A 57413-nucleotide genomic window follows, 5' to 3' on the forward strand; every position below is an offset into this window, starting at 1 on the left:
GTCGCAGGCGACCCCGAGCGCGAGCAGTAGACGAGGTCGTGGCGGTGTGAGCGGCCCGTGGCCGCCTTCACCCGGTCGGCCACCTCGTCGACGACGCTGCGGTGCTGCTTGACGTAGGCGCCGCGCGGCTGGGCGTGGGCCTCCGGCGGGGCTCCGCTCGTCTCGGCCATCTCCGTGGGGATGGAGTGGGTGACGAAGACCAGGTGTGCCGCCTCGCCGTTGGTGGGCAGGTCGCCCAGGGCCGCCAGGCACGCGTCGACGACCGGCTCCACGAAGCCGGGGTGGTTGTAGTACTGCCGCAGCTTGTCGAGCCGGGGCGCGCCCTCGGTCTGCTCGACCGCGTCCCACAGGTTCTCGCGGTACTGCCGGCACGACGACCACGACGAGTACGCCGAGGTGGCGAAGACCGCGGCGCGCTGCACGCCGTCGGCGGCCATCCGGGCGAGGGTGTCGGCCAGGTAGGGCTCCCAGTTGCGGTTGCCGAAGTAGACCGGCAGGTCGATCCCCTGGTCGGCGAAGTCCTTCTCCAGCGCCGCGATGAGCGCGCGGTTCTGGTCGTTGATGGGGCTCTTGCCGCCGAACAGGAAGTAGTGCTCCCCCACCTGCTCGAGACGCTCGCGGGGGATGCCCCGGCCACGGGTGACGTTCTCCAGGAACGGCACCACGTCCTCCGGCCTCTCCGGGCCCCCGAAGGAGAGGACCAGCAGGGCGTCGTACGGCTTCACGTCGGGGCGACCCGCAGGATTCATGGTGCCAGCGTAGAGCGGCCTACCATGCGCGTGATGCTCGACTCCTACGGCCGGGTGCTGGCGCGCCCGGGTGCGCTGGCGTTCAGCAGCGCCGCCCTCGTCGCCCGGCTGCCGATCGCCATGGTCGGACTGGGCATCGTGCTCCTCGTCGAGCAGCGCACCGGCTCCTACGGCCTGGCCGGCACGGTGTCGGCCGTGTTCGTGCTCGCCGAGGCGGCGTTCGCGGTGCTGCACGGCCGGTGGGTCGACCACTACGGCCAGTCCCGCGTGCTGCCGCTGGCCATCTCGGTGTTCGCCGCCGGACTCGCCCTGATGATGCTCGCGGTCGAGCAGGACTGGCCCCGGATCTGGACCTACGTCTTCGCCGCAGTCGCCGGGGCCGCGCTCCCCCAGGTCGGCGCGAGCGTGCGCACGCGCTGGTCGCACCTGCTCGACGACCCCCGCGAGAAGCAGACCGCCTTCGCCCTCGAGGCGGTGCTCGACGAGGTGGTCTTCGTCGTGGGCCCCGTGCTGGTCACCCTGCTCGCCACGAGCTGGCACCCGGTCGCCGGACTCACGGCGGCGATCGTCAGCGGGCTCGTCGGCACGTACGCCTTCGCGGCCCAGCGACGCACCGAGCCGCCCCCCGGCCGCACGACGCCGACAGAGGTCCGGGCGCCGATGCCGTGGCGCCTGGTGCTGCCGCTCGCGCTCGTCTGCCTGACGCTCGGCGCGCTGTTCGGGGCCGCCGAGGTCACCACCGTCGCCTTCGCCGAGGAGCACGGCAAGCGCTGGGTGGCCGGCTGGCTCCTGGCGGTGTGGTCCCTCGGCAGCCTGGTCGCCGGGCTGGTGACCGGCGCGGTCGCCTGGCGCAGCGGTCCCGAGGTGCGGTTGCGCTGGGGCTCGGCCGCCATGGCCCTGGCGATGGCACCGCTGATGTTCGTCGACTCGATCCCGCTCATGGCGGTCGTGCTGCTTGTCGGGGGGCTGGCGATCGCCCCGACCATGATCAGCGCGATGACGATGGTCGAGCAGGGCGTCCCGTCCGGACGTCTCACCGAGGGGATGGCGATCCTGCACACCGGGATCGTCGCGGGGGTGGCCCCGGGCGCGAGCATCGCCGGGTTCGTCGTGGACCACAGCGGCGCCTCGGCGGCGTACGCCGTCGCCCTGGCCGGCGGCCTGCTGGGGGCGCTCGCGGCGCAGACCGCACGTGGCGGACGCCAGGCGGACCGGGCCCCTAGTCTGCGGGCATGAGCCCCGCCCTGCACGGCCACCTCTGGCGCAACTGGTCCGGTCTCGAGGAGGCGGTCCCCCGCCACGTCGAGACGCCGCGCTCGGTCGACGACGTGGTCGACGTCGTGTGCCGTGCCCGCGAGGCCGGGACGACGGTCAAGATGACCGGCACCGGGCACAGCTTCACCGCGATCGCCGCCCCGGAGCACAACCTGCTGCGACCGGACGGGCTCCGTGGGATCGTCGCGGTCGACCGCCAGGCGATGACGGTCACCGCCCTGGCGGGCACGCCGCTGAAGGACCTCAACCTCGCACTCGAGCGCCTCGGGCTGTCCCTGCACAACATGGGGGACATCGCCGAGCAGACGCTCGCCGGCGCCACCTCGACCGGCACGCACGGCACGGGCGGCACCGCTGCCGGGCTGGCTGCCCAGGTCGCCGGCCTCGAGCTCGTCACCGGCACCGGCGAGGTGGTCCGCGCCACCGCCACCGAGAACGCCGACGTGCTCGACCTGGCCCGGGTCGGCCTCGGCGCGCTCGGCATCCTCACCACCCTGACCTTCCACGTCGAGCCGCTCTTCGTCGTGGAGGCCCACGAGCAGCCGATGGACTGGGACGGGGCGCTGTCGTCGTACGACGAGATGGTGGCCGCCGCGCACCACGTCGACATGTACTGGTTCCCCCACACCGACCGGATGCTGGTCAAGCAGAACGTGCGCACCGACCTCGACCCCGGCGAGCAGCAGCCGCCGTCCGCGCTCGCCGCGTGGTGGGAGGACGAGCTCGTCTCCAACACGGCGTTCGGCGCGCTGTGCCGGGTGGGCTCGCGGGCCCCGGCCGTGGTCCCCCGGATCAACCGCTTCGCCGGCCGCGCCCTGTCCGAGCGCCGCTACACCGACGTCGCCCACCGCGTCTTCGTGAGCCCGCGACGGGTGCGCTTCCGGGAGATGGAGTACGCCGTGCCGCGCGAGGTCGGGCTCGACGTGCTGCGCGAGTGCCGGCGGATCGTCGAGGCGAGCGACTGGCGGATCGCCTTCCCCGTCGAGGTCCGGACGGCGCCCGCCGACGACGTCGCGCTGTCGACCGCGCACGGTCGCGACACCCTCTACCTCGCCTTCCACGTGCCGGCCGACACCGACCACACGGCCTACTTCGGCGGGCTCGAGCCGGTGCTGCGCGAGGCCGGCGGGCGGCCGCACTGGGGCAAGGTGCACACCCGCACCGACGCCGACCTGGCGCCGGCCTACGACCGGTTCGACGACTTCCTGGCGCTGCGCGACCGGCTCGACCCCGACCGGGTCTTCGCCAACGCCCACCTGCGCCGGGTGCTCGGCGACTGACCCGGCGACTGACCCGCGGGACGGGTCACACGCTGGCGGGTCCCTTCGGCAGCGGCGCCTGCCAGCCCCGCACGAGGGCGAGCAGCCGCCAGACCAGGCACGTGGCGAACCCCGCGGCCGCCACCACCAGCAGGGGCAGGTCGGTGCGGTCGAGCAGGACCGCCACGACCGCCCCGGCGAGGGCCGGGGTGGCGTAGAGGACGCCCTCGAAGATGACCGGGACGGTGCCCGCGAGGACGTCGCGGATCATCCCGCCGCCGATGCCGGTCACCATGCCCATCAGCGCGGCGGCGACCGGGTCGAGCCCGTAGTCGACCGCCTTGAGCGCGCCGGTGACGCAGAACATCGACAGGCCGACGGCGTCGAAGACCGTGACCACCCGCTCGAGCCGCCCCACCGTGGGGTGGAACGTGAAGGTGAGGAACCCCGCGACGACCGGGACGACCAGGTAGCGCCAGTCGGCCAGCGCTGCCGGCGGGGTGTCCCCGATCATCACGTCGCGGATGATGCCCCCGCCCAGCCCGGTGACCCCGCCCAGGACGAGCGCCGCGAACAGGTCGAGGTTGCGGCGCACGGCGACCAGCGCACCCGCGACGGCGAAGAAGAAGATCCCGATGAGGTCGAGCGCGACGATCGTCGTCGCGAAGTCCGTAACGGGCACCACTCCAGCCTAGGGCGCGCCGCGGAGGTGCCCGCTCCGGCGCGCTGCGCTGGCGTAGGCTCGAGCGCACGGATGCCACCCGCACCCGCGACCATCCCCCGACCACCAGCCAGGCAGGAGCCCGCCGTCGATGGCCAAGCTGACGTTCACCGGACGCAGCAGGGACGGCAAGCGCCTGCTGCTGGTGGACGAGTCGGGCCAGGAGCACACCCTGGCGATCGACGCCCGGCTCCGCCGCGCGCTCGCCGGCGCCCACGACAGCAACGGCCAGTTGGAGATCCCGATGGAATCAAGCCTCCGTCCACGCGACATCCAGACGCGCATCCGAGCCGGTGAGTCACCGGAGGCGGTCGCCCACGCGGCGGGCACCTCGGTGGAGAAGATCATGCCGTTCGCCGCGCCGGTGATGGCCGAGCGCGCCCACGTCGCCGAGCGCGCCCAGCTCGCGTCCGTACGCCGCCGCGCCAGCGAGTCGGGTGCCCGGACGCTGGGCGAGGCGGTGAGCGCGCACCTGCGCTCGCACAACGTCGACCCGGCCACCATCGAGTGGGACGCCTGGCGCCGCGAGGACGGCCGGTGGACCCTCACGGCCCTCTACGAGGTGGCCGGCCGCGTCGGCACCGCCACCTTCTCCCACGACCCGCGCGGCAGCTTCGTCACCATCGACGACGACGACGCCCGCTGGCTCGTCGGCGACGCCGCCCCCGCCGCCACCAGCTCGCCGGCCGCCGACGACCTCACCGCCGCGCGCCAGCGTCGCCTCAGCGCGGTGGACGGCGACGTGCCCCTGGGCGACGACGCGATCGAGATGGTCACCGGCGAGGAGGCCTCCCCCGAGGAGACCACCATGGAGCTCGCCGACCCCGGCCTGGGCGCCGACCGGCCCGTCACGGCCCACCGCGACGAGCACGAGACCCCGAGCGGTGGCGCCGCTCGCACGCCGGACGCGACCGAGCAGCAGTCCGACCGGCAGGACCCGCAGTCCGACCCGCAGTCGGACGTGGCCACGGGCGAGCCCCGGTCCAAGCCGACCCGCAAGCGCGGTCGGGCGTCGGTGCCGAGCTGGGACGAGATCATGTTCGGCGGCGGCAAGGGCGACTGAGGGTCGCGCCCGGTCCACGCGCCGGTCAGCGACCGTCAGCCGGTCGCGACGGGCCGGTCGGAGTCGGTGATCCAGCCGCTCCAGCTCCCCGGGTAGAGCGCCGCGCGGATGCCCACCAGTTCCATCGCGAGCAGGTCGTGCGCCGCGGTGACGCCGGAGCCGCAGTAGGCCGCGACGGACGCGGCCGTGTCGGCGCCGACACGGGCGTACGCCTCGCGCAGCAGCGGCGGTGGCAGGAACCGGCCGCGGTCGTCGAGGTTGGCGGTGGTCGGCACGTTGACGGCGCCGGGGATGTGACCGGCGACGGGGTCGACGGGCTCGGTGTCGCCGCGGAAGCGCTCCGGCGCCCGCGCGTCGACGAGCACCTCGACGTCGAGCACCTGATCGGGCCCCACGACGGGCGTCTGTGGCACCGCCGCGACCGTGAAGTCGCCCGGCGCGACGTCCACCGGCCCCGTCTCGGCGGGATGGCCGTCCTCGAGCCAGGCGGTCCACCCGCCGTCGAGCACCCGCACGTCGCGGTGCCCGTGGTGGCGCAGCAGCCACCACGCCCGCGCGGCCGCCCGCCCCTGCCAGTCGTCGTACACGACGACCGGGCGGTCCCCGCGCACGCCCGCGCGCCGCATGGCCGCCTCGAACCGTGCCGGGTCGGGCAGCGGGTGGCGGCCCCCGGCGCCCGGCGGATCGGCGAGGTCGACGTCGAGGTCGACGTAGACCGCTCCCGGGACGTGCCCGGCCTCGTGCAGCCCGCGTCCCGGTGGCCCGCCCTGGAGGTAGCGCACGTCGAGGACGGTGACCTGCTCGGGGTCGGAGGCGCGCTCGGCGGCGAGCTCGTCGGGGCTGACCAGCGGCCCGCGGGAGAAGTCGTCCATGCGCGGCACGGTAGCCGCCCTTCCGGGTCGGCACTGTGACAGGATTCCCCGGACATGGCTGAACTGCACTTCTTCACGGGCACGATGGACTCCGGCAAGTCGACGCTGGCGCTCCAGACCAACCACAACCACGCCGCCCGCGGACGCGTCGGCCGGATCTTCACGACCCACGACCGGTCCGGGCAGGCGGTGGTCTCCAGCCGGCTCGGGCTCACCCACGACGCGCTCGAGGTCGACGCCGGCTTCGACTTCTGGGCCTACGTCGTCGACACCCTGACCCGCGGGGGCCGCATCGACTACCTCGTGTGCGACGAGGCGCAGTTCTACTCCGCCGCGCAGATCGACCAGCTCGCGAAGGTCGTCGACGAGCTGCAGATCGACGTGTTCGCCTTCGGGATCCTCACCGACTTCCGCTCCCAGCTCTTCCCGGGCAGCGCGCGCCTGGTCGAGCTCGCCGACCGGATGAACGTCCTCCAGGTCGAGGCGCTGTGCTGGTGCGGCAAGCGCGCCACCCACAACGCCCGCACCGAGAACGGCGCGATGGTCGTCGAGGGCGACGTCGTCGTCGTCGGCGACGTGGACAGCGTCGACGAGCCGCCCGCCGACGTGGCCTACGAGGTGCTGTGCCGCCAGCACCACCGCCGACGGCTCACGGCGGCGCGCGCCAAGGCGGTCTCGCTGGCGCCGGAGCCGCTGCCGTTCGGCTGACCCGCGCCGCGGACCGGTCCTACCGGCGTCAGTCGACGAGGATCGGGATCAGCATCTCGGCCGAGGTGAGCGACCCGTGCAACCCGACCAGGGTGTCCTCGTAGGCGAAGTCGCGCGACGACATCACCGCGGTGTCGCCGTGGCAGGCGACCATCACGTCGCCCAGCCGTGGCAGCACGCCCGGGACGACCGGGCCGAACCACCCCAGTCCGACGGCCTCGTCGCGGGTCACGACGCTCGCCCGCTCCCCCAGCACCTCGCGCCAGGTCGCGACCACGTCGGGGACGGCGCCGGCCGCGCAGTAGAGGTGGCGGAACCTGGCCTCGCCGCCGAGCAGCGCCACCCCGTCGCGCATGCCGGCGACCTCGTCGACGTCGACCCGCGCGTCGCGCGGGCTGTCGACCATGCCGTGGTCGGCGACCACCACGAGCCGGGTCGCGGGCGGCAGCGCCTCGCGCAGCTGCTCGGCCTCGGCGTCGACCATCGCGAGCTGCTGCAGCCACTGGGTCGAGGCGACGCCGAACTTGTGGCCCGTCCAGTCGAGGTCGGAGTCGTAGACGTAGGTCAGCGACGGCTGGTCGGCGGAGGCGGCCACGGCCGCGGCGATCCGCTCGCCGACGCGGTCTGCCCCGACGTACGCCGTCCCTCGCTGCGAGGCCACGGTGAGGCCGGAGCCCTCGAAGTCGCGCTTGTTGACCGAGGTGACGCTCACCCCGGCGTGCGCGAGGCGGCCGAGCGCGGTGGGGTGCGGCTGCCACTCGACCGGGTCGACGCCCTTGTCCCACCACAGGTGGTTGAGCAGCCGGTCGGTGCCCGGGATGCGCGCGGTGAACCCGACCAGCCCGTGCGCGCCCGGCACCAGCCCGGTGCCCAGCGAGGTGAGGGACGTCGCGGTGGTCGAGGGCACGCCGGCCGTGCCGGTGGCCGCACCGTCGAGGAGCGACGACAGGTAGGGGGCTGAGTGGGCGTAGCGGGCGAGCAGCTCGGCGCCCATCCCGTCGACGAGGAAGACGACGTAGGACGGTGCCAGCGGGAGCTCGAACCCGACGGGGTGACCGTCGAGCTCGACCCCGAGGGCGCGGGCCACCGAGGGCACCACGTCGGCGAGCGAGCGGTCACCGTAGGCCGGCGCGGTGAATCCGGCCGGCGCCTGGTCGGCCGTCACCGGAGGGTGCTCATCCGCGGGTGCGGGACGACAGCGCCTCGGCGAACGCCAGCAGGCCGGCCACGGCGTCGGCGCCCTCGGCGGCCGCCGACACCCGCAGGGTGTAGTCGTCGCCGGCGAGCGTGCCGGTGTAGCCGTGGTCGGCGTCGCAGCTCGGGTCGGAGCAGGCGGCCGGCTCGAGGTCGAGGCGACCCACGCCGCCCCAGCCGATGGTCAGCACGGCCTCGGCGGGCGGTGCGACGCCCTTGGTCGGGTTGGCCACCATCCGCGTCACGACGACGGTGCGGATCGAGGTGAGGGTGACCGCCTCGGTGGTCGTCGACGTGTAGGGCTCGGGCAGCAGGTCGTCGCCCGGGTGCTCGTCGGTGTGCGCGATCACCAGGCGGGTGGGCGTGAGCAGGAGCGCCGTCAGGTGGCGACGCACCTCCTCGTGGTCGAACGTCGTCTCGTGGTGGACGAAGTAGGAAAGGACCTCCTCGCCGCCGGCCGCGGAGAAGACGCCGTCGGCGACGACCTCGGGGTAGTAGCCGGTGCGGTGGATCGCCTTGCGGAGGTCGTGGGAGACGTCCGCGTCACGGGTCGAGCGGGGCATGGTGGCAGTCTGTCACGCCTGGCTCAGTCGGTCAGGGTGTCCCCAGCCATCGTGCTCAGCCGTCGGACGAACCAGTCGGAGCGCGGGTCCTTGACCGGCTCGACCCGGACCGTGGCGCCGAGCACGGTCGCGCCCTTGGCGCCTGCCAGCACGAGGGGCAGCTGCAGCGCCCGGACCTGCGGCAGGTCGTGCTGGAGCTGGGCCACCTGCCGCACCAGGCGCTCGATCTCGGCCACGTCGACGCTCTCGCCGCCGCGGTAGCCGAAGAGGAGCGGGGAGGCCTTGATGTCGCGCACCATGTCCTGGGCGTCGTGGTCGGCGAGCGGCGGGATCCGGTAGGCCCGGTCCCCCAGCAGCTCCGTGAGCGCGCCGCCGATGCCGAAGGACAGCACCGGGCCGAAGAGCGGGTCCTCCATCGTCGCGATGGTGACCGGCACCCCGGGCGGGGCGTTGCGCTGCACCACGAAGCCGGCCCGGTCGGGGTCGGTGATGACGTGGCTCAGCGAGCGCCACGCCTGCGCCATCTCCGCGGGCGTGTCGATGTTGCGCCACACGTGTGCCAGGTCGGGCCGGTCGCGCAGGTGGTCGGCGGTCGCCTTCAGCACCACGTCCCACCCCAGCGCCTCCCCCGCCGTGGTCGCCTCGTCGAGCGACGCGACGGCATAGGTGTCCCAGAGGTCGATGCCGTAGGCGGCCAGGAGCCGCTTCTGCTCCTGGTAGTCGAGGTCGCGGCCCTCGGGGTGGCGCATCAGGACCTCGTTGACGAGGTGGCGGGCGGCGTCCGCGTCGTGGGCGACCGGCTCGAGGGCCGGCGCCTGCGGCACCCGCAGCCACACGGCGTACTCGACGACGTGCGCGAGCGCGCGCACGGCGGCCTCGACCGCGGGGTACGACGGCACCGACCCGCGACCCGCGCTGGAGCCGGCCACGTCGGGCACCCGCAGCAGCTCCGGGACGCCCTCGGTGCCGAGGAAGGTCGACACGATCGGCTTGTCGGACTGCTCGCCGACGGCGGCGAGCACGTTGGCGACGTCCTCGCGGGCGCCCGCGACGTTGAGCGGCGGGATGAAGATCGCGACGACGGCGTCGACGTCGGGGTCGTCGATGGCGGCGTCGAGGGCGTCCTCGAAGTCCTCGGCGGTCGCGTCGGCACCGAGCGCCTCCTGGCGGTTGACGACCAGCCCGACGGAGTTGGCGGCGTCGGCGGCGAGCAGGCCGAGCGCGTCGGAGTTGCCCACGACGGCGACCCGGCGACCGCGCGGCAGGGGCTGGTGGGCGAGCAGCTGGGCGACGTCGAACATCTCCTCGAGCGACTCGACCTGGATGATCCCGGCCTGGCGGAACATCGCGTCGACCGCCTGGCCCGGGGCGCCGATCCGGCGCACGGCGTGGCCCATGGGCACGCCCTGGGAGCTGCGCCCCGAGCGGACCGCGACGATCGGCTTGCGGCGACTCACCCGCCGGGCGATGCGGGAGAACTTGCGCGGGTTGCCGATCGACTCGAGGTAGAGCAGCACCACCTCGGTGGCGTCGTCCTCCTCCCAGTACTGCAGGAGGTCGTTGCCCGACACGTCGGCGCGGTTGCCGGCGCTGACGAAGGTGGTGAGTCCCAGACCACGGTTCTGCACCTTCTCCAGGATCGCGGTGCCGAGCGCGCCCGACTGGCAGAAGAACCCGGCACGGCCGCGGGGCGGCATCACCGACGACAGCGAGGCGTTGAGCTGGACGTCGGGGTGGGTGTTGATGATGCCGAGGGCGTTGGGCCCGATCAGGCGCAGGCCGTAGGAGCGGGACAGCCCGACCAGGCGGCGCTGCCGCATGCGGCCCTCCTCGCCGGTCTCGGCGAAGCCCGAGGAGATGACCACCAGCCCGTGAACGCCCTTGGCGGCGCAGTCGAGCACGACGTCCTGGACCGCCTCGGCGGGCACCGCGACGATCGCCACGTCGACGTCGCCGGGGATGTCGCCCACCGACTTCCACGCCGGCATCCCCGACACCGAGTCGGCGCTGGGGTTGACCACGTGGATCCGGCCGGTGAAGTTGCCGAGCACGAGGTGGCGCACCAGGGCCCGGCCGATGGTGTCCTGGCGTCGGCTGGCGCCGATGATGGCGACCGACCGCGGCGAGAAGAAGCGCTCGATCGAGGCGTACTCGGCCCGGTGCTCGCGCTGCTCCATCACGCCGAGCGCGGTGTCGGTCGGGTCGATCCGGAACACCATCTCCATCACGCCCTCCTCGAAGGCGCTCTTCACCTGGTAGCCGGCGTCGCGGAACGTGTGGATCATCGCCTGGTTGTCGGGCAGGACCTCGGCGACGAACTCCTCGACGCCGCGCTCGCGGCCGGCCTGGGCGAGGTGCTCGAGGAGGAGCTGGCCGATGCCGCGACCCTGGTGGGCGTCCTCGACGAGGAAGGCCACCTCGGCGTAGCCGGGGCGGATCGTGTCGTAGCGGCCGACCGCGATCATCTGGCCGGCCACGAGCAGGATCAGCGCGACCCGGTCGCGGTGGTCGACGCGGGTGAACCGGTCGAGGTCGCGCTCGGACAGCTCGGGCATCGGCGAGAAGAAGCGGTAGTACTTCGACTGGTCCGAGACCCGGCTGTAGAACTCGACGAGCAGCTCGCGGTCCTCGGGCTGGATCGGCCGGATGTGGGCCGTGCGCCCGTCGCGGAGCAGGACGTCGGCCTCCCAGTGCCGGGGCGCGGGCGTCGTACGCGGCTCGGGTGCTGCGGCGTCCGTGTCGGTCACGGTGGCAATCTATCGGGACTCCGCCCCCGCCCCACGGCGAGTGGGCGCGTCCTGGCCGCAATTTCCCGTCGAGGCGGCGCATCCTGACCGCAAAGCACCGCCGAGTCGGCGCATCCTGACCCCAAACCACCGCCGAGTCGGCGCATCCTGACCGGCGGTCGGCGAGGACGCGCCGACTCGACCCCGTATGCGCGCGAGGACACGCCGACTCGACCCCGTATGCGCGCGAGGACACGCCGACTCGACCCCGTATGCGCGCCAGGACGCGCCGACTCGACCCCGTGCGTGAACCGGCGCGCCGCCGTCGGCGTGCCCCCGGTCGTCGGCGGCAGGGCAGCGGGGACAATGACCGCCATGGCACGACGCACGAAGCAGCAGCCCCTGCCGGACGACTTCGAGGAGCACATCCTCGACACCGACATCCGCGACGAGATGCAGACGTCGTTCCTGGAGTACGCCTACTCGGTCATCTACTCCCGGGCGCTGCCCGACGCGCGCGACGGCCTCAAGCCGGTGCAGCGGCGCATCCTCTACACGATGGACGAGATGTCGTTGCGCCCCGACCGCGGGCACGTCAAGAGCGCCCGCGTCGTCGGCGAGGTCATGGGCCGTCTCCACCCCCACGGCGACGGGGCGATCTACGACGCGCTGGTGCGGATGGCGCAGCCCTGGTCGATGCGCCTGCGCACCGTCGACGGCCACGGCAACTTCGGCTCCCCCGACGACTCCCCCGCCGCGATGCGCTACACCGAGTGCCGGATGGCGCCGGCCGCGGTGGCGATGACGGCCTCGATCGACGAGGACACGGTCGACTTCAAGCCCAACTACGACTCACGCGAGATGGAGCCGGTCGTGCTGCCGGCGGCCATCCCCCACCTGCTGGTCAACGGCTCGGCCGGCATCGCGGTCGGCATGGCCACCAACATCGCCCCGCACAACCTGATCGAGGTGGTGCAGGCGCTCAAGCACCTCGTCACCCACCCGAAGGCCCCCCTCGACGACCTCATGCGGTTCATCCCCGGTCCCGACCTGCCGACCGGCGGCAAGATCGTCGGCCTCGACGGCATCCGCGACGCGTACGAGTCGGGCCGCGGCACCTTCAAGATGCGGGCCACCGCGCGCATCGAGTCGGTGACGCCGCGTCGCAAGGGCATCGTCGTCACCGAGCTCCCCTACGGCGTGGGCACCGAGCGCGTGATGGAGCAGATCAAGAAGCTCGTGATGGCCAAGAAGCTGCAGGGCATCGCCGACATCAAGGACCTCAGCGACCGCGAGCACGGCCTGCGGCTGGTGATCGAGATCAAGAACGGCTTCGTGCCCGAGGCGATCCTCGAGCAGCTCTACCGACAGACCGCGCTGGAGGACTCCTTCGGCATCAACGCCGTGGCGCTCGTCGACGGCCAGCCCCGCACCCTCGGGCTCAAGGAGATGCTCGACGTCTTCCTCGGCCACCGCTTCGACGTCGTCCGCCGCCGCTCGACCTTCCGCCGCGCCAAGGCCGCCGACCGGCTCCACCTCGTCGACGGCCTCCTCATCGCGATCCTCGACATCGACGAGGTCATCCAGGTGATCCGCGGCTCCGACAACGCGGCCGCCGCCAAGGAGCGGCTCATCGAGATCTTCGAGCTCTCCGAGGTCCAGGCCGACTACATCCTCGACATGCCGCTGCGCCGCCTGACCAGGTTCAGCAGGCTGGAGCTGGAGAAGGAGAAGAGCGAGCTCGAGCGCACGATCGAGTACCTCGACGCGATCCTGGCCGACGAGAAGCTGCTGCGGAAGGTGGTCTCCGACGAGCTCACCGAGGTGGCCAAGGAGCACGGCACCCCCCGGCGTACGGTGCTGCTCGGCGCGGCCCCCGCCGTCACGGCGGCCACCGACGTCGAGGTCAGCGACGACCCGTGCTTCGTGCTGCTCTCCTCCACCGGCCTGCTGGCGCGCACCAAGGACGCCGCCCTGCCGGGGCGCGGCGGTGGCCGCACCAACCACGACGTCACCGTCTCGGCGGTGCGCACCACCAAGCGCGGCGAGGTGGGGGTGCTCACCAACAAGGGCCGCCTGGTCCGGCTCTCGGTGCTCGACCTGGGCAACGCCGAGCTCCCGTCGACCGCCAACGACCCCAACCTCCAGGGCACCCTGTCGCTGAGCGAGCTCGTGGCCCTCGAGCCCGGCGAGCGGCCGCTGGCCCTCACCTCGCTCGCCACCGACGGCCCGGGCCTGGCGCTCGGCACCCGCGACGGCGTGGTCAAGCGGGTCAACCCCGAGGTCCTCAACCGCGACGAGTGGGAGGTCATCGGGCTCAAGGACAGCGACGAGGTGGTCGGCGCGGTCGAGCTCACCACCGGCGAGGAGGAGCTCTGCTTCATCTCCACCGACGCCCAGCTGCTCCACTTCCCGGCGTCCGTGGTCAGGCCCCAGGGCCGGTCCGGCGGCGGCATGGCCGGCATCAAGCTGGGCGCCGGCCAGCACGTCGCGTTCTTCGGCGCCTTCGACCCCGCCGACGCGGTCGTCGTGACCGCGTCCGGGTCGTCCACGGCCCTGCCCGGCACCGAGGCGGGCTCGGTGAAGGTCACGCCGTTCACCGAGTATCCCGGCAAGGGGCGCGCCACCGGCGGCGTGCGCAGCCACCGCTTCCTCAAGGGCGAGGACACGCTGGTCACGGCGTGGGCCGGCCCCGGCCCGGCCCGTGCGGCGGCGTCGAGCGGCGCGCCGGTCGAGCTGCCCGACGCCGACGGCCGGCGCGACGGCTCGGGCGTTCCCGCGTCCCAGCCGATCGCCGCGGTGGCCTCCCCCGTGGCCGCCCAGGTGGCGTCTCGCGCCTCGGCGCACCCAGCGGCAGACGCGGACGCCGGTGACGCGCCCGCCCCTGTGGAAGGCTGAGCCGCATGTCCGCCCGTGCCCGCACCTCAGGACGACTCGTCACGACGGTCGCCGCCCTCGTCCTCGCCCTCCCCGCCCTGGCCGCCTGCTCCGGCGACGACGGAGGCGGCGGCGGTGCCGACGACGGTCCCACCCCCGAGGAGGCCCTCGCCGTGGCCGCGACCACCCTCGCCGAGACCAGCGGTGTCGACCTGACCCTGTCGACGCCGACCCTGCCCGACGGCGTCTCGGGCATCACCCGCGCGGTCGGCACCATCACCGACGCGCCCGCCTTCGACGGCTCGATCACCGTCGTGTTCGCCGGCCAGACCGTCGACGTTCCGGTCATCGCGGTCGGCAAGACCGTCCACGCCCAGCTGCCGTTCACCCCGGGCTGGAACGTGGTCAACCCCAAGGAGTACGGCGCGCCCAACCCGGCCAACCTGATCGGCGAGAAGGGCTTCGCCGGGCTGCTCGGGCTCACCGAGTCGCTCGAGGCCGGAGACAGCGTGCGCGGCGGCGCCGACAACTCCGAGATCCTCACCACCTACACCGGCACCGTGCCCGGCACGGCGATGAAGGCGATCATCCCGTCCTCCTCCGGCGACACCTTCGACGTCGAGTGGCAGGTCACCGACGAGGGCGAGCTGCGCAAGGCCACCCTCACCGGTGTCTTCTACCCGCGCGCCGAGCCGATGACCTACACCGTCGACTTCGCCGACTACGGGATCGACAAGGACATCACCGCCCCGTGAGCCGGACCGCGGGCGCGGCCGGACGGCAGCCCGGCGACGGGGCCCCGCGCGGCTCCCGGCTGCTGCTCGCCCTGGCGGCCGTCGCCGTGGCGTTCGCCGCCGCCGACACCTACGTCGTCGTCCTCGCGCTGCCCGACATGATGACCGGCGTCGGCGTGCCGATCGACCAGCTCCAGCGCGCCGCACCGATCGTCAGCGGGTTCCTCCTGGGCTACGTCGCGATGCTCCCGCTGATCGGCCGCATCGCCGACCTGCGCGGACGCGTACCTGTGCTGGTGATGGCCCTCGTGCTCTTCGCGCTCGGGTCGCTCATCACCACGGCCGCCTACGACATGCCCAGCATCGTGGCCGGCCGGTTCCTGCAGGGCGTCGGCGGCGGCGGGCTCGTGCCGGCGACGCTTGCCCTGGTCGCCGACCTCTACCCCGTCGAGCGCCGCGGCGTCCCCCTCGGCGTGGTCTCGGCCGTGCAGGAGGTCGGCTCGGTCCTCGGCCCGCTCTTCGGCGCCGCGGTGCTCGCGTTCGCCGACTGGCGCGCGATCTTCGCGATCAACCTCGCCGTCGGCCTGGTGCTCGCCGTCGCGATCCGCTCGCTGGCGCCGCGTGCGACCACCACTGGCGGCACCGGCGACACGGACGGCATGGCCGGTACGACCGGTACGACCGGTACGCCCGGCCGGCGCCGGCTGCCGGACCTCGTCGGTCTGCTGCTCGTGGCGGCCGCCCTCGCCGGCGCCGCCGTGGTGTTCGTGCGGCCCGCGTCGTTGATGCGCGACCTCACCTGGGGCCGGCTCTTCGTGCCGTTCGCCGGTGACGGCCGGTGGCTCACCCCGATCGGCGCCGTCACCGTCGTCGCGCTCGTGCTGCTGGTGGCGTGGTGCTGGCTCGCGCGCCGACCGCTGCTCGACCTGCGCGGCTGGGTCCGGGTGCTGGTGGACGCCGACCTCGTCGGCGCCCTGCTGCTCGCGGGGGCGCTGGGCGGCGTCATCCTCGCCTTCGCCACCGCCGACCCCAAGGTCGAGGTGTTCTCGCCGCAGGGGCGCTGGTACCTCCTCGGCGCCGCCCTGGCCGCCGTCGCCCTCGCGTGGCACCTGCGCCGCGCCGCGCAGCCGCTCGTGCCCCGCGGCGCGCTGCGGCGTACGCCGGCGTGGGGGGCGCTGCTGGTCAGCTTCTTCGTCGGCGCCGCGCTGATCGCCGCCCTCATCGACATCCCGCTCTTCGCGCGCACCACCGTCTACCCCGACGACCAGCTGCCGGCCGCGCTGGTGCTGGTGCGCTTCCTGCTGGCGCTCCCCGTCGGGGCGGTCGTCGGCGGCTACCTGATCCGCGTCGTCTCCCCCGGCCCGGTCACCGCGGCCGGGATGGTGCTCGCCGCGACGGGCTTCGTGCTGATGACCCGGTGGGGACTCACCACGATCGAGGAGCCGATCGCCAACCTGGCCCTGGTGACGGGCGGGCTCGGCTTCGGCCTGGCCCTCGCCCCGATCAACGCCGCGCTGCTCGCGTCGACCGACGACGACGCCCACGGCGTCGCCAGCGCCTTCGTGGTGGTCGCCCGGATGGTGGGGATGCTCGTGGGCATCTCCGCGCTGACCACCATCGGACTGCGCCGCTACTACTCCGAGCAGCTCGCCGTGCCCCCGGTGCAGGAGGTCTGCGACGGCAAGAGCCGGTGCCCCGAGTTCTCCGACCTGCTCCGCGTGGCCGGCATCGCCCAGGAGCACGCGGTCTTCTGGGGAGCGGCCGGCTGCGCGGTCGTCGCCGCGGTGCTCGCGCTGGTGGTGTTCCGCGACGTGCGCCCCGGCCGGCTCGCGACGCGGGACGTGCTCCCGACCGGCGGCTGAGGCGCGCTAACCTGCCGGGCGTGAGCGACTTCGACGACCTCCTGCAGGCCAACCGTGCCTTTGCGGACACCTTCGACCTCGGCGGCTTCGACGGCAAGGCCCATGCCGGCATCGCGCTGGTGACGTGCATGGACTCGCGCATCGACCCGCTGGGCATGCTCGGGCTGCGGCACGGCGACGCCAAGATCTTCCGCAACCCGGGCGCCCGGGTGACCCCCCAGGCCCTCGAGGCGCTCGTCCTCGGCGTGCACCTGCTCAACGTGCAGCGGATCCTCGTCGTCCCGCACACCCGCTGCGCCATGGCGTCGGCCACCGAGCAGGAGCTGCGCGCCACGATCGGCGAGTCCGCCGGCGTCGACGCCAGCTGGGCGTCGTTCGACGTCGTCACCGACCAGCTCGACCAGCTGCGCCAGGACGTCGCCAAGGTGCGTACGCACCCGCTGATCGGCGAGCGCGCCAAGGTCGGCGGCTTCCTCTACGACGTCGACACCGGCCTGCTGGACGAGCAGGTCTGAGCGCCCGGCCCTCCGGGACGCCGGTTCGTACGCGGTCCGCTCAGTCTCCCGCGGACGACGGCCGGCCCGGCCGGAGGTCGGCCTGCATCGCCGCGATGCGCTGGTCCGTGCGGTCGATGCGGTAGGCGTCGAGTGTGCCGTGCCGCACCCCGAGCCGGATGATCCAGTAGAGCACCGCGGCCGGGAACGTCCACAGGATCACCAGGACGATCACTTCGGAGATGCTCGCGTCAGGCACGCGCGCAGCCTAGTCCCATCCGGCGTGCTGCGTGTCGGACAGGACAAACCCGCGCCCCGGTGGTCGGGCCAGCCGCGCACGCGGCCGCCCGGCCGCACGTCGTCCTGTCCGACACGCCGGGGTACGCCCCGGGGGCCGGCAGGGCGTGGGCGGGCGCGGGGCGGGCCGTCAGGCGTCCAGGGACTCCATGTCGACCTCGTAGGCGCCCTGCACGATGAACTCCTTGCGCGGGGCGACGTCGGAGCCCATGAGCAGGTCGAAGACCTTGCTGGCCTCGTCGACGTCGTCGATGGTCAGCTTGCGCAGCGTGCGGTGGCGGGGGTCCATGGTGGTCTCGGCCAGCTGGTCGGCGTCCATCTCGCCGAGGCCCTTGTAGCGCTGGATGGGGTCCTTCCAGCGCACGTTCTTCTTCTTCAGCTCCGCGAGCCTGCGCTGGAGCTCGTCGTCGGAGTAGGTGTAGATGTACTTCTCCATCCCCTTCTTGGGGTTGGACAGCTCGATGCGGTGCAGCGGTGGCACGGCCGAGAACAGCCGCCCGTCGCGCACCAGGTCGGGCATGTACTTGAAGAACAGCGTCGCGAGCAGGCAGCGGATGTGGGCGCCGTCGGAGTCGGCGTCGGCCATCAGGATGATCCGGCCGTAGCGCGCCGCCTCGAGGTCGAACGTACGGCCCGAGCCGGCGCCGACGACCTGGATGATCGAGGCGCACTCGGCGTTCTTGAGCATGTCGCCGACGCTGGCCTTCTGCACGTTGAGGATCTTGCCGCGGATCGGCAGCAGCGCCTGGAACTCGCTGCTCCGCGCGGCCTTGGCCGTGCCCATCGCCGAGTCGCCCTCGACGATGAAGAGCTCGGTGCGCTCGGTGTCGGAGCTGCGGCAGTCGAAGAGCTTGGCAGGGAGCGCCGAGGACTCCAGGGCGTTCTTGCGGCGCTGGTTCTCCTTGTGCTGCCGCGCGGCCAGGCGGGTCTTCGAGGCGCCGGCGACCTTCTCCATCAGGAGCTTGGCCTGGGCCCTCTCGGCCCGCTTGGTGGAGGTCAGGAACGCCTTGAGCTCGCCGGCCACCACCTTGCGGACGACGCCGCGAGCCGCCGGGGTGCCGAGGATCTCCTTGGTCTGGCCCTCGAACTGCGGCTCGGCGAGGCGCACGGTGACGACGGCCGTCAGCCCCTCGAGGACGTCGTCCTTGATCACGTCCGCGTCCGCGGCCTTGAGGACCTTCGCGGCGCGCATCGAGTCGTTGAACGTCTTGGTCAGCGCCGACTCGAAGCCGCTGACGTGGGTGCCGCCCTTGGGCGTGGCGATGACATTGACGAAGGAGCGGACCTCGGTGTCGTAGGCGGTGTCCCAGCGCACCGCGACGTCGACGAACAGCTCGCGCTCGATCTCCTGGGGCGTCATGTGCCCCTTGTCGTCGAGCAGCGGCACCGTCTCGGTGAAGGTGTCGGTGCCCTGCAGGCGCAGGATGTCGGTGACCGGCTCGCCGTGGGAGAGGAAGTCCACGAACTCGGCGATGCCGCCGTCGTGGCGGAACTTCTCCTCGACCATCTCCGAGGAGCGCTGGTCGCGGATGACGAGCTCGAGGCCCGGCACGATGTACGACGTCTGGCGCGCGCGGCCGACCAGGCCCTCCATCTCGAAGCGGGCGTCCTTGGTGAAGATCTGCCGGTCGGGCCAGAAGCGGATGCGGGTGCCGGTGCGGCCCTTGGCGACCCGCTTGCCCTTGCGGGTCAGCCCGGACTGCGGGGTGAACGGCGCGTCGGGGCCCTCGCCGTCGAAGACGCCCGGCACACCGCGCTGGAACGACAGTCCCTGCTGGGAGGGCGAGCGGTCGACGTCGATGTCCATCCGCGAGGACAGCGCGTTGACCACCGACAGCCCGACGCCGTGCAGGCCGCCGGTCGCGACGTAGGACCCGCCGCCGAACTTGCCGCCCGCGTGCAGCTTGGTCGCCACGACCTCGACGCCCGACAGGCCCGTCTTGGGCTCCTTGTCGGTCGGGATGCCGCGCCCGTCGTCGTAGACCTCGACCGACCCGTCGTCGTGCAGGGTCACCTCGACGTGGTGGGCGACGCCGGCCAGCGCCTCGTCCACGCCGTTGTCGATGATCTCCCAGAGGCAGTGCATCAGCCCGCGCGTGTCGGTCGAGCCGATGTACATGCCCGGTCGCTTGCGGACCGCGTCGAGTCCCTCGAGGACGAGGAGGTGCGCGGCGTTGTAGGTGTTGTCTGCCGGTGCTGCCACAAGGGAAGAACCTACCCGCGACACGCCGGACGCCGACGGAGGCACGCCTGCCCCGCCACGCGCATGCTCGGGTCTAGCGTGGGGCACCTCACAGGTGTCGCCTCGGCGACGAACGGTCCACTGTCGGGGACATCACCACCGGGAAGGGGCACGGCGTGGTTGACTTGAAGCGTCCAGGGCCCGGGGGGCCGGCGGGGAATCTTTGCCCCACTGGTTACGTTGGGCCTGACACCGATGAACAGAAACGAGGCTGACGTGACCACTGCCACCGCACCCACCCAAGCCGTCCTCACGGCCGGTGACCGCTGCGACCGCTGCGGTGCCCAGGCCTACCTCCGTGTGGAGCTCCAGACCGGCGGCGAGCTGCTCTTCTGCGCCCACCACGCCCGCGAGCACGGCGAGAAGCTCCGCGAGATCGCGGCCAACGTGCACGACGAGACGCACAGGCTCGACTCCCCCGCCGCGGGCAGCGAGGCCTGAGCTCGACCCACCCCCGACCACCGACTCCCAGCACGGCCCCGGACACGCTCTCCGGGGCCGTTCTGCGTGTCGGGACGGTTCCGCCCACCAGGGCGGGCGGGTATCTGGGAGTCTGTGCCGCGTGAGCTCCACCGAGATCCTCGTCGCCATCGTGATCGCCGTCGGCATCGCCGGCATCATCGTGCCCGTCCTGCCCGGGTCGATCCTCGTGCTGGGCGCCGTCCTCGTCTGGACGCTCGACATCGGTACGACGACGGCGTGGGCCGTCTTCGCCGTGTGCGCGGTGGTCCTGGCCGTCGGGGCGGTGGTGAAGTACCTCGTGCCGGGTCGCAGCCTCAAGGCCTCGGGTGTGCCCAACCGCACGCTCCTGGTCGGCGCCCTGCTCGCCTTCATCGGGTTCTTCGTCGTCCCCGTGGTCGGCGTCTTCCTCGGCTTCGTCCTGGGCATCTACGTCGCCGAGCGCGCCCGCGTCGGGGCCGCCGCGGCCGGACCGTCGACCCGGTCGGCGCTCCGCGCCGTCGGCGTCTCGATCCTCATCGAGCTCGCGGCGGCAGCCGTCGCGGCGCTCGCATGGGTCGTCGGCGTCGCGGTCACCTGAGCGGCGGGGACCGGCCTCAGGCCGCCAGGCCCGGCGCGAGCGGCAGGCTCCAGCGACGCTGCCTGGGCGCCCAGTCGCGCACGGGGCGCGCCCCGGCCTGGTCGATCATCTTGACCGAGACCCGCACCGACGGCGACCGGTCGAGGCAGTCGCGGCTCACGACCGCGCGGAACACGTCCTGGCCCCACTTGGGACGCGCTCGGTAGTCGCACCGGACCTGGCCGTCGCTGCCTCGCCAGCCCTCGGCCGCGGTGAGGATGTAGTCGGTGCCGTCGCCCAGTCCGCTGCTGAGGACGTACTCGGGCCCCTTGCGGTCCCGGTCGGTGTCGAAGTAGACCGAGACCCCGGCCATGCTCGAGCGCATCAGCTCGGCGAACCGCACCTTGACGACCACGGCCTTGTCCCCGTGGCGGGCCTCGAGCCCGTAGATGTCGGTGAGTGAGCCCTTGGCGTCCGCAGGGTCGTCGACGGCGTAGAACTCCGCGTGCGCGGGCGCGGCGACGAGGACGGTCAGCGCCAGGACGTGGACGGCCAGGAGAGCGATCCGAGTTCTCATGCGTCGAGTGTGACACCGCGCACCCGTGCCGCGTCGACCGACTTCCGAGGGCTGGACTCCCCCGCGGTGGCACGATGGCCGCATGACCGGAGCGGGCGGCGCCGACACACGTCGTGGCGCCACGGTCCGCGCGCTCGTCGTCTGGCTCCTGGTCGGCCCGGCCCTCGCGGCGTGCGCCGCGGGCGCCCCGCCAGCGGACCCGAGCGAGCGGCCCGCGCGGACGTCGGCGGCGACGCCCGCCGCCCCGGAGCCGGACCGCACCGACGACGGGGCCGACGACGGGGCAGAGGAGGGGGGAGAGGAGGGGGCCGGACGCGGGCGCCCCGCCCCCGTGCGGATCGCCGTGGCGGGCGACATCCACTTCGAGGGCGCCCTCGCCGAGCGCCTGCGCCGCCCGGCGGACGCCCTGGCGCCGGCCGCCCGCGTCCTGGCCGAGGCCGACGTCGCCATCGTCAACCTGGAGACGTCCGTGGGTGACGGCGGCAGGCCTGAGCCCGGCAAGCGGTTCACCTTCTCCGCCGGCCCGCGTGCCCTCGCCGCGCTGGCGGCCGCCGGGATCGACGTCGCCAGCATGGCCAACAACCACGCGCTGGACTTCGGGCGGGACCGGCTCCCCTCGACGCTGCGCGCGGCCCGACGCGCGGCAGCCGCCGACCCGCCGCTCCGGGTGGTCGGCATCGGGGCCGACGCCGACGAGGCGCACCGCGCCGCTCGCACCGTGGTGGGCGGCACGGTGGTCGCCACCCTCGCGGCGTCCGCCGCCGACCAGGACCCGACCGCCGACCCCACCGGCCACTGGGCCGCCCGCCCGGGCCGCTCCGGCGTCGCCGACGCCACGGACCCTCTGCGACTGCTGCGCGAGGTCCGGCGCGCCGACAGCGAAGCCGACGTGGTCGTGGCCTACCTCCACTGGGGCGTGCAGGGCGAGCGTTGCCCGTCCCCCGACCAGCGGCGCCTGGCCCGCGCCCTGGTCGCGGCGGGCGCGGACGTGGTGGTCGGCAGCCACGCCCACGAGGTGCAGGGCGACGGCCGCCTCGGGGCGGGCTACGTCGCCTACGGGCTCGGCAACTTCGCGTGGTACTCCCCCGGCCCGACGGGCGTCCTCACCCTCACCGTCCGCCCCCCGCGCGAGCGGACCGGCCGGGCCCGGGTCACGGCGTCACGGTGGTGGCCCGCGACGATCGGTCCTGACGGGCTGGCCGCAGCCGACGCCGGCCCCGCGGCGGCCGCGTCACACGCCAGACGCGCGGCGCTGCGTTCGTGCGCCGGCCTGGCACCGCCCCGGGCCCGCTAGCGCGGCGCCAGCCACGCGAGCACCACCCGACCGACCCGCTCGAGCTGCGCGGGCGACACGACGCCGGGCACGTCGCCGGCGGAGTGGTAGCCGGCGTAGGGGGTCGATCCCAGCCGGGCGGCCGGGAGCCCGTCGCGCACGAACGACCAGTGGTCGCTGCTGCGCTGCTCGGCGTCGGCGAGCGTCGGCACGCCGGCGCGCCGGGCCGCGGCCAGCAGCGACCGCTGCACCGGGTCCGTGGCGCCGGCCGACCCGATGGGCACCCGGTCGCCCACGCCGACCCGGTCCAGCGAGACCATCGCCCGCAGCGCGCGCCGCTCGACAGGCCTCATCGCGGCGACGTAGCGTCGTGACCCGTAGTGGTGGTCGTCGTCGGAGGGGCCGCGGGGCTCCTCGGCACCGAACGCGACCAGCACCACCGGCAGCCGCGTACGCCGGCCAGCCACGGCCTCCGCCACCGCCAGCAGGACACCCACGCCGGAGGCGTTGTCCTCGGCGCCGGGCGCCTGCGACACCGTGTCGAGGTGGGCGCCCACCACGAGGTGCGGGGCGGCGGGGTCCATCCCCGGTGGCCGGGCGACGACGTTGACGGAGGAGCCGCCCGCCACCGGGACGCCCCACGAGACGCCGGCCGGCACCTCGATGCGCTGGCGGGTGACGTCGTAGCCCAGCCGGCGCATCTCGCCGCCCACCCAGCGGGCGGCGCGGGCGTACGACGCCCCGGTCGCCTCCCGCGGTCCGATCCGTCCGGCCAGCCGACGCACCGCACCGACGGCCGTCGCCCGGTCGAGGTCGTCCGCGGAGACGGCGACGGGCTCGGGTCGGGCGTCGGTCGGGGTCCCAGCGGATGTCGGCGGGTCGACGGGCCGGTCGGTGACGGCCGCCCCGCTGCCCTCCTCGGGGCCGGGCTCCGGGGAGCCCACCTCGTCGCCGGCCGAGCAGCCCGCGGCCAGCACGAGCGCCGCGAGGACGGCGGCCAGCGCCCCTCGCCCACGACCCGTGCCCGGCTCCATGGGTCCACCCTGCCAGCACCCGCCCACCCCGGCCTGCCGTGCGCTCAACGCAGGCGGGCCGCGAGGTAGGCCACGATCATCAGCTGGAGCTCGGCGAGGAGCGGGTCGCGGGCCGGGTCGCCGGCGGGGTGGCGGGCGAGGGCGTGCCGCACGGTCTCGATGCAGAGCCCCAGCACCTCGCGCAGCTCCGGGTCGGGCGTGGTGACCCCTGCACCGCGGAGGGCGCGGGCGAACTCGTCGACCAGCTGCTCGCGCACGACGTGGGCGGGCGAGTCGACGCGCTCGGGACTGACCTCCTCGGTGAGGCGGTAGTAGCCGGGATGCTTCAGCTGGAGGGCGGCCGCGCGTCGGAGCAGCTCGCCGAGCACGGGTCCGAGGTCGTCGAGGGACGCCATCTGGGCCACCGCGTCGGCGTACGCCCGGGTGGCCGCCTCGAGGTAGCGCGCGGCGAGGGCGCCCACGATCGCGTCGAGGTCGGGGAAGAACCGGTAGAGCGCGCCCACCGACAGGCCGGCGCGCGCCGCGATCCGGGTGGTGCTGGACAGGGCCACCCCGCGCTCGCCGACCTCCTCGTCGGCCGCCCGCAGGATCCGGTCGACGGTCTCCCGGGAGCGGTGCTGCTGGGGGTCGCGCCGGGCGCGGGTCACTGCGTGGTGATGACGCCCGACGAGGCGCGCGTGCAGGTCACCGACGCGCGGGCGGCCAGCCACGCCCCGCGCAGGCACTGGCCGAGCGCGCGGTGCCCGGCCGCGTTGGGGTGCCACGACTCCTGGCAGGTCTGGTAGTAGTCGGAGCAGGTGTCGGTGACCCGCTTGATGTCGAGCTTGTCGTAGGGCCCGAAGCTCTGCACGTGGACACCGCTCGGGCCGTCCATCACCCGCAGGGGCGTCGCGAGGGAGTTGCCGGGGCTGCCCGGTGCCTCGCACAGCCGCGCCCCGTCGAAGGCGCGCTGCACGTTGAGGTAGGTGATCTTCGCGGCGGGTCGCTCGGCCCGCAACGTGGCGGCGACGCCGCCGACGAGGCTGCCGAGGTTCTGGCTGAACCGGTGGGCGGGAGCCAGCGAGTCGATGTCCGCGGGGCATCCCGCGGCGTAGCGCTCGTCCACCAGGGCGCGGTACTTGTCGCGGGTGTCGCTGCGCCCGTCCTCGGTGCGGTACTGCTCGGCGTACGCCGGCGGGAGCGGGTTGGTGTAGTCCTGCAGCACGACCCGGTGGTCGCCGTCGGCGTCCACCTCGTCGAGCACGTCGAGCACCTGGCGCACGGCCGCGGTGGTCTCGGCGCGCGCCGCCGCGAGCTGGGCCGCGGTCGCGAAGTCGGCGTCGCTGCACGCGCGCTCGTTGAGCTCCTCCCCGGTCACCCAGTTGATGAAGTGGATCCACACCTCCCACCAGCCGGTGTAGCCGTCGGCGACGAAGCGGCCCGCGCACTCCGCGGCGACGCCGCCGAAGGTGAACTGGCTGTTGTTGGACCCCAGTCCCAGGAGCACGAGGTCGATGTCGCCGGTCTGCGCGACCGTCCGCAGCTGCGCGATCTGGGCGGCGACCGTACGTCCCGCTGGGCGCGCGCTCGACGCCGCGGCCATGTCGGCGGGCTGCGCCCCCGAGCACGCGAGGTTGACCCGGCGCGAGATGCCCGGCAGGTCGGCGACCTGGATGGACGCGTTCGCCGAGCGGTGGCAGAAGTAGGGGTTGCTGTTCGGCGACGCCCACCCGGGGAAGCCCTGCGCCACGCCGTTCTGGTCGGTCACCGCGACGTAGCCGCCCGCCCCCTCACCGCTGATGAAGCTGTCGCCCATCGCCACCGCGGTCGGCGGCAGCGGGTCGGCCGAGGCCGACGGCGCGAGCGCCAGCGTGCCGGCGGCGGTCGCCGCGGCCACGAGCAGCGCCCCGGCGAGCGAGGTCAGCGTACGAGCACCACGTCCGAGCATGGGGGCCTCCCGAGAGGAACGCGAAAGGGGATTCGCGTTCTCGATCGTGCGCCCGTCCACGGCTCCCGTCAAGGGTGGCCGCGGGTGGGTCCTCAGCCGATGCCGAGGACGTTGGCCATCGTGGTGACGCCGGCGACGATGATCACGATGCCGATGATGTCGAAGACGATGCCCGAGCGCACCATCCGGGTGATCGGGACCAGCCCGGTGCCGTAGACGATCGCGTTGGGCGGCGTCGACACGGGCAGCATGAACCCGTAGGACGCGCCGAAGACCGCGGCGAGCGCCGGGATCGACGGGTTGACGTCGGCGGCGAGCGCGAGCTGGATCGCGATCGGCGCCACCACGCCCACGCTGGCGGTGTTGCTCGTCGTCTCGCTGATGACGACCGCGATGACGGTCGACAGGAGCGTGATCGACAGCAACGAGCTGACCCCGAGCAGGTCGCTCAGCCCGGTGCCCATCGACTCCGCCAGGCCCGTCGATCCCAGCAGGCCGCCGAGTGCGATGCCGGAGCCGAAGAGCACGATGGTGCCCCAGTCGATGCGCGACGCGTCGTTCCAGGTGATGGTGAACTGCCGCCGCGGCCAGTCGACGGGCAGCAGGAAGAGCAGGCTGGCGCCGAGGATGGCGACCGCCCCCTCCTGCAGGTGCGCCGACACGGACTCGTAGAACGAGCCCTCGCCGCCGGTCAGGAGCGCCACGAAGCCGGGCAGGATCCAGAGCGTCACCGTGACCGCGAACGCGATGAGCGTGTTGCGCCCGCCCCGGCCCATGGGGCCGAGGTTGGCGCGCTGCTCGCGAATGAACTGCTCGGCACCCTCGATCCGCTTGGTCTCGGGCTTGTTGAGCCGCAGCAGCACGATGCAGAGCGCGACGAACATCAGCGCCACGATGGGGAAGGCGAGCAGCATCCAGGTGAAGAACGGGATCTCCTCGCCGGTCTCCTGGGTGATCAGCTCGCGACCGATGAGGTTGGGCGGGCTGCCGACCGGCGTCAGCAGGCCGCCGACGCTGGCGCCGTAGGCCACCATCAACAGCAGCGCGGTCGAGAACCGCAGCCGGCGTACGTCGTCGGGGTCGGCGTCCTCGTCGGACTGCGCCGACACGCGCCCGGCCAGGAAGCCGATGATCCCCATCGCGATCGGCATCAGCATCGCGGCGCTGGCGGTGTTGGACACGAACGCGCTCAGGCCCGCGCTGATCAGGCCGAAGGCGACGACGACCCGCACCGTGGAGGAGGCGACACCGGGGATGCTCAGCACCCCGTAGGCGAACCGCTGGTCCAGGCCGTGCTTGCGCATCGCCTCGGCCAGCACGAAGCCACCGATGAAGACGAAGATCGTGGAGTTGCCGAAGAGGGCGAAGACATCCTCGGCCGGGGCGACGCCCAGCAGGACGCACGCCGCCATCGCGAGCATCGCGGTGACCGGGATCGGGATCGCCTCGGTCATCCACCACACGATCACCAGGCTGAGGATCCCGGCGAGCTTCTGGGCCGGCTCGTCGAGGCCGGAGCAGATCAGGTAGACCACGACGGCGACGACCGGGCCGATGGCCAGGCCCGACGTGCGCCGCAGCCGCTCGAAGCGCTGCTCGGCCGGGCTGAGCGTCTCCTCGACCTCGTCGAGGGTGCGGTACGTCGCGGGGCGGGCGTGGTCGGACACGGCGGGCTCCTCGGGTCGGAAGGCCCAGACGCTAGCCATCGCCGACGGGCCCGTCCACACCCCAACCGGTCGCCCCCGCGGACGCGACGACGGCCCGGATCCGCGGGGATCCGGGCCGTCGTCGTCAGGTCGTCCAGACGACCGGTGGTCGATCAGTCCAGGTAGTCGCGCAGCACCTGCGAGCGGCTGGGGTGACGCAGCTTCGACATCGTCTTCGACTCGATCTGGCGGATCCGCTCGCGGGTCACGCCGTAGACCTTGCCGATCTCGTCGAGCGTCTTGGGCTGGCCGTCGGTGAGGCCGAACCGCATCGACACGACACCCGCCTCGCGCTCGGAGAGCGTGTCGAGGACGGCGTGCAGCTGCTCCTGCAGGAGCGTGAACGACACCGCGTCGGCCGGGACGATCGCCTCGGAGTCCTCGATCAGGTCACCGAACTCCGAGTCGCCGTCCTCGCCGAGCGGCGTGTGCAGCGAGATCGGCTCGCGGCCGTACTTCTGGACCTCGATGACCTTCTCGGGGGTCATGTCGAGCTCCTTGGCCAGCTCCTCCGGAGTGGGCTCGCGGCCCAGGTCCTGGAGCATCTGGCGCTGGACGCGGGCGAGCTTGTTGATGACCTCGACCATGTGCACCGGGATGCGGATGGTGCGGGCCTGGTCGGCCATCGCGCGGGTGATCGCCTGGCGGATCCACCACGTCGCGTAGGTCGAGAACTTGTAGCCCTTGGTGTAGTCGAACTTCTCGACCGCACGGATCAGGCCGAGGTTGCCCTCCTGGATGAGATCGAGGAAGAGCATGCCGCGACCGGTGTAGCGCTTGGCGAGCGAGACGACCAGGCGGAGGTTGGCCTCGAGCAGGTGGTTCTTCGCCCGGCGACCGTCCTCGGCGATCCACTCGTACTCCTCGAGCATCTTCGGGCTGATCCGGCCGCCCTTGGCGAGCTTCTCCTCCGAGAACAGCCCGGCCTCGATGCGCTTGGCGAGCTCGACCTCCATCTCGGCGTTGAGCAGCGGGACCTTGCCGATCTGCTTGAGGTAGTCCTTGACCGGGTCGGCGGTGGCGCCGGCCACCATGACCTGCTGCTCCGGCTCGTCGGTCTCGTCCGCCGCGGAGACCGTGAAGGCCTGCTTCTCGTCCTCCTTGATGGTCGGGTCGGCGACGACGTCCTTCTCGAACTGGTCGTCGGGGATGTCCGGGAGCACCTTCTTGCCGTCCGGTCCGACCACGACGGGCTCGACGGCACCGAGGTCGACGACCTCGTCGGCCGGGGCCGCGGCGGCCTTCTTGGCCGCACCCTTCTTGGCCGGGGCGGCGCTCTTGGCGGCGCTCTTCGGCGCGGCCTTCTTCGCCGCCGCGCTCTTGGCGGGCGCCTTCTTGGCCGCCGACGAGGTGGCGGCACGCTTGCTGGTCGCGGCGACCGCGCGGGTGCCCTCCGCGTCGATCTGGACCGAGATCCCGAGACCGCTGAGATGCACCAGCAGCGCCTTCAGGTGCCGAGGCTCGACCCCGGCCTCCTCACTGGCTCGCCGGACGTCCTCGGGGGACACGGTGCCCGCTGGGGTGGCACCGGCCAGGAGTGCGGCGATGGAGGGGTGCGTGAGCACCTCGGCGGGGAGCAACTTGCGTGCGTGTGAGGACACGAACACCTCTCGTCAAACAGCTTCGGGGCGCGGCGAGGCCCGGTGACGTCAAGAGCCGCGCCGTAATTGTGCCACGGCCCTCCTGAGGACCAACCACCGGCCGCACCACCGCGCGTGTCGGCGCCCGGCTGCGCTCAGCCGGAGACCTTCGGGGCGGACTTCGCGGCCGCCTTCGCGGCCTTCTTGTGGTCGCGCACCTTCTGCAGCGACTCGGCGTCGACGACGTCCGCGACCGAGCGGTGGCCGTCGAGCGCGTAGTCGCCGACGGCGGCCTCCCAGCCCTCGGGGCGCACTCCCAGCTGCTTGGCCAGCAGTGCGACGAAGATCTGCGCCTTCTGCTTGCCGAAGCCCGGCAGCGCCATCACGCGCTTGAGCAGGTCCTTGCCGTCCGCGGCCTCGGTCCACAGTCGCGAGGCGTCCCCGCCGTAGGTCTCCTCCACGATGCGGGCCAGCTCCTGGAGCCGGGCTGCCATCGAGCCCGGGAAGCGGTGGATGGCCGGCGGCGTCGCGGCCATCGCCGCGAACTCCTCCGGGTCGGCGGCCGCGATCGCCTCGGGGTCCACGCTGCCGAAACGGTCGAGCACCTTCGCCGGGCCGCGGAACGCGTGCTCCATCGGGTACTGCTGATCGAGCATCATGCCCACGAGCAGCGCGAACGCGGAGTCGTCGAGAACCTTGTCGGCGGCGGGGTCGCCGGTGATCTGGAAGCCCATGGGGCGATTGTGCCCGACGTCGTGACCGCCTCGCGCCGGCTACGTGGCCTTGACCGCCAGGACGGGGCACGGGGCGTCGAGCAGGACGCGCTGGGCGTTGCTGCCGAGGATGAGCTTGCCCACGGGCGAGCGGCGGCGCAGGCCGATGACGAGCAGCTCGGCGCCGTTGGCCTCGGCGATGCTGATCAGGTCCTCGGCCGGCTCGAAGCCGCGCACCAGCTGGCGGACCTCGTGCTCGACGCCGCTGTCCTGGAGCTGCTTCTCGATCCCGGTGAGCTCGTCCTCGGCGGCGCGGGCGGCCGACCCGTCGAAGTCCTGGCCACCCCGGTGGGAGTTCACCACCACGAGCTTGCTGCCGCGCAGCTTCGCCTCGTTGATCCCGGCGGCGAGGGCGGCCTCGCCCTCCGGCTTGGGGACGTATCCGACGACGACGGTGCCCATGGTGTCTCTCCTCTTCTCGTGGCCACAGCGCCTCGCCGGTGGCCTGGTGGCACCGTAACGGAAACCACAGGTCTTACGCAGCCTGTGGAGGGGTGGGTCGCGAACCGCTCACTGGGGCACGCTGGGCGCGTGCCCCCGCCCCCTCCCGCGACAGGCCCCGCGACCCCTCCGGCGAGCCCGGTACGCATGCCGGTCGGTCCCCGGGTCGGCGCACCGCCCGCGGCCCAGCCGCCCGTGCTGGCGGCGGTGCACGCCCCGGTCGAGCGGTGGACCCACGACGTCCTGCGCGCCGCCACCCTCGAGCTCGTCGAGGGTGAGACCCGGCGCCGGTTCCCGCCCGCGATCCACGCCGGCGTCCCGGGGCGCTCGGCCCGCCACGTCGAGGACCCTCCGGTCGCCGACGCCGGGGCGCGCGCCGACGTCGTCCTCGCCCTGCTGCGCACCGCGACGTCGCTGGCCCCCCGGCCGCTGCTGTGGCTGACCCGTCCCGGCGAGCTCTCGCCGCACGACGACGACCTGCGCTGGCTCGGTCCCGCCGCGTGGGCCGCGCGGGCCCTGGGCCTGCCGGTGGGCCTGGTGGTGGTGACCCGGCGCGGGTGGTTCGACCCGGTGAGCGACGTGCGCCGCGAGTGGCGTCGCCTGCGCCCGCGCCCCGGCGCCCGCTGAGCACCCGCACTCCCCCGTGCTGCGCGCGAGGTCGGTCCCGGGTCAGTCCCAGGTGTGCACGGGCTCGTTGCTGTGCATTCGGTCGCGGTAGTCGAGCAGGGTCGCCCGCAGCGCGTCGAAGCGGTCGGGGCCCCCGCGGGCGCGCACCCGGTCGACGAACCAGCCCGCGCCGCTCGCCTCGGTCTGGCAGCGCTGCTCGATGATGCCGAGGTAGCGGTCGCTCTCCTCGGTGGGCACGCCCCACGACTCGAGGCCCGCGCGCGCCATCGGCAGCAGCCGGCGCAGCATGAGCTCCGTGGCGCGGACCTGTCCCAGGCCCGGCCAGTAGACCTGCGCGTCGACGCCCATCTGGGCCGCGACGTGGAAGTTCTCCTCGGCCGCGGAGAAGGACATCTGCGACCACAGCGGGCGCTCGCTCTCGACGAGGTAGCGCACCAGGCCGAACCACAGCGCCGCGTTGGCGATGGTGTCGGCGACCGTCGGCCCGGCGGCGAGCAGCCGGTTCTCGACGCGGAGGTGCGGCATGCCCAGCGAGATGTCGTAGACGGGACGGTTCCAGCGGTAGACGGTGCCGTTGTGGAGCTTGAGCTCGTGGAGGGCGGGCGTGCCGCCCGACTCGAGCACCTCGAGCGGGTCCTCCTCGTCGGTGACGGGCAGCAGCGCCGGGAAGTAGCGGACGTTCTCCTCGAAGAGGTCGAACACCGAGGTGATCCACCGCTCGCCGAACCACACCCGCGGCCGCACCCCCTGCGCCTTGAGCTCCTCGCTGCGGGTGTCGGTCGCCTGCTCGAACAGCGGGATGCGCGTCTCGCGCCACAGCTCCTTGCCGAGGAGGTAGGGAGAGTTGGCCGACACCGCGAGCTGCACGCCGGCGATCGCCTGGGCGGCGTTCCAGTAGGCGGCGAACTGGTCGGGTGAGGTCTGCACGTGGAACTGGGTGCTGGTGCACGCCGCCTCGGGCACGATCGAGTCGGCCGTCGTGGTGAGCCGCTCCCTGCCGGAGATGCTGATCGTGATGTCCTCGCCACGCGCGGCGAGGATCTGCTCGGACAGGAGCTTGTAGCGCGGGTTGGAGCTGAGTGACGAGACGGTCATGTGGCCCTCGGCGAGCGTCGGGAGGATGCCGATCATCACCTGCTGGGCGCCCACCTCGGCGCCCTTCTCCTCGGCGTCGTTGAGGGAGCGGCGCAGGCTCGCCTCGAACTCCGAGAGCCCGCCCTCGCGCAGCTTGGCCGGCGCCACGTTGATCTCGATGTTGAACTGGCCGAGCTCGGTCTGGAAGTCGGGGTCGGCGATGGCCTCGAGGACCTCGGCGTTCTTCAGCGCCGGGTCGCCCACCTCGTCGATGAGGTTGAGCTCCATCTCGAGACCCGTCATCGGGTCGTCGGTGTCGAACGCCGACTCGCGGAGCATCCGCGCGAACACGTCGAGGTTGCGACGCACCTTCTCGCGGTGCCGCGTCCGGTCGGCCCGGCTGAACTCCTGCTGCGCGACCTCTTCACCCATGGCGGCACCCTAACCACGCGGCTGCCCGGTGGACACCGTCCCGAGGGCTGGGCTCACGCCGCCGGGTCGCCGCTCGCGCCGAGCGACGGGCGCAGGGCCGCCCAGGCGTCGGGCGGCGTGGCCGCCTCGAGGAGCTGGGCCACCAGCCCGGCGAGGGAGTGCGCCTCCTCGACCTCGCGGCACCGGTCGACCGCGCACCACGCGAGGGCGCCGTCGCCGGAGAGCCACGCGGCGAACGCCAGCACCGCGGCGGGGCCCGCGACGTGCGACGTCGGCAGCCGTCGCACCGCGTCGGACCACAGCTCCACCGCCGGGCGGGCCGTCGACCGGTCGAGCCACACCCACGCCTCGTCGCGGCGGGCGCCGACGCGGACGCTCGCCGCCACAGAGGCGAGCTCCGCGGCCGACAGCGTGGTGCCGGCACGGACGTGACGACGCACCAGGCCGCCGAGGGCGCCCTCGGGCAGCGGCACCGCCCCCCGGAGGTGGGTGTCGGTGCGGCGAGCCGCGGCGGGGTCGGTGGCGAGCGTGGCGCGCAGGGCGTCGCGGCTGGCGTGGGTGACCCGGCCCTCGAAGACCGACCGGGCCGTGAACGGGTGCTCGGAGCGGGCGAACGGCACGCCCTGGTAGGCGGCGAGCGGGGCGCCCGGCAGCACGGCGTACCAATGGTCGTCGTGGACGCGCAGCACCTCGCGCACGCCGATGCCGGCGGCGGTGAACTCGTCGTGGAGCGACCAGGCGGCCTCGTCGGCGACGGTCGTGTCGTCGTCGTAGACCACGGCGACGACCTCGCGGACGTCGTTGAGCCGGGCGGCACGCAGGAGCGCCTCCACGACGTCGTCGACGTCGTCGGGGTCGTGCGGCAGGTCGACGCGGGCATGCATCCCGCCCGGGCCGACGCTCACCACCACCGCGGAGCGCTGGGGCACGAAGCCGAGCGCGAGGGGCACGAAGGCGACGATGTCCTCGGGGGTGCGCGCGCGCATGGGGGCGGCGCCCGGGGCGAGGGCTGACGGAGGGACGGGCTCGAGGGGTTCCATGCCGAGGACGCTTCCCGCCGGCACCGACCGTCCACGCCCTCCGGCGCGCGGCGCTGTGGACGACGGCGGATCCGGCGGACCTGTGGACGACTGGCGGCCAGCCCTCGTGCCGTTCGGGAGGAGGGGGCGGCGGTGACGGGGACGCCGACCGGGATGCGGGAGGATGGCGGCGTGACGCAGTCCTCCGCCTCGGGCCGCACCGGCTGATGCGCGGCACCGCGTCGATCCTGCACCTCGACCTGGACGCGTTCTTCGCCGCGGTCGAGCAGCGCGACAAGCCCTCGCTGCGCGGCAAGCCCGTCGTCGTCGGCGGCACCGGCGGGCGGGGCGTGGTGTCCACCGCGTCCTACGAGGCTCGCAGGTACGGCGTGGGGTCGGCGATGTCCACGCGCGAGGCCAGGGCCCGGTGCCCCCACGCCGCGTTCCTCAGCGGGCGCTTCCACGCCTACCGCGACACCAGCCGACGGGTGATGCAGGTGCTGCGGGAGCTGTCCCCGCTGGTCGAGCCGCTGTCGCTGGACGAGGCCTTCGTCGACCTCGCGGCCGCCGACCTCCCCGACCTCGAGGTCGCCACCGTCACCGAGGCCGGCGCCGAGCTGCGGCGGCGCGTGCAGGAGGTGACGGGCGGGCTGACGGCGACGGTGGGCATCGCATCGTCGAAGTTCCTCGCCAAGGTGGCCAGCGAGCTCGACAAGCCCGACGGCATGACCGTGGTCCCGCCCGGCACCGAGCTCGACCTGCTCCGCCCGATGCGGGTCAAGGTCATCCCGGGCGTCGGGCCGGCCACGGCCGAGCGGCTGCGCCGCGCGGGCATCCACACCGTCGCAGAGCTCGAGGCGGTGACCGAGGACGAGCTCGTCCGGCTGCTCGGGCAGGCCCAGGGCCACGGCCTGTGGCAGCTCGCCCGGGCCCAGGACTCGCGGCCGGTGGTCGCCGAGCGGGAGGCCAAGTCGATCAGCGTGGAGAGCACCTACGACTCCGACCTCACCGACCGCCGGCTGATGGAGGGACTGCTGACCCGGCAGGCCCGCGAGGTGGGCGCTCGCATGCGCAAGAGCGGCTACAGCGGGCGCACCGTGACGATCAAGGCACGGCTGCACGACTTCACCACGCTCAGCCGGTCGAGCACCCTCCCCAGCCCGACCGACGACGCCGGCACCATCGCCCGGGTGGCCCGCGCGCTGCTGGCCGACCTCGACACGACCGGCGGCGTGCGCCTGCTCGGCGTCGGCGTGTCCGGTCTCGCCGACTGGGTGCAGGAGGACCTCTTCGGGGAGGCCGAGGAGGAGGACGAGGCCGAGGTCGTGCTGCCCGAGCCGCCGCGGCGCACGTGGCCCCCCGGCGCGGACGTGGTGCACGACGAGATGGGCGCCGGGTGGGTGTGGGGCTCCGGCGCCGGGGTGGTGACCGTCCGCTTCGAGACCGCCGACACTCCCCCGGGGCCGGTGCGCAGCTTCCGGGTCGACGACCCGGCGCTGCGTCGCCTCGAGCCGCCGCCCGAGGACTGAGCCCCGCCGGCCGAGTCGGCCCGTCCTGACACGCCCAGCCCGTCGAGTCGGCCCGTCCTGACACGCCCAGCCCGTCGAGTCGGCCCGTCCTGACATACCCAGCGCGTCGAGTCGAGGGTCAGGACGCGCCCACTCGACCCTGTTCGGCGGTCAGGACGCGCGGTCCTCGCCTACGACACCGCGACTCCGGCCGTCGCCAGCGCCCCCGCCGCCGAGCTCCACCTGGTGCTCGACGGCCGCATCACCCAGCTGCGGATCATCTTCGACCGGCTTCCGTTCGCCCTGGCGCGCGGCGACGTCGTCCGGCCGCCGGCCCCGTGAGCCCCCTCACACGACGCGGACCAGCACCTCGTCGCCGGGGCGCAGCTGGGCGCACCCGTCGAGGTCGTCGTCGTCGACCGTCGCGACGACCGGGTAGCCCCCGGTCGTGGGGTGGTCGGCCAGGAACACCACGGGCTGGCCCGACGGCGGCAGCTGCACCGACCCGAGCACGATGCCCTCGCTCGCGACCTCGCCCGCCCGCCGGGCCAGCCGCGGCCCCGTGAGCCGGAGGCCGACGCGGTCGCTGTCGGCGGCGACCGCGTACGTCGCCCCGTCGAGGTGGGCCCATCCGCGCGCGTCGAGCCAGTCGGCCCGCGGCCCGCGCCGCAGGCGCAGCACCGGCTCGCGCGGGCGTACGACGACCGCGGGCGGCGGCAGCGGCAGCCGCCCGGGGGTCCCCAGTGCGAGCACGTCGCCGGCGGCGAGCCGGGGCGGACCGATCCAGGCGAGGGTGTCGGTGGACCGCGACCCGAGCACCGCGTCGACCCCGAGACCGCCGGAGAAGGCGACGTAGGACCGGACGCCCGTCGTGGCCGGTCCCACGGTGACCAGCGCACCCTCCGGCGCCGTGACCGCCGCGCCGTGCTCTACCGCCCTGCCCCCGACCCGCACGGCGCACGTCGCGCCGGTGACCGCCAGGGTCACCGCGCGCAGCGGCCGCAGCACCACCCCGCCCACCGTCGTCTCGACGACCGCGTCATCGGGAAGCCCGCCGACCAGGCGCCGGGCCAGCGCCGCGGCGCCGCGGTCCAGCGCGCCCGCTCGGGGGACGCCGAGGTGGGCCCACCCACACCTCCCCCGGTCCTGCAGCGTGGACAGCGGGCCGGGATCGACGACCTCGACGCCGCTCACCCGACGGCCTCGAACCGCACGCGGGTGCCCGGGGCCAGGAGCGCCGGCGGGTCGCGTCGGACGTCCCACAGCGCGGCGTCGGTCGTGCCGATGAGAAGCCAGCCGCCGGGCGATGCCGCGGGATAGACCCCGCACCAGGCGTCGGCGAGGCCGACCGCGCCGGCGGGCACTCGGGCCCGCGGCGACTCCAGCCGCGGCACGGCGCGCTCGGCGGGCAGCCCGGCGAGGTAGGCGAAGCCCGGCGCGAAGCCGCAGAAGGCCGCCGTCAGCTCGAGCGAGGTGTGGAGGTCCACCACCTCGGCGCTCGTGCACCCCCAGTGCTCCGCCACGCGGGCGAGGTCGGGACCGTCGTAGCGCACCGGCACCCGCACGAGCGGGCCCTCGTCCGCGGACCCGTCGCTCGACCACGCGGGCAGCACCTCGCGCACCGCCTGCGGGTCGACACCGTCGAGCAGCACGGTCGCGGCGGCCGGGACGACCTCGTCGACCCGCAGCCCCGAGCGCCGCACCCAGGTGGCGAGAGCGGCGGCGGCCACCGCGTCCTGCACCTCGACCAGGCAGGCGCGGGCGCCGACGTCGATGACCCTCACGGCGGCCATTGTGCACCGGGGCGCCGCGCTCCCGGGCCTGTTCCCGCCGCCGGCCGACGGGCCGGAACGCCGCCGGAACGCGGCCGGAACGCGGCTGGAACGCGGCTGGAACGCGGCTGGAACGCGGCCGGAACGCGGCTGGAACGCGGCTGGAACGCTGGGGCATCATGGAGACGGATCCCGGTGCGCTGGGCGCACACAGGTGAGGGGCTCCCGGTGGTATGAGCACCAGGAGCCCCTCAATGTGATCGGGGTGGTGACGTCCGATCCACCGAACCGGCCTCCCGGCCCCCACAGTCCCCGCCACCGGGCCTGCGCGGCGAGCAAGTCGCCGTCTGGAGCTGTTCGTCCGATCCGATCCCCGACCCCGCCGGAGCGGTGTCGGTAGGCAGAGTTCTACGTGGTGCGGCGGGCGTCCCGCAAGGCTTTCGAGCGACAAACCCGCGGTCCCACAGGGTTGCCCACAGAAGTCATCCCGTGATCCACATCACAGCCCCTCTCCTCCACAGGGACGGGCTCAGCCTGTGGACGGCCAGCAGGTGGCGACGGACAGGCCCGCCAGCTCGAGCGAACGCCGGACGGCCGCCGCGGTCCGCACCGCCCCCGGCGAGTCGCCGTGGACGCAGACCGAGTGCACCGTGGCGGCGAGCTCGACGGCGCGCATCGCCACCTGGTCGGGATCGCTCACCAGCGCGCCCGGCCGGTCGCGCGCGAGCAGCCCGCCGTCGGCGGTGTAGCCGCGGTCGGGGAAGCCCTCGTGCCGCACCCCGCGGCCGCGGCGCTGCGCCATCGCCAGCAGGAGCGAGCCGGGCATCCCGAGCACCGGCAGCCGGCCCGAGCCGTCCAGCACGGCGGCCGCCTGCTCCTCGTCGCGGGCGACCCGGTGGTAGAGCGCGCCGTGCGGCTTGAGGTAGGACACGGCTGTCCCCTCGGCCGCCGCGAGCTCGGTCAGGACGCCCACCTGCTCGGCCACCTGCTCGCGCAGCACGTCGCCGGCCACGTCCAGCTCCACGCGGCCGAAGCCCGCGCGGTCGGCGTACGACACCTGGGCGCCGACCGCCACGCCCCGCCGGACCGCACCCGCGCACACCGCCCGCATCGTGGCGCGGGTGCCGGCGTGGAAGCCGCACGCGACGTTGGCGCTGGTGACCAGGGCGAGCAGCCCCTCGTCGTCGGTGACCTCCTCGCCGAGGTCGGCGTTGAGGTCCACCGCGAAGGGGTCGACGGCATGAGGGTCGACCGCGTGGGAGTCGTCGGGGGCCGGCATGGGCCCCAGTCTCCCCGGACGACCCCTGAGAAGTCCCTGAGAGTTGGTGGATCGTGCAACTCGAGTGGGTACTGACTCGTCAAGGCAGATGAAGGCACCGGATCCGGTGGGGAATCCCGCGACGGACACAGGCGTTGGATCAGATGTGCGACACGGGGTGGTCGCACGGGAGCAGGAGGACGAGATGAGCACCGCACAGGCCAACCGCACGACCACCACTCGTGAGATCGAGGGCCGCGACAGCGTGGGCCTCTACCTCGACGAGATCGCTCGCACCCCGCTCCTCGACGCCGAGACCGAGGTCGAGCTGTCCAAGACCATCGAGGCCGGCCTGCTGGCCCAGCACCTCCTCGACACCGGCCGGGTCGGTCGCCGCAAGGGCGGCGCCCCGATGAGCGCCAACGAGGCCGAGCTCGAGTGGCTCGCCGAGCAGGGTCGGCTCGCCGTCGACCGGTTCATCGAGGCCAACCTGCGTCTGGTGGTGTCCATCGCGCGCAAGTACGGCCGCTCGCAGATGCCGATGCTCGACCTGATCCAGGAGGGCAACACCGGCCTGATCCGCGCGGTCGAGAAGTTCGACTACACCAAGGGCTACAAGTTCTCGACCTACGCCACGTGGTGGGTGCGCCAGGCGATCACCCGCGGCATCGCCCAGCAGGCGCGCGTCGTACGCCTGCCCGTGCACGTCGTCGAGGAGCTCAACCAGGTCGGCAGCGCCCGCCGCACCCTCGAGCGCCAGCTGGGCCGCGACCCGGAGCCCCACGAGATCGCCACCGAGCTCGGCATGGACCTCGACCGGGTCCTCGACCTGATGAGCTGGGGACGCGACCACGTGTCGCTCGACACGCCGGTCGACGAGGACGGCGACACGTCGCTGGGTGACCTGATGGCTCAGGAGACCGCGCCCGGTCCCGACCTCAACGTCCTCGACGCGGAGGCCCGCCAGCGGCTCGACGACCTCGTCGGGATCCTCGACGAGCGTTCCGCCGACATCGTCCGCGCGCGCTACGGGCTCGCCGACGGGCGCCAGCACAAGCTGGCCGACATCGGTGCCCGCCACGGCATCTCCGCCGAGCGGGTCCGCCAGCTCGAGCGCGAGGCGCTGCAGAAGCTGCGCCGCGCCGGCGACCCGGACCTCGCTGCCTGACCCGGACCGGCAGCCTCAGTACGCCGCGGACTCCAGGTCCGCGCTCGCGGCCCGTGCCCGCTCGACCACGTCGGCGGGGACGGGCCGTCGTGCTGCCACCCGCGCCTGCCACAGCTGCACCGCCACGACCCGGGCCGCGGCCTCCTCCACGCGGCTGCGCGAGACCAGCCCGGAGTCGATGGCGTCGGCGACGATGCCGTGGGTGGTGGCGGTGTCGACCGGCATCAGGAGCAGGTCGGCGCCCGCCTGGAGGGCCTGCAGGGCCGGGGTCGGCCTGCCACCGACGGCGCCCATGCCGAGCGAGTCGGTGATGGCGACGCCCTCGAAGCCGAGGTCCTCGCGCAGCAGGTCGTAGACCTCCGGCGCCATGCTGGCCGGCACCCCGGGAGCGATGGCGGTCAGGTCGAGGTGGCTGAGCATGACCGCCGGCGCCTGCTGCCGGAACGCCGACTCGAACGGCGGCAGGTCCTGCGCCGCCAGCTCGGCGCGGGTCGAGTCGAGCACGGGGAGCGTGTCGTGGCTGTCGCTCGTGGCGCCGCCGTGGCCCGGGAAGTGCTTGACGGTCGACACGACGCCCGCGTCGTCGTAGCCCTTGATCGCCGCGCCCACCGCCTGGGACGCCAGCCGGGGGTCGGTCGAGGGAGACCGGGCGCCGATCGTGGGGTCGGCGGCTCCGATCGTGACATCGGCGACGGGGGCGAAGACCCAGGTGAAGCCGAGGTCGCGCAGCTCGAGGCCGGTGGCGAAGGCCGCGGCCCGGGTGACCCGGCGCCCGAGGCGGGCGTCGGCGGCGATGGCGAGGCCGGCGGTCTGGAAGTGCGGGAACTCGGTCGCGATGCCGCGCAGGTGCGACACGTAGCCGCCCTCCTGGTCGACGCCGATGACGGGCGGGTGGTCGCGGCCGTCGGCCGCGGCGGCGTCGACGATCGCCGACGTCATCGCCAGCACCTGGTCACGGTCGCTCACGTTGGCGCCGGTCACGGAGACGCCCGCGAGGTGCAGCTCGCGCACCATCCGGGCCGGCTCCTGGGGGTCGGTGCCGTGGAAGCGGCCCACGATCACCCCGCCGGCGAGCTGCTCGGAGCTCCACGAGCCGACCAGCTCGCGGGCCTGCTCGAGCTCACCCGTCGTCGGGCCCCAGCTCGTGGGGGCGTCGGGGTCCTCGGACTCCTCCGCCTCGGGGGCGGCCTGCCCGGAGTCGTCGGTCGCGGAGGGCGACGACGAGGACGTCGACGGATCCGCGTCGTCACTCGTCGAGGTGAGACCGGCGCACCCGCCCAGGAGCAGGACGCTCGTCGCGATCACGGCCAGGCGGGGTCGGAGCGGGGACACCCCGCGGAGGTTACCGGCCGGACCCGCGTCAGCCGGAAACGCGGGCGCGCTCCGCCAGCTCGGCGTGGATCGCCTCGACCTGTCGGCGCAGGTCGTCCAGAGAGCCGGTGTTGTCGACCACGTGGGTGGCGATCGCGAGCCGCTGCTCCCGCGTCGCCTGCGCGGCGATGCGGGCCTCGGCGTCCTCCCGCGTCCAGCCCCGGTCGCCCGTCATCCGCTCGACCTGCAGCTCGGCGGGCGCGTCGACGACCACGACCGCGTCGAACGATCCGCCCCGCCCCACCTCGGCGAGCAGGGGGATGTCGTGCACGACGACCGAGTCCGCGGGTGCGGCGGCCTCGAGCTCCGCGCTGCGCCGGTGCACCAGCGGGTGGATGATCGCCTCGAGTCGCCGGCGCGCGTCGGGGTCGGCGAAGACGAGCGCGCCCATGGCGGGCCGGTCGAGCTCGCCCTCCGGGGTCAGCAGCTCGGGCCCGAACTCCTCGACCACCGCCTCCAGCCCGGGCGTGCCCCGAGCCACCACCTCGCGGGCGATCAGGTCGGCGTCGACGACGACCGCCCCCAGCTCGGCGAGGATCGCCGACACGGTGCTCTTGCCCGAGGCGATGCCTCCCGTCAGGCCGACACGCACGGTCACAGGTCCTCCCCCACGACGACGGATCAGGAGGCCGTGGCGCGCTCGACGGCCTGCTCCGCCGCGGCCAGCAGCACGCAGGTCGCCACCGCCTCCATCGCGGCGGTGACCTCCTCGAGCGGCGGCATCGTGGGCGCCAGCCGGATGTTGGTGTCGTCAGGGTCCTGCTTGTAGGGGAACGACGACCCGGCCGGGGTCAGCGCGATGCCGGCGTCCTTGGCGAGCGCCACCACCCGGCTCGCGGTGCCGGGCACCACGTCGAGGTTGACGAAGTAGCCGCCGGCCGGGGCGTTCCAGGTCGCCACTCCGCGACCGCCGAGGCGCTCGGAGAGCACCCGGTCGACCTCGGCGAACTTGGGCGCGATGATCGCGCGGTGCCTGGCCATGTGGTCGCGCACGCCCTGCGGCGAGCCGAAGAACTCGGCGTGGCGAAGGTGGTTGACCTTGTCGGGGCCGATCGACCCGGTGCCGAGGTGCTGGAGGTACCAGCGGACGTTGTCGGTCGACGCGGCGAGGAACGCCACCCCCGCACCGGCGAAGGTGATCTTCGACGTGGAGGCGAACATGACCGGCCGGTCGGGGTGGTCGGCGGCCGCGGCGAGGCTCAGGATGTCGGCAGTCTCGGTCTCGTCGTCGCCGAGGTGGTGCAGCGCGTAGGCGTTGTCCCAGAAGATCTTGAAGTCGGGGGCCGCGGTCGGCATGGCCGCCAGCCGCTCGGCGACCTCGACGCTGCAGACGGCGCCCGTCGGGTTGGCGTACGTCGGCACGACCCACATGCCCTTGACGCTCGGGTCGTCGGCGACCAGCGCCGCGATGGCGTCGACGTCGGGACCGTCGTCGTTCATCGGCACCGTCAGCATCTCGATGCCGAGGCTCTCCAGCAGCGTGAAGTGGCGGTCGTAGCCCGGCACCGGGCACACGAACCTGACCTGGTCCTCCTTGCTCCACGGGCGCTTGGAGTCGACGGCGCCGAAGAGCATCATCCAGACCAGGCAGTCGCGCATCATCGACAGGCTGGAGTTGCCGCCCGCGACGACCTGGTCGACCTCGACGCCCAGCAGCTCGGCGAACATCTCGCGCAGCTCGCGCAGGCCCTCGAGGCCGCCGTAGTTGCGCACGTCGACCCCGTTGGCGTCGCGGGCCTCGCTCGGGAGCCGCAGCAGGTCGTCGGCGAGGTCGAGCTGCTCGGCCGACGGCTTGCCGCGCGTGAGGTCCAGCTTGAGGCCCCGCGCCTTCAGGTCCTCGTAGGCCGCCCGCTGCTCCTCGAGCAGGGTGGCGAGGTCGGCGGCGGACATGTCGGCCAGCGGAGTCGCGTTCACCCCCCAAGGTTACCGAGCCGCGACGCGCTCCGGGCCGGTCGTACCCACGGAGCGGGACGCCCCGGCGACCGTTCGTGCGCACCCAACGGCGGGATCTCGCCGGGCACGCGCGGGATCGAGCGACGGGCTCGCCCGTTGGGTCCGTCCGACCGGCGCCGGATGCGGGCCGCGCGATCAGGCGGGCGTGCGGAACGTACGCCGGTACTCCTGGGGGCTGACGCCGCGGGCGCGGCCGAAGTGGTGGCGCAGGGTGGCGGCGTTGCCGAAGCCCACCTCGGCGGCCACCCAGTCGACCGAGTGGTCGGTCTGCTCGAGCAGCTCCTGGGCGGCCCGCACCCGCTCGCCGAGGATCCAGCTGTAGGGCGTGGTGCCGGTCTCGTCCTTGAAGCGCCTGGCGAAGGTGCGCCCCGACATGTGCATCTGCCGCGCCAGCGTCTCGACGTCCAGGTCGTCGGCGAGGTGGGCGCTGATCCACGCCAGCAGGGGCGCCAGCGCCTCCGACTCGCACACCGGCACCGGGCGGGCGATGAACTGCGCCTGCCCGCCATCGCGGTGCGGGGGCACCACCATGCGCCGGGCGGTGGTGGCCGCCACCCTCGCGCCGAAGTGCTGGCGCATCACGTGGAGCGCGGCGTCGAGACCGGCCGCCGAGCCGGCGCCGGTCACGATCGGCCCGTCCTGCACGTAGAGGACATTGCCGTCGATGCTCGCCTCGGGGTGGCGGGCGGCGAGCTCGTCGACATAGCGCCAGTGCGTGGTCGCGCGCCGCCCGTCGAGCAGGCCGGCCTCGCCGAGGATGAACGCGGCGGTGCAGTGGGCGAACACCTGCGCGCCCCGGTCGTACGCGCCCCGCACCAGCTCGACGACCTCCGGCGACGGCTCGAGGTAGCCGCGCTTGGGGATCAGGCACACCAGGTCGGCATCGGCGGCGTCGTCGAGGGAGTGCTCGACGTGCAGGTCGTATCCCGTCGCGCCCCGCACCCGCCCGGGTCGTGGCGTGGTGACGACGAAGTCGAAGACGGGGTTGTCGTCCTGGGGGTGGTAGGGCTCGCCCCACACCTCGCACATCGAGCCGAGGCCGAACGGCTCGGCGCCGTCCTGCACCACGGCTGCGACCTTCCTCATGCCGCCAGCCTGCTCCCCCGGTGGCAGGAAATCAACCAGTATCACGATTCCTGCCACGGGCGACCGGCTCGCGACAGCGGGGCCCGTTCCGGCGAGACGAAATCACCTTTTGCTTGACGTCACGCAAAAGTCGGCTCTAGCGTGACACAGGTCACAGGGCGCGACGCCCTGCGGCGCCCCGAACTCGGTTGTGGGAAGGCCCGCCATGCACCAGCGGTCTCGTCAGCTCGTCGTCTCGTTGCTCGCCCTGGTGACCGGCCTGGCGCTGGCCCTCGGCCTCACCGCCCCGGTCATGGCCGCGGTGCCCGACCCGGTCGCGCCAGCGGCCGCCGTCGAGCGCCAGAAGGACTCCCCCGGCCCCGGCACGGGGGCGAAGGAGCCGGGCGCCCGCACGCCGGCGGCGGCGGAGGCGACGGGGGCGACGGGGGCCGCCGCGCCCGACCTGACGAAGTTCCAGAAGGTCGTCCTCGGCCAGGGCACCGGGCTCGGCGAGGTGATGGAGCTCACCGTCGCGCCGGACGGGCGGGTCTTCTTCCTCACCCGCGCCGGCGACATCTCGATGTACGACCCGGCCGACGGCAGCATCGAGATCATCATGAACAACCCCAGCCTCGGGGTGTGGAGCGGCCTCGAGGACGGCGGGCTGGGCATCACGCTCGACCCCGCCTTCGCCGACAACGGCTGGGTCTACGTCTACTACGCCCCGCTGCCCGCCTCGCTCACCGCCAACCGGCTCTCCCGCCTGACGGTCGAGACCGACGAGGACGGCGAGACGTTCATCGACAAGTCGTCGGAGAAGGTCATCCTCGAGGTCGGCACCCAGCGCAACGTGTGCTGCCACTCCGCCGGCTCGCTGCAGTTCGGCGACGGCGGCGTGCTCCACCTCGCGACCGGTGACAACACCTCCTCCTCCGACAACGACGGCTACTCCCCCCACGACGAACGTCCCGGGCGCTCCGACTACGACGCGCAGAAGTCCTCGGCCAACACCAACGACCTGCGCGGCAAGATCCTGCGGGTCGTCCCCCGCGACGACGACGCGGGCGACGTCGACCCGACCCCCGGCGACGGCATCTCCTACGACATCCCCGACGGCAACCTGTTCGGCGAGGGCGGCGCCTACCCGTCCGCCCGCTACCCCGACGCAGACCCGGCCCGCACCCGCCCCGAGATCTACGTGATGGGCCTGCGCAACCCCTACCGCCTCGGCGTCGACCCCGACACCGACGCGCTCTACTGGGGTGAGGTCGGCCCGGACTCGCGGGTCAACAGCCCCAACCGCGGCCCGCGCCACTTCGAGGAGTTCAACCGCACCGAGGTCGCGATGAACGGCGGCTGGCCCTACTGCGGCGGCGAGGTCGGCCCCGACCTGACCAAGATGGACTTCGGCGGCGCCTACGTCGACTGGGACTTCGTGGCCAACCGCTACCGCACCAACCCCGACGGCAGCCCTAAGCGCTTCCCCTGCGACGACCCCGACGCGATGACGGGCGTCAACGACTCGCCCAACAGCACCGGCCTGCAGACCCTGCCCCCGATGACCGACGCGTGGATCCCCTACTCCGACGTCGGCCCCTACAAGTACGCCGCCGTCCAGGGCGCCACCCCGACCGGCGGCCAGGTCTACCGGCAGTCGCAGAACACCGCGGCCAAGGACACCGCCTTCCCGGCCGACTACGAGGGCTCCTACTTCATGTCGGAGATGAGCCGCGGCTGGATCAAGGAGGTCCGGATGGACGCCGCGGGCAACATCACCGCCATCAACGACTTCATGGACGGGTTTGTCGCCCCCGGTGACCTCGAGTTCGGCCCCGACGGCTCGATGTACGTCCTCGAGTACGGCACCGGCTTCTTCTCCGGCTCCCCCCAGACCAAGCTCGTCCGCATCGACTACGCCATCAACGGCTCCGCCCCGGTGGCGCGCGCCGGCGCCGACGTGACCGAGGGGCCGGCGCCGCTGGCCGTCCAGTTCACCAGCGCGGGCACGAGCGACCCCGACGGCGACGCCGTCACCTACGCCTGGGACCTCGACGGGGACGGCGACACCGACTCGACCGACGCCTCCCCCTCCCGCACCTACGACACCCCCGGCGACTACACGGTGCTGCTCACCGTGACCGACTCGACCGGCAAGTCCGCCACGTCGCAGGTCGTGATCAACGTCGGCAACACCGCGCCGAAGGTGACGATCGAGCTGCCCGCCGACGGCGGGTTCTACGCCTCCGGCGACGACATCCCGTTCGTCGTCGACGTGCAGGACGCCGAGGAGACGGTCGACTGCAGCGAGGTCGTGGTGCAGGAGGGCCTCGGCCACGACATCCACGTCCACCCCAACCTGTCGGTCACCGGCTGCGAGGGCACGATCCGCACGGCCGCCTCGGGCGACCACGGCCCGGACGCCAACACCTACGGCGTCCTCATCGCCACCTACCGCGACGGCGGCGCCAACGACGGCGCCAACGCGCCGCTGCAGGGCAGCGACACGGTCATCCTCCAGCCCAAGCTGCGCCAGGCCGAGCACGCGACCAACCGTCAGGGCGTCGGCTACACCGGCTACGACGACAAGTCCGGCACCCGACCCGGCGGCGGCGGCCTGATCACGGGCATGGGCAACGGCGACTGGGTGATGTTCGACCCGATGAGCCTGGTCAACATGACCGACGTGTCGATCCGCTACTCCGGCGGACCGCAGGCCGGCGCCACCATCGCGGTGCGTGCGGGCGCGGCCAACGGTCCCGTCGTGGCCACCGTGCCGCTCGCCGGGGGCACCGAGGGCCAGTACTTCTACAAGACCGTCAGCGCGCGCATCACCGCCCGAGACGCCGACCCGGGCGGGCGTCCGCTCTACTTCGTCTACTCCGGCAACGGCGAGATGAACTTCGACGAGTTCTCCGTCGCCGGCAAGGGCGTCGCGGGCAACACCTCCCCCGTCATCGCCTCCGCCACCGCGACGCCCGCCGACGGACTCGCGCCGCTCGAGGTGGAGTTCGCGGCCGAGGCCAGCGACCCCGACGGCGACGCCATCACCTACGCATGGGACTTCGGCGTCGAGGGCACCGACGACGACACCGCCACCACGCCCACCGCGTCGTGGACCTACCCCGAGACCGGCACCTACACCGCGACCCTGACCGTCGAGGACGCGACCGGCAAGTCCACCAGCCGTGCCGTCGAGGTCATCGTGCGGCAGCCCTGCGCCAGTGCGCCCACCGCGGACGACGGCTACGAGCTGCTCTTCGACGGCACCGACGCGTCGGCGTGGAGGCAGGCCGGTCCCGGCGGCTTCACCGTGGAGGACTGCGCGCTCACCAGCCGCGGCGGCCTCGGCCTGTTCTGGTACTCCGAGCGCACCTTCGACGACTACGTGCTCAAGGTGCAGTTCAAGCTGTCCGACGACGGTGACAACTCCGGCGTCTTCACCCGCTTCCCCGACCCGGGCACCGACCCGTGGGTGGCCGTCGACGAGGGGCACGAGATCCAGATCAAGGAGGGCCAGCCGGGCGACGAGCCGCAGAAGACCGGCTCGGTCTACAACTTCGACCGCGAGGACGCGCGCAACGCCAAGCCGGTCGGCGAGTGGAACGACTACGAGATCCGGGTCGAGGGCCAGACCTACACGATGACGCTCAATGGCCAGGTGGTGAACGAGTACACCTCCGACGGCTCGCGCGGCACCGAGGGCTACGTCGGCCTGCAGAACCACGGCGACGCCGACGAGGTGAGCTTCCGCAACATCCAGATCCGGGAGCTCGACGTCGACGAGCCGTTCGTCAACACGCTCACCGCGGAGCCCGTGCGCGGCGGCGCCCCGCTCGAGGCCGACTTCACCGCCGAGGGCGTCGACCGCCAGGGCGACGCGATCACCTACGAGTGGGACTTCGGCGACGGCTCCGACCCGGTCACCGGCGCGGGCGAGGTCTCGCACACCTACACCGAGGGCGGCACCTTCACCGCCGAGGTGACCCCCGTCGACGCCGACGGCACCCGCGGCCTGACCCGCACCACCGAGGAGATCACCGTCCTGGTCGACCCGGTCGCCACGGCGACCGCGACCCCGCGCTGCGGCGTGCTCCCCCTCGAGGTCGACTTCGACGCCTCCGCCACCGACCCGCAGGACCAGTCCGTCACCTGGCGCTGGGACTTCGGCGTCGCCGGCACGGACGACGACACCTCCACGGAGCAGTCGCCCACCTACACCTACACCGAAGCCGGGGAGTACACCGCGACGGTCACCGCCACCGACCCCGACGGCAACACCGGCACGAGCTCGGTGCGCATCGAGGTGCTCGCCGACGGCGAGTGCCGCCCGGTGGCCGACCTGTCCGAGCTGTTCAACAACGACGGCATCTCCACCGACGCCAACCCCGGCGACGGCAACTTCGACGGTGGCGGCTGGACCTTCGCCGCCGAGCTCCTCCCGCCGGCCGTGCAGGAGGACGGCGGACCGGTGCGGCTCAACGGCGTCGACTACGACTTCGGCAGCCCCGCCGACGGGAGGCTCAACAACGTCGAGGCCGACGGCCAGGTCATTCCCCTGCCCACCGGCACCTACGACCAGCTCAGCGTCCTGGCCACCGCCCACAACGGCGACGTGCAGAAGGACGCCACCCTCGCCTACAACGACGGCACGACCGTCCAGGTGCCGCTGCGGTTCACCGACTGGGCGGTGGCGCCCAAGTTCGGCGAGGAGATCGCCATCGACATGCCCTACCGCCACAACGGGGGCGGCGACACCTCGCCGCGGGTCATGATCTTCACCCAGCCGATCCCGCTCGCGGCCGGCAAGCAGCCCGACACCCTGACCCTGCCGGTCGACCCGAAGCTCCACGTCTTCGCGGTCTCCGGCATGCGGTCGGAGGAGCCGGCGCCGCCGTGCGAGCAGCCCGAGCGCTCCGACGAGTTCAACGACACCGAGCTGCTCGACAACTGCCACTGGACGGTGCGCCGGCCCGACGAGACGGCGTACGACGTCTCCGACGGCGCGCTGCACCTGACGGCGCGACCGGGCGAGTACAACGACACCCCCAACATCATCACCCAGGCCGCACCCGAGGGCCCGTGGACCGCGACGACCAAGCTCACCTGGGACCCGCTCGACGCCGGCCAGCAGGCCGGGCTGGTGGTCGCCGGCAGCGGCGGCTCCGGCTTCGCGAAGCTGACCTTCGTCGACAAGGGCAGCGACCGGGAGTGGATCGAGTTCCTGCGCTCGTCGAGCCCGAGCAACAGCGACTTCGACTTCAGCGGCAACTGGAACACCGGCGGCGGCAGCTTCGACGGGCCGTTCCTGCCCACGAGCTTCCCCACCACGTTCTGGCTGCGCTTCACCTCCGACGGCGCCCAGCTGCGCGGGTGGTACTCCACCGACGGCGAGCAGTTCACCGAGGTCGGCGACCCGCGCGCCCTGGCCGGGATCAGCAACCCCCGCGTCGGCGTGATGGCACTCACCGGAGGCGCGGCGGGCGGCCCCGTCGCGGACTTCGACTTCTTCCGCTGGTCGGGCGTCCAGGAGGGCGAGGACCCGACCGTGACCGCCACGGCCGAGCCGACCTCCGGCACCGCGCCGCTCGACGTCGACTTCCGCGCCGAGGGCACCGACCCGGAGGGTGGGGACCTCACCTACACCTGGGACTTCGGCGTGGCCGGCACCCAGGACGACACGGCCACGGGCGCGGACGCGAGCTGGACCTACACCGATCCCGGCACCTACACGGCGACCGTGACGGTCACCGACCCCGACGGCCAGACGGGCGAGGACACCGTCGAGGTGGTGGTCGAGGAGCCGGCCGGCGGCGACGTCTTCGTCGTCGACGCGGTCGACACGGCCACCGACAACCAGTGGGTCGCCGAGCAGACCGGCACGTCGACGGTCACCGTCGAGGTGGGCGACACCGTCGAGTGGCAGTTCGACCGGGCCACGATGGGCCACGACCTGACCTCGCGTGACACCGCCGACACGTGGTCCCCGCCCCTCCAGGAGTACCGCGACGCCAACGGCGCGCCGGTGCGCTACACCTTCACCCGCCCGGGCACCTACGAGTACTGGTGCAGCATCCACGGCGCCACCATGCGCGGCACGGTGGTCGTGGAGGAGCCCGCCGAGGACAACGAACCTCCGACGGCCGAGCCGTTCGTCTCGCCGCGCACCGGGCCCGCCCCGCTCTACGTCCACTTCGAGGCCCGCGCCAGCGACGCCGACGGCGACGCCCTGACCTACCTGTGGGACTTCGGCCAGAGCGACCAGCCGTCCGACCAGTCGACGCAGTCGCACGCCCACGTGACGTACGCCGACCCCGGCAGGTACGTCGCGACCCTGACCGTCAGCGACGGCAAGGGCGGGACCTACGAGGAGGAGTTCGAGATCTCGGTCACCGGGGAGGCGCCGCGCGTCAGCGTCTCGGCCACTCCCACGAGCGGCCGTGCTCCGCTGCCCGTCGCGTTCACCATCAACGCGATCGACGACCAGGGAGGTCCGCTGACCTACACATGGGACTGGGGGGACGGGACGACGTATACCGGCCCCAAGCCGCCGCTCAACCACGTCTACACGGCTTCCGGCAGCTACACCGCCACGTTGACCGTGACCGACCCCGACGGCAACGAGGGCAGCGACAGCGTCGAGATCAGCGTCGACGCGCTGCCGGACGTCGAGGCGAGCGCCACACCCGCGAGGGGCAGCGCCCCGCTGGAGGTCGACTTCTCCACGGCGGTCACCACGGGCGGTGAGCTCACCGCCTTCGCCGACGGCACCACGACCTACCCCGAGCTGTCCGGCACCGCCTCGATGGTCCGCTCGCGGGACACCACGGTGACCACGCTGGACGTCACCGGGCTCAAGCCCTCGGCCGCCCACATGGTGCACGTGCACGAGCAGTCGTGCGCGGACGGCAACGGCGGGGCGCACTTCCGCTTCGACACCGATCTCCCCTTCAGCGAGGGCAACGAGATCTGGCTGCCGTTCACCAGCGATGCGGAGGGAGCCAGCGGCGAGGTGGTGGTGACCAGCGACCAGCGTGCCGACTCCGACGCCGTCGCCATCGTCATCCACGACCCGGACAACGCGGCCAAGCGGATCGGCTGCGTCGACCTCGACCCGAGCACCGCCGGGCTCACCTACGCGTGGGACTTCGGTGACGGCGCGAAGGCCGAGGGGCCCGACCCGACGCACACCTATGCCACGCCCGGCACCTACCGGGCCACGGTGACGGTGGGCAGCGCGGACGGGACCGACACGGTCACCGACACAGTCGAGATCGTCGTCACCGGCGACGGCCCGCCCCCTCCGGGCGACACCACTCCCCCGGACACCACCATCACCAGTGGTCCGAAGGGCCACGGCCGCGGGCGGGCGGCGACGTTCGCCTTCGTCTCCTCCGAGCCCGGCAGCAGGTTCGAGTGCAGCCTGGACGGCGGAGCCTGGGCGGCGTGCTCGTCACCGAAGACGTTCACCAGGCTCGGCCAGGGCGAGCACGAGCTGAAGGTGCGCGCCACCGACGCGGCGGGCAACACCGACGCCAGCCCGGCGGTCCGCACCTGGACGGTCGACCGCGGCAAGCCCAAGGTCACGGTGGTCTCCGGGAGCGAGCCGACCCGCGACCGGACGCCGACCGTCCGCGCGCGGATCAGCGACCGCCACGACCAGCTCCGGGCGAGCGACGTGACGGTGCGCTTGGGCGGCCGGTCCGCGGCGGACGTGCGGGTGACCCGCAAGGGCCTCCTCATCGCGACGTCGAGGACCCTGGCCCCCGGACGCCACCGGGTGGTGCTCGTGGTCCGCGACGAGGCGGGCAACAAGCGCGTGGTCCGCTGGTGGCTGCGGGTGCTCCGCTGACCCAGTGCCTGACCAGCACCACCTCGCAGCGGCACCCGCCGGTCCCCCGACGGGTGCGGCTCCCCGTCGTACGTCGACCTGGTGCTGGCGCTGCTCGCCGACTCTGGGGCTTCGTCCCCGACGACGTCCACCTCGTGGTGAGCCCGACCACCATGTTCTGCGTGCCCACCCACCTGCAGCGCCTCTTCGCCCACTGGGACCGCGTCGGCGTGCCGGACCTCTCGTCGTTCCGGCTCGTCGCCACGCCGGCGCGCCGTGCCCCGCGCCGATCAAGCGCCGCCCGGTCGAGCTCTTCCCCGACGGCGCGACGTGGGAGTTCGACGGGTCGACGGAGGGCCAGGCCAGCGCGTGCCCCTCGGAGGAGTGGCGCGGGGGCCCGCCTTCACCGTCGGCGACGTCGGGCGCCTCGACGCCGACGGCTACCTCCACCTCGACGGCCGGCGCCGAGCCCGAACTGTTTCTGCGACCTCACTACGTGCCCACTTCGATGCGCAATAGCTGCGGGCCGTCGAGCGTGGCTAGGCGAGGAACGGCGCCACCAGTCGGCGGAACCGCTCGGCGCCGTTGCGCCATGGGAAGTGGCCTGCACCTGGTTGGACGACGAAGTCGGCGTTCGCGAACAGTCTGGCGACCTGCTCGGCCAGCGCGGGTGGAACTCCGACGTCTAGGCCTCCGGCAAGCACAAGCACGGGCGCGTCGAGCCGTGACAGGGCGTCGCGCGTCGATGTTGCGTCGAAGGCACCGTCCGCACCGAAGGCCTGGATGAGCCGCGGATCGCGTCGCGCGTCCATCCGAGCGACGTACGCGCGGGTCGCGTCGTCCCAGCATCCGTGGCTGAACGGCTCCAGCAGTCCAAGTTGCTCAGCCGTCGCGGTGCCGACCCACGCCGCCTCGAGCGCCCCCATCGCGTCGGCGAACCACGGCTCTTCCGAGCGGAGGCGCGCTACCGTGCGCCGCGCATCATTCGGCACCTCAAGGTCCAGGCCGCGTACGGATGGCGCCACCAAGACGAGTCGGCACACTCGACCGGGGTTTCTTTCGGCATAGCGATACACGACATTGGCGCCGGCGGAGTGCCCGAGCAGCTCGATGCGCCCTTCACCGAGGTGCTCTCGGAGCGCCTCGAGATCGTCGGCAAGCCGGTCGCAGCGACACGCTGACGGGTCGTCGGCCCCGCCCGATGAGCCGGTGCCCCGTGGATCAAGCAGGGCAAGTGCGCGGTCGGCGTGCAGTCCGCCGAGGTCGCCGAGGTAGTCGGAGTCGAGCATCGGCCCGCCGGGCACGCAGATCAAGGGCGGACGGGACGGCGAGGTGGAGCCGAGCAGGCGGAATGTCAGGCGTGCGCCGTCGCGAGCGAAGAAGGAGTGCAAGGTGAGGTCCATAAGGACTGCCTTTCGAAGTACTGGACAGTGGTAATCGGACTCACCTCCTCTGGTCGTTCGCGGGCCTGAGACCCTACATCTGCTGAGCCCCCGATGGAACAGTTGTTGCATCAACGGGTCGCGCGAGCCCGAAGACTTGGATCTGCCGAGATGAGTGCGCCTACCGCGCGGACAGGTTGTGCTACGCCAACACACGCTGGGCGAAAGTGCGGACGTCGATTCCACGAAGGTCTAGTTCGTCGAAGACCATGCCCGTCGTCACCATCTGGTTCTCAAGACCTGCCCACACGACGTCAACATGGTATTCGCCCCACACGACGGCGACTCCGACCTGGCCGACCTGCAGTTCCTCGATGCCGTGGCCCACGCGAGGTGCGTACTCGACGTAGACGCTGCGGCGCATTGCCTGAGTGTAGACCGCCAAGACATCCGGATCTGCCGCGATCAGCTCGTCCGCTCATGCCGAGATCCGGATGGCACGGGCGAGGCTGTCAGCCCTGGCTGAGTTCCCGCTCAAGAGCCGCCACGTGCTCCCTGAGTTCGAGGTGACGCTGCTCAATCTTCTGCCGGTCTGCCGAAGTCAGACGTCGGAACTGGACATCCATCACCGCCCAGGCTTGCACTTCCGAGAACGCGTACTGGCCTACCAGCGCTTGGTTGGCGGCCTCAGGGTCCGAGGCGTTCAGCACGGTGTCGAGCACCGCGTGCGCATCGCTTGCAGCGGTGGCGATCGCCTCGTAGATGTGCAAGTGCCGAAGCGCGTCCTGGAGTTCGACCTCTGGGTTGCGATCCGGATCCTGACTCGTCATGGGATCAACCTGCCACGGACTGAGTTGATCTACCGCTACGTTCTGAACGTCCGCATCTGCCGCGACCAGTGCACTCATCTGCCGATGATCGGACGTTGGAGGGCAGCGAACTGTTTGCTACCTGGTTGGCTCAGACGATGTCCGTAACCGGCTCGCGCCGACGCGATTCGACAATTCTCCCTACGGGAAATCACTCCAAGTAGGTGAGCGTCCGCACGCGGTGGTACCCCGGCTGCACAGCACGGCTCAGGTCTTCGGCGGTGACCACGACACCGGTATGTGTGGCCGCCATCGCGTATCCGACGAACCCTCTCGCTCCCTCGTCGTCGTCACCCGCGGCATCGAGGTTGACCCAAGCCGAGTCGAACATCGGACGCAACTCCGAGGGCACGGACTCCTTCTCGTGCTCTTCCACGTACATGAACTCGTCAGCGTCGAAGAGAACCACGCCGTCGCGAGCGCAACCAAACCGCTCATGTGCCTGGATGTTCGAGCGCGTGACCGCCGCAGCGCCTCCGAGCGACGAGAGCGCGGCCAGCACTCGTGGGCTGGGATCGGCGTATCCAGTGTGCTCGAACGCGACAACACCACCCTCAACCTCGGCCAACGCATACCCGGAGTAGTCCACATCCTCCAGGTCCGGATAGGGCTCTCCGTTTGGTTCGGCTTCCGCGCCGAGAAGTCGAAGCACGTCCGCACGCGTGCCACCGCGGACGAGCAGCACGGTCAGCGACTCGCCGTCGATGCCCGCTTCCTCGAACATCGCCTCATAGTGGGAGGGGTCGTGATCCATGCAGGGAGGCTAGCGCCGCCACGCCAGGCGGCGGTGGTTCAGCGATGCCGTGAGCCGTGCCAAACGTCCGGATCTGCCGCGACCAGGGCACTCATCTGCCGATGAGCGGACGTATGGAACCGACTCGGGCAACATGGCGTCCGATGTCCGTGCGCGCTCTGTTGACCGTTCCGATAGGCGTTGCTCTCGCGTCGGGACTGTTGAGCGCCTGCGAGAGCGTCGGCAGCAGTGGTGATGACGGCGACTGCCTGAGCCACTACGACACTGTCGCCAATGCCTCGACCTGGCAAGGCTTGAAGGACGCGATGCTGGTTTACGACGAACGAGGTCGCGTCGCATCGGTCAGGACTCAAGCCAAAGGGGACGACGTGGGTGCAGGTGACGAAGATGCTGTGCGTGTCGTAGACCTGCTCAACCACAACGGCCGACGACTAGTTCAAGTCGACGTTTGGCGTACCGACGATGGTGCTTGGCGTGCTGGCGTCTGGAATCAGTGCATCGACTGACCGCGACTCCCGTCCGTAGTCAACGCACCCATCTGCCGCGTTGAGGGAAGACCGCAGGTGCCGATGAGCGGGAACCCCGACACCTCCAGTCGAGGCGTGAGTCCCGGGACCCGGCCCGGCTCGAACGGGCTGCCACCCCCACCATGCGACGGGCAGGACGCACCCTTACCGGGTAGATGCGCCTTGGGCGGGCTCCAGGTGAGCGTAGGGGTAACGGGCGTGGTCCCGCGAGGCAGTTCTGACCATCCGGATCTGCCGCGATCAGGTCGTCTTCTGCGCGCCGTCGGCGGCCGGCGCTGCCGGGGCGAAGCCTTCGGCGGCGAGCCAGGCTCGGGCGCGTCCCCGCCGCCGTTCCGCGGAGTACACATACCAGCGATCTTGAAGGTCGGGCCAGCGTGTCAGCTCGTCCTTGAAACGGCGGAACACGCCCCGACCCTCCAACGTCCGCGCCAAGCGGTCGACGAGGTCTGGTTCGGCGACCCCGGCGACGAACAGTTCCATGTCGCGGTACCCGGCGCGCGAGCCCTCGCTGACGACCCACAGCCAGCGTTCGCCGTCGTCGAGATCCTCATCCTTCCCCTCCTCCTCGCTCTCGATCCCGTACTCGAACACCGCCTCGGGCCACACCTCACCGGTGTGAAGATCGATGCGGCCGCCCGCGACCGCGTCACCCTCGAGCACATCGACGAGTTGGTCGAGATCGACCGGCAAGCTCCTCAACAACGGGGCCGGCCCAGCGCCCAGTCTCGCCAACAACGCAGCAACCAGATCCTCGTCGCCCTCCCAGTCCCTCTCGCGCAGATCGGTCACGCACCGCTCAGCCAGCTCGCGCGCTGCCTCGATGTTCTGAGCTAGCGCCGCGAGCAGCCCATCACCGATCAACTGGAGCGCGTGACTTGGCCACGGACCCGCGCGGAGGAGCGACACCAGCGCCTCTCCATCCGCTGTGAACACGGCAACGCGAAACTCTCGTAGCCGCTTTCGCTGGGACATGTCGGCATTCTTCCCATCGCTGCCATCCCGCGCACTACTCGCGGCATGTACGGACGTTCATGGGCAACGGTGAAGCGTGCTCAAACGTCCCATGCCCGTGATGCAATTGCGAATGGCCGCTGCGAGTCTCTTGATCCTCGCGCTCGGTGCCGCCTGTGGCGGCGATGAAAGCGCCGTTGTCGCCTCAACTTCCAACGGGAACGGTCCAGTCGTTGCGCACCCTGCCGAGGAAGACGGTTCCGGCGCCAGTGCCCAGATCGAAGGCCCACTATCTATGTCGAGCGGGTGCCTACTGGTCGGCGGGTATCCGGTGGTCTGGCCTTACGGCACGACGTGGGATGCGGACGCCCAAGCAGTCCGCTTGTCCGATGGTCAAGTAGTCGCCTTGGGCGATCGGGTTAGCGGAGGCGGCGGATACCCGCACTTGCCCGACCTTGGAACCGAGTTTGCCGAGCCACTGACGGACTGCCCGACGAACGAGTACGAGGAAGTCGCGATGTTCAATGCCGGGGATCAGATCACCGTCACCAAGTGATCTATGTTCTCACCAGCCAGCTGCAGACCCTTCGACGACCGGGGCGCATGCCACGCTCGCTCATCGGCAGATCCGCGCTCTGAACGCGGCACACCTGGCCGTCACTCGGCGCAAGGGCGGACACTCCGATCGAGATGTTGCGGACGTGCGGCTCATGCGAACACGGACTACGGTGCTGAGGATGAGACTGCGTCACGTGACGATCGATTGCGCGGACCCCTACGAGCTGGCAGCGTTCTGGAGCCGATTGATCGACTGGCCGATCTCCGACATCGATGAAGCCGGCGACGACGAGGTGCTAGTCGAAGCGCCGGACCAAGTGCCGGGTCTCCTGTTCGTCCGTGTACCCGAGCCGCGATCGGCCAAGAACCGGGTTCACCTCGACTGGGCGCCCGACCGGCGCTGCCGCGACGAGGAGGTCGAGCGGGCGGTCAGCCTCGGCGCCACGATCCACGAGGATCACAGGGGTCCAGAGGATCGCGGCTGGGTGACCCTGCGTGACCCCGAGGGCAACGAGTTCTGTATCGAACCACAATGAACTCAGGCGGCGCCCCAGACCGTGGGCACGGACATCGGCATGTGCGGTCGTCAGGTCGCTGAGGCCATGAACGCGGTCGTGCGCGGGTCGGCATGGCGAGCAGCGATCTGGACGTCGCGTAGGTCGACGCCGGCGTCGAGCATCGTGGTCACGAACGTGAGGCGCAGCATGTGTGGGTGCATGCGGGCGGTCGTGACGTTGGCCGACCTGGCGAGTGCTCGCAGGCGGCGGGTGGCTGCATGCCGGTCCAGCCGTCGGCCGTAGCGGTTGAGCAGGATCGGGCCGACCGTTCGTTCGGCGATCGCCTGGTCGACGGCACGGCCAACAGCGGGAGGAAGCGGCACCAGGGCGGTCTTGTCGCCCTTTCCGTGCACGGTGAGGACACGGTGACCGCGAGCTTCGCCAAGCGCTTGGACGCTCGAGCCGGTCGCCTCGAACACGCGTAGGCCGAGCAGTCCGTGCATCGCGACGAGTGCAAAGTCGTTGGGGTTGGCGGAGTCGCGGCCGGCGGTGAGGATGGCCTCGAACTGCAGGTGGCTGAGCCCGAGTGTCGGCGACTCGAGTGGGACGTGTGGGCGTCGGACGTACTCGGCGGGTGAGTGCTCAAGGATCTGGTCGATGACGCAGGTTCGGTAGAACGTGGCCAGCACGGATAGACGCCGCGACACCGTCGATGGTCGCAGGTGGCGGACTTCTTGCAGCCAGCGCAGGTAGAGCTCGACATGTGCTCGCTGCGCTTGCAGCCTGAGGTCCTTCTCCAGGCACCAGCGCAGGTAGGTGTTGAGGTCGGATGCGG

General features: G+C 72.6%; 48 protein-coding genes and 1 pseudogene (2 of these 49 only partly in view). 18 read left to right on the forward strand and 31 right to left on the reverse strand.

Features of this window, described 5'->3' with window-relative positions:
* Positions 1-749, reverse strand: the 5' portion of a protein-coding gene (locus tag AC54T2_RS14760) for a ferrochelatase (RefSeq protein ID WP_496666562.1). The gene continues 370 nt to the left of window position 1, outside the view; only the first 749 of its 1119 coding nucleotides appear in the window; it begins with the start codon at positions 747-749; its stop codon lies beyond the left edge, outside the window.
* A gap of 33 nt (positions 750-782) precedes the next feature.
* On the opposite strand from AC54T2_RS14760, the gene AC54T2_RS14765 reads away from it, so the two are divergent.
* Positions 783-1985 (forward strand): MFS transporter, encoded by a 1203-nt coding sequence (locus AC54T2_RS14765; protein ID WP_186342070.1) that lies wholly within the window; start codon positions 783-785, stop codon positions 1983-1985.
* Positions 1982-3304, forward strand: coding sequence for a D-arabinono-1,4-lactone oxidase (locus AC54T2_RS14770; RefSeq protein ID WP_496666563.1), 1323 nt, complete (start codon positions 1982-1984; stop codon positions 3302-3304). Before AC54T2_RS14765 ends, AC54T2_RS14770 begins: the two co-directional genes overlap by 4 nt.
* 25 nt (positions 3305-3329) lie before the next feature.
* On the opposite strand, the gene AC54T2_RS14775 is transcribed toward AC54T2_RS14770, so the two are convergent.
* Positions 3330-3965 (reverse strand): trimeric intracellular cation channel family protein, encoded by a 636-nt coding sequence (locus AC54T2_RS14775; RefSeq protein ID WP_186342068.1) that lies wholly within the window; start codon positions 3963-3965, stop codon positions 3330-3332.
* Positions 3966-4095: 130 nt separating this feature from the next.
* Here AC54T2_RS14775 and sepH point away from each other — a divergent pair, with 130 nt between their 5' ends.
* Positions 4096-5067, forward strand: coding sequence for a septation protein SepH (sepH, locus tag AC54T2_RS14780; protein WP_496666564.1), 972 nt, complete (start codon positions 4096-4098; stop codon positions 5065-5067).
* A 35-nt stretch (positions 5068-5102) separates the two neighbouring features.
* Here sepH and AC54T2_RS14785 read toward each other — a convergent pair whose 3' ends face one another.
* Complete coding sequence (locus AC54T2_RS14785; RefSeq protein WP_496666565.1) at positions 5103-5939, reverse strand: sulfurtransferase; 837 nt, start codon at positions 5937-5939, stop codon at positions 5103-5105.
* Positions 5940-5993: 54 nt separating this feature from the next.
* Here AC54T2_RS14785 and AC54T2_RS14790 point away from each other — a divergent pair, with 54 nt between their 5' ends.
* Positions 5994-6647 (forward strand): thymidine kinase, encoded by a 654-nt coding sequence (locus tag AC54T2_RS14790; RefSeq protein ID WP_186342065.1) that lies wholly within the window; start codon positions 5994-5996, stop codon positions 6645-6647.
* Positions 6648-6675: 28 nt separating this feature from the next.
* Here AC54T2_RS14790 and AC54T2_RS14795 read toward each other — a convergent pair whose 3' ends face one another.
* The 3 genes from AC54T2_RS14795 to AC54T2_RS14805 are packed head-to-tail and all read right to left on the reverse strand — an operon-like array spanning position 6676 to position 11151.
* Entirely contained in the window at positions 6676-7812 is a 1137-nt protein-coding gene (locus AC54T2_RS14795) for an alkaline phosphatase family protein (protein WP_496666566.1), read from the reverse strand.
* A 10-nt stretch (positions 7813-7822) separates the two neighbouring features.
* Positions 7823-8404 carry a DUF5998 family protein gene (locus tag AC54T2_RS14800; protein ID WP_186342063.1) on the reverse strand — a complete coding sequence of 194 codons (582 nt, stop codon included), beginning with the start codon at positions 8402-8404 and terminating at the stop codon, positions 7823-7825.
* 23 nt (positions 8405-8427) lie between these two features.
* On the reverse strand, positions 8428-11151 hold the full coding sequence (locus tag AC54T2_RS14805) for a bifunctional acetate--CoA ligase family protein/GNAT family N-acetyltransferase (RefSeq protein ID WP_496666567.1): 2724 nt from the start codon (positions 11149-11151) through the stop codon (positions 8428-8430).
* A 354-nt stretch (positions 11152-11505) separates the two neighbouring features.
* Here AC54T2_RS14805 and AC54T2_RS14810 point away from each other — a divergent pair, with 354 nt between their 5' ends.
* From AC54T2_RS14810 to AC54T2_RS14825, 4 genes are read left to right on the forward strand one after another with little or no spacing between them, the layout of a single operon-like run.
* On the forward strand, positions 11506-14028 hold the full coding sequence (locus AC54T2_RS14810) for a DNA gyrase/topoisomerase IV subunit A (RefSeq protein ID WP_496666568.1): 2523 nt from the start codon (positions 11506-11508) through the stop codon (positions 14026-14028).
* 5 nt (positions 14029-14033) lie between these two features.
* Positions 14034-14762 (forward strand): LppX_LprAFG lipoprotein, encoded by a 729-nt coding sequence (locus AC54T2_RS14815; RefSeq protein ID WP_186342060.1) that lies wholly within the window; start codon positions 14034-14036, stop codon positions 14760-14762.
* Complete coding sequence (locus AC54T2_RS14820) at positions 14759-16603, forward strand: MFS transporter (protein WP_496666569.1); 1845 nt, start codon at positions 14759-14761, stop codon at positions 16601-16603. The genes AC54T2_RS14815 and AC54T2_RS14820 overlap by 4 nt, the downstream gene beginning before the upstream one ends.
* Positions 16604-16623: 20 nt before the next feature.
* A complete protein-coding gene (locus AC54T2_RS14825; RefSeq protein WP_489976055.1) occupies positions 16624-17118 on the forward strand; it encodes a carbonic anhydrase in 495 nt (164 codons plus the stop codon).
* 40 nt (positions 17119-17158) lie between these two features.
* Here the strand turns inward: AC54T2_RS14825 and AC54T2_RS14830 are convergent, their stop codons facing one another.
* Together AC54T2_RS14830 and AC54T2_RS14835 are read right to left on the reverse strand one after the other, a co-directional pair.
* Positions 17159-17356, reverse strand: a complete 198-nt coding sequence (locus tag AC54T2_RS14830; RefSeq protein WP_186342058.1) for a hypothetical protein — start codon at positions 17354-17356, stop codon at positions 17159-17161.
* 168 nt (positions 17357-17524) lie between these two features.
* Positions 17525-19597 (reverse strand): DNA gyrase/topoisomerase IV subunit B, encoded by a 2073-nt coding sequence (locus AC54T2_RS14835; protein ID WP_496666570.1) that lies wholly within the window; start codon positions 19595-19597, stop codon positions 17525-17527.
* A 234-nt stretch (positions 19598-19831) separates the two neighbouring features.
* Here AC54T2_RS14835 and AC54T2_RS14840 point away from each other — a divergent pair, with 234 nt between their 5' ends.
* Entirely contained in the window at positions 19832-20077 is a 246-nt protein-coding gene (locus tag AC54T2_RS14840; RefSeq protein WP_186342056.1) for a DUF7455 domain-containing protein, read from the forward strand.
* Positions 20078-20198: 121 nt separating this feature from the next.
* Complete coding sequence (locus AC54T2_RS14845; protein WP_496666571.1) at positions 20199-20675, forward strand: DUF456 family protein; 477 nt, start codon at positions 20199-20201, stop codon at positions 20673-20675.
* 16 nt (positions 20676-20691) lie between these two features.
* On the opposite strand, the gene AC54T2_RS14850 is transcribed toward AC54T2_RS14845, so the two are convergent.
* Positions 20692-21231, reverse strand: a complete 540-nt coding sequence (locus AC54T2_RS14850; protein WP_186342054.1) for a hypothetical protein — start codon at positions 21229-21231, stop codon at positions 20692-20694.
* 82 nt (positions 21232-21313) lie between these two features.
* Here AC54T2_RS14850 and AC54T2_RS14855 point away from each other — a divergent pair, with 82 nt between their 5' ends.
* Positions 21314-22525, forward strand: coding sequence for a CapA family protein (locus AC54T2_RS14855; RefSeq protein ID WP_496666572.1), 1212 nt, complete (start codon positions 21314-21316; stop codon positions 22523-22525).
* Here the strand turns inward: AC54T2_RS14855 and AC54T2_RS14860 are convergent.
* The 7 genes and pseudogenes from AC54T2_RS14860 to AC54T2_RS14890 form a co-directional block, all read right to left on the reverse strand.
* On the reverse strand, positions 22522-23538 hold the full coding sequence (locus tag AC54T2_RS14860; protein WP_496666573.1) for a M28 family metallopeptidase: 1017 nt from the start codon (positions 23536-23538) through the stop codon (positions 22522-22524). The genes AC54T2_RS14855 and AC54T2_RS14860 overlap by 4 nt on opposite strands.
* 44 nt (positions 23539-23582) lie before the next feature.
* Positions 23583-24185 (reverse strand): TetR/AcrR family transcriptional regulator, encoded by a 603-nt coding sequence (locus AC54T2_RS14865; RefSeq protein ID WP_496666574.1) that lies wholly within the window; start codon positions 24183-24185, stop codon positions 23583-23585.
* The gene (locus tag AC54T2_RS14870) at positions 24182-25465 is read right to left on the reverse strand and encodes an SGNH/GDSL hydrolase family protein (RefSeq protein WP_186342050.1); all 1284 of its coding nucleotides are present in this window, start codon (positions 25463-25465) and stop codon (positions 24182-24184) included. The genes AC54T2_RS14865 and AC54T2_RS14870 overlap by 4 nt, the downstream gene beginning before the upstream one ends.
* A 92-nt stretch (positions 25466-25557) precedes the next feature.
* A complete protein-coding gene (locus AC54T2_RS14875) occupies positions 25558-27132 on the reverse strand; it encodes an SLC13 family permease (RefSeq protein ID WP_206054568.1) in 1575 nt (524 codons plus the stop codon).
* A gap of 152 nt (positions 27133-27284) precedes the next feature.
* Positions 27285-28265, reverse strand: a pseudogene (locus AC54T2_RS14880) (RNA polymerase sigma factor); the annotation flags it as partial.
* A gap of 641 nt (positions 28266-28906) precedes the next feature.
* Positions 28907-29485, reverse strand: coding sequence for an HhH-GPD-type base excision DNA repair protein (locus AC54T2_RS14885; protein WP_186342048.1), 579 nt, complete (start codon positions 29483-29485; stop codon positions 28907-28909).
* 39 nt (positions 29486-29524) lie between these two features.
* Positions 29525-29926 (reverse strand): universal stress protein, encoded by a 402-nt coding sequence (locus AC54T2_RS14890; RefSeq protein WP_489976062.1) that lies wholly within the window; start codon positions 29924-29926, stop codon positions 29525-29527.
* Positions 29927-30112: 186 nt separating this feature from the next.
* On the opposite strand from AC54T2_RS14890, the gene AC54T2_RS14895 reads away from it, so the two are divergent.
* Positions 30113-30592 carry a hypothetical protein gene (locus AC54T2_RS14895; RefSeq protein WP_186342046.1) on the forward strand — a complete coding sequence of 160 codons (480 nt, stop codon included), beginning with the start codon at positions 30113-30115 and terminating at the stop codon, positions 30590-30592.
* Between the two features lie 42 nt (positions 30593-30634).
* Here AC54T2_RS14895 and AC54T2_RS14900 read toward each other — a convergent pair whose 3' ends face one another.
* Together AC54T2_RS14900 and AC54T2_RS14905 are read right to left on the reverse strand one after the other, a co-directional pair.
* Entirely contained in the window at positions 30635-32098 is a 1464-nt protein-coding gene (locus tag AC54T2_RS14900; RefSeq protein ID WP_186342045.1) for a glutamate-cysteine ligase family protein, read from the reverse strand.
* A gap of 53 nt (positions 32099-32151) precedes the next feature.
* Complete coding sequence (locus AC54T2_RS14905) at positions 32152-33138, reverse strand: DUF4192 domain-containing protein (RefSeq protein ID WP_496666575.1); 987 nt, start codon at positions 33136-33138, stop codon at positions 32152-32154.
* Positions 33139-33344: 206 nt separating this feature from the next.
* On the opposite strand from AC54T2_RS14905, the gene AC54T2_RS14910 reads away from it, so the two are divergent.
* Positions 33345-34646, forward strand: coding sequence for a DNA polymerase IV (locus AC54T2_RS14910; protein WP_489976065.1), 1302 nt, complete (start codon positions 33345-33347; stop codon positions 34644-34646).
* A gap of 327 nt (positions 34647-34973) precedes the next feature.
* Here AC54T2_RS14910 and AC54T2_RS14915 read toward each other — a convergent pair whose 3' ends face one another.
* The 3 genes from AC54T2_RS14915 to AC54T2_RS14925 form a co-directional block, all read right to left on the reverse strand.
* A complete protein-coding gene (locus tag AC54T2_RS14915) occupies positions 34974-35819 on the reverse strand; it encodes a 5-oxoprolinase subunit C family protein (protein WP_496666576.1) in 846 nt (281 codons plus the stop codon).
* Positions 35816-36409 carry a 5-oxoprolinase subunit B family protein gene (locus AC54T2_RS14920; RefSeq protein ID WP_186342041.1) on the reverse strand — a complete coding sequence of 198 codons (594 nt, stop codon included), beginning with the start codon at positions 36407-36409 and terminating at the stop codon, positions 35816-35818. Before AC54T2_RS14920 ends, AC54T2_RS14915 begins: the two co-directional genes overlap by 4 nt.
* 517 nt (positions 36410-36926) lie before the next feature.
* Positions 36927-37676, reverse strand: a complete 750-nt coding sequence (locus AC54T2_RS14925; protein ID WP_186342040.1) for a 5-oxoprolinase subunit PxpA — start codon at positions 37674-37676, stop codon at positions 36927-36929.
* A 184-nt stretch (positions 37677-37860) separates the two neighbouring features.
* Here AC54T2_RS14925 and AC54T2_RS14930 point away from each other — a divergent pair, with 184 nt between their 5' ends.
* On the forward strand, positions 37861-38823 hold the full coding sequence (locus tag AC54T2_RS14930; RefSeq protein ID WP_186342039.1) for a sigma-70 family RNA polymerase sigma factor: 963 nt from the start codon (positions 37861-37863) through the stop codon (positions 38821-38823).
* A 15-nt stretch (positions 38824-38838) separates the two neighbouring features.
* Here AC54T2_RS14930 and AC54T2_RS14935 read toward each other — a convergent pair whose 3' ends face one another.
* The 4 genes from AC54T2_RS14935 to AC54T2_RS14950 all read right to left on the reverse strand — a co-directional run bounded on the left by AC54T2_RS14935 (position 38839) and on the right by AC54T2_RS14950 (position 43233).
* Positions 38839-40155 carry a glycoside hydrolase family 3 protein gene (locus tag AC54T2_RS14935; protein WP_496666577.1) on the reverse strand — a complete coding sequence of 439 codons (1317 nt, stop codon included), beginning with the start codon at positions 40153-40155 and terminating at the stop codon, positions 38839-38841.
* A gap of 28 nt (positions 40156-40183) precedes the next feature.
* Entirely contained in the window at positions 40184-40786 is a 603-nt protein-coding gene (gene coaE, locus AC54T2_RS14940) for a dephospho-CoA kinase (protein WP_496666711.1), read from the reverse strand.
* A gap of 29 nt (positions 40787-40815) precedes the next feature.
* Positions 40816-42084: an aspartate aminotransferase type Ic gene (locus tag AC54T2_RS14945; RefSeq protein WP_496666712.1), complete on the reverse strand. Its 1269-nt coding sequence runs from the start codon at positions 42082-42084 to the stop codon at positions 40816-40818.
* A gap of 198 nt (positions 42085-42282) precedes the next feature.
* The gene (locus tag AC54T2_RS14950) at positions 42283-43233 is read right to left on the reverse strand and encodes a GlxA family transcriptional regulator (protein ID WP_496666578.1); all 951 of its coding nucleotides are present in this window, start codon (positions 43231-43233) and stop codon (positions 42283-42285) included.
* A gap of 205 nt (positions 43234-43438) precedes the next feature.
* Here AC54T2_RS14950 and AC54T2_RS14955 point away from each other — a divergent pair, with 205 nt between their 5' ends.
* Complete coding sequence (locus AC54T2_RS14955) at positions 43439-51061, forward strand: PKD domain-containing protein (protein ID WP_496666579.1); 7623 nt, start codon at positions 43439-43441, stop codon at positions 51059-51061.
* Between the two features lie 518 nt (positions 51062-51579).
* On the opposite strand, the gene AC54T2_RS14960 is transcribed toward AC54T2_RS14955, so the two are convergent.
* The 4 genes from AC54T2_RS14960 to AC54T2_RS14975 all read right to left on the reverse strand — a co-directional run bounded on the left by AC54T2_RS14960 (position 51580) and on the right by AC54T2_RS14975 (position 54045).
* A complete protein-coding gene (locus AC54T2_RS14960) occupies positions 51580-52443 on the reverse strand; it encodes an alpha/beta fold hydrolase (protein ID WP_489976072.1) in 864 nt (287 codons plus the stop codon).
* Between the two features lie 181 nt (positions 52444-52624).
* Positions 52625-52846: a hypothetical protein gene (locus AC54T2_RS14965; protein WP_489976073.1), complete on the reverse strand. Its 222-nt coding sequence runs from the start codon at positions 52844-52846 to the stop codon at positions 52625-52627.
* Positions 52847-52934: 88 nt separating this feature from the next.
* Positions 52935-53330 carry a DNA gyrase subunit A gene (locus AC54T2_RS14970; RefSeq protein ID WP_489976074.1) on the reverse strand — a complete coding sequence of 132 codons (396 nt, stop codon included), beginning with the start codon at positions 53328-53330 and terminating at the stop codon, positions 52935-52937.
* A gap of 112 nt (positions 53331-53442) precedes the next feature.
* A complete protein-coding gene (locus tag AC54T2_RS14975; RefSeq protein WP_489976075.1) occupies positions 53443-54045 on the reverse strand; it encodes a DUF6461 domain-containing protein in 603 nt (200 codons plus the stop codon).
* 143 nt (positions 54046-54188) lie between these two features.
* On the opposite strand from AC54T2_RS14975, the gene AC54T2_RS14980 reads away from it, so the two are divergent.
* The gene (locus tag AC54T2_RS14980) at positions 54189-54551 is read left to right on the forward strand and encodes a hypothetical protein (protein ID WP_489976076.1); all 363 of its coding nucleotides are present in this window, start codon (positions 54189-54191) and stop codon (positions 54549-54551) included.
* Positions 54552-54812: 261 nt separating this feature from the next.
* Here AC54T2_RS14980 and AC54T2_RS14985 read toward each other — a convergent pair whose 3' ends face one another.
* Positions 54813-55544 carry a UPF0158 family protein gene (locus AC54T2_RS14985; RefSeq protein WP_489976077.1) on the reverse strand — a complete coding sequence of 244 codons (732 nt, stop codon included), beginning with the start codon at positions 55542-55544 and terminating at the stop codon, positions 54813-54815.
* A gap of 76 nt (positions 55545-55620) precedes the next feature.
* On the opposite strand from AC54T2_RS14985, the gene AC54T2_RS14990 reads away from it, so the two are divergent.
* Positions 55621-56079 (forward strand): hypothetical protein, encoded by a 459-nt coding sequence (locus tag AC54T2_RS14990; RefSeq protein ID WP_489976078.1) that lies wholly within the window; start codon positions 55621-55623, stop codon positions 56077-56079.
* A gap of 181 nt (positions 56080-56260) precedes the next feature.
* Entirely contained in the window at positions 56261-56617 is a 357-nt protein-coding gene (locus tag AC54T2_RS14995) for a VOC family protein (protein ID WP_496666580.1), read from the forward strand.
* A 50-nt stretch (positions 56618-56667) separates the two neighbouring features.
* On the opposite strand, the gene AC54T2_RS15000 is transcribed toward AC54T2_RS14995, so the two are convergent.
* A protein-coding gene (locus AC54T2_RS15000) for a tyrosine-type recombinase/integrase (RefSeq protein WP_496666581.1) crosses the window boundary here: on the reverse strand, positions 56668-57413 show its 3' portion. The gene runs 229 nt beyond the window's last position; only the last 746 of its 975 coding nucleotides appear in the window; its start codon lies off the right edge, out of view — the gene reads right to left on this strand; its stop codon occupies positions 56668-56670.

Source organism: Nocardioides sp. Z35_8, from assembly GCF_059621125.1.

Excerpts from the sequence above, each read along its gene's own strand:
- AC54T2_RS14965 (WP_489976073.1), bottom strand. The coding sequence starts at position 52,846 with ATGCGCCGCAGCGTCTACGTCGAGTACGCACCTCGCGTGGGCCACGGC.
- AC54T2_RS14770 (WP_496666563.1), top strand. The coding sequence starts at position 1,982 with ATGAGCCCCGCCCTGCACGGCCACCTCTGGCGCAACTGGTCCGGTCTC.
- AC54T2_RS14910 (WP_489976065.1), top strand. The coding sequence starts at position 33,345 with ATGCGCGGCACCGCGTCGATCCTGCACCTCGACCTGGACGCGTTCTTC.
- AC54T2_RS14785 (WP_496666565.1), bottom strand. The coding sequence starts at position 5,939 with ATGGACGACTTCTCCCGCGGGCCGCTGGTCAGCCCCGACGAGCTCGCC.
- AC54T2_RS14890 (WP_489976062.1), bottom strand. The coding sequence starts at position 29,926 with ATGGGCACCGTCGTCGTCGGATACGTCCCCAAGCCGGAGGGCGAGGCC.
- AC54T2_RS14985 (WP_489976077.1), bottom strand. The coding sequence starts at position 55,544 with ATGTCCCAGCGAAAGCGGCTACGAGAGTTTCGCGTTGCCGTGTTCACA.
- AC54T2_RS14850 (WP_186342054.1), bottom strand. The coding sequence starts at position 21,231 with ATGAGAACTCGGATCGCTCTCCTGGCCGTCCACGTCCTGGCGCTGACC.
- AC54T2_RS14975 (WP_489976075.1), bottom strand. The coding sequence starts at position 54,045 with ATGGATCACGACCCCTCCCACTATGAGGCGATGTTCGAGGAAGCGGGC.
- AC54T2_RS14815 (WP_186342060.1), top strand. The coding sequence starts at position 14,034 with ATGTCCGCCCGTGCCCGCACCTCAGGACGACTCGTCACGACGGTCGCC.
- AC54T2_RS14900 (WP_186342045.1), bottom strand. The coding sequence starts at position 32,098 with ATGGGTGAAGAGGTCGCGCAGCAGGAGTTCAGCCGGGCCGACCGGACG.
- AC54T2_RS14855 (WP_496666572.1), top strand. The coding sequence starts at position 21,314 with ATGACCGGAGCGGGCGGCGCCGACACACGTCGTGGCGCCACGGTCCGC.
- AC54T2_RS14885 (WP_186342048.1), bottom strand. The coding sequence starts at position 29,485 with ATGGGCTTCCAGATCACCGGCGACCCCGCCGCCGACAAGGTTCTCGAC.
- AC54T2_RS14860 (WP_496666573.1), bottom strand. The coding sequence starts at position 23,538 with ATGGAGCCGGGCACGGGTCGTGGGCGAGGGGCGCTGGCCGCCGTCCTC.
- AC54T2_RS14950 (WP_496666578.1), bottom strand. The coding sequence starts at position 43,233 with ATGAGGAAGGTCGCAGCCGTGGTGCAGGACGGCGCCGAGCCGTTCGGC.
- AC54T2_RS14930 (WP_186342039.1), top strand. The coding sequence starts at position 37,861 with ATGAGCACCGCACAGGCCAACCGCACGACCACCACTCGTGAGATCGAG.
- AC54T2_RS14790 (WP_186342065.1), top strand. The coding sequence starts at position 5,994 with ATGGCTGAACTGCACTTCTTCACGGGCACGATGGACTCCGGCAAGTCG.
- AC54T2_RS14765 (WP_186342070.1), top strand. The coding sequence starts at position 783 with ATGCTCGACTCCTACGGCCGGGTGCTGGCGCGCCCGGGTGCGCTGGCG.
- AC54T2_RS14895 (WP_186342046.1), top strand. The coding sequence starts at position 30,113 with ATGCCGGTCGGTCCCCGGGTCGGCGCACCGCCCGCGGCCCAGCCGCCC.
- AC54T2_RS14955 (WP_496666579.1), top strand. The coding sequence starts at position 43,439 with ATGCACCAGCGGTCTCGTCAGCTCGTCGTCTCGTTGCTCGCCCTGGTG.
- AC54T2_RS14905 (WP_496666575.1), bottom strand. The coding sequence starts at position 33,138 with ATGGAACCCCTCGAGCCCGTCCCTCCGTCAGCCCTCGCCCCGGGCGCC.
- AC54T2_RS14925 (WP_186342040.1), bottom strand. The coding sequence starts at position 37,676 with ATGCCGGCCCCCGACGACTCCCACGCGGTCGACCCTCATGCCGTCGAC.
- AC54T2_RS14970 (WP_489976074.1), bottom strand. The coding sequence starts at position 53,330 with ATGAGTGCACTGGTCGCGGCAGATGCGGACGTTCAGAACGTAGCGGTA.
- AC54T2_RS14995 (WP_496666580.1), top strand. The coding sequence starts at position 56,261 with ATGAGACTGCGTCACGTGACGATCGATTGCGCGGACCCCTACGAGCTG.
- AC54T2_RS14945 (WP_496666712.1), bottom strand. The coding sequence starts at position 42,084 with ATGTCCGCCGCCGACCTCGCCACCCTGCTCGAGGAGCAGCGGGCGGCC.
- AC54T2_RS14870 (WP_186342050.1), bottom strand. The coding sequence starts at position 25,465 with ATGCTCGGACGTGGTGCTCGTACGCTGACCTCGCTCGCCGGGGCGCTG.
- AC54T2_RS14960 (WP_489976072.1), bottom strand. The coding sequence starts at position 52,443 with ATGGACCTCACCTTGCACTCCTTCTTCGCTCGCGACGGCGCACGCCTG.
- sepH (WP_496666564.1), top strand. The coding sequence starts at position 4,096 with ATGGCCAAGCTGACGTTCACCGGACGCAGCAGGGACGGCAAGCGCCTG.
- AC54T2_RS14840 (WP_186342056.1), top strand. The coding sequence starts at position 19,832 with ATGAACAGAAACGAGGCTGACGTGACCACTGCCACCGCACCCACCCAA.
- AC54T2_RS14980 (WP_489976076.1), top strand. The coding sequence starts at position 54,189 with ATGTCCGTGCGCGCTCTGTTGACCGTTCCGATAGGCGTTGCTCTCGCG.
- AC54T2_RS14800 (WP_186342063.1), bottom strand. The coding sequence starts at position 8,404 with ATGCCCCGCTCGACCCGTGACGCGGACGTCTCCCACGACCTCCGCAAG.
- AC54T2_RS14810 (WP_496666568.1), top strand. The coding sequence starts at position 11,506 with ATGGCACGACGCACGAAGCAGCAGCCCCTGCCGGACGACTTCGAGGAG.